The following is a 57,671-nucleotide window of genomic DNA, read 5'->3' on the forward strand; positions in this document are numbered from 1 at the left end:
TCCAGTGTGGCTGGTCATCCTCTCAGACCAGCTAGGGATCGTCGCCTAGGTGAGCCGTTACCCCACCTACTAGCTAATCCCATCTGGGCACATCTGATGGCAAGAGGCCCGAAGGTCCCCCTCTTTGGTCTTGCGACGTTATGCGGTATTAGCTACCGTTTCCAGTAGTTATCCCCCTCCATCAGGCAGTTTCCCAGACATTACTCACCCGTCCGCCACTCGTCACCCGAGAGCAAGCTCTCTGTGCTACCGTTCGACTTGCATGTGTTAGGCCTGCCGCCAGCGTTCAATCTGAGCCATGATCAAACTCTTCAATTTAAAAGTTTGATGCTCATCGAATTAAACTTCGTAATGAATTACGTGTTCACTCGTGAGACTTGGTATTCATTTAGCGTCCGGAGACGTTAAGAATCCATGTCACTTTGAGTGCCCACACAGATTGTCTGATAAATTGTTAAAGAGCAGTTGCGACGCGCTTTAGCGCTCTGTCGCGAGGTGGCGTATATTACGCTTTCCTCTTTCAGAGTCAACCCTGATTTTCAGGATTTTTTCTCTTCCGACTCACCGTCGCTTGTGAAGTTAATCGCTAAGCGCCGTGTCGATGGAGGCGCATTATAGGGAGCCGGAGAGGAATGACAAGCGGAAAAATGCATTTTTATTTCAACCGCTCATCTTTTCGACATAACGGCTATTTTTGGTGCTTTTTGATGGCTGTCGGCAGCTCTGCAAGGCTATTAACTACCCAATCTGCGCTTTTTTCCGCCTCTGGGGTTACAGGCTTACCGGTACGCACCAGAACTTTGGTACCCACCTGCGCTGCTGCCGCCGCCTGCATATCCTCTATTTTATCGCCCACCATATAAGAAGCCGCCATATCAATGTGCAGGAAATCGCGAGCGGAGATAAGCATCCCCGGATGCGGCTTACGGCAATCACAAGTTTGACGGAACTCGTCCACGCTCCCCTGCGGGTGATGCGGACAATAATAGATGCCATCCAAGTCGACGCCGCGATCGGCAAGCGACCAGTCCATCCATTCCGTCAATGTTTCAAATTGCGCTTCGGTAAATTTACCGCGCGCAATGCCAGACTGGTTTGTTACCAACACCAGAGCGAAGCCCATTTCTTTTAATTCGCGCATGGCATCAATGACACCATCAATAAATTCGAAGTTATCGATCTCATGGACGTAACCGTGATCGACATTAATCGTGCCGTCACGATCGAGAAAAATAGCGGGTACTGACTTTGCCACGGGTTTACTCCTGAAAAAGGCCTATATGTCTAGTATCTCATGTTTCGCTGCACAGGAAAGTGCTCATCGCGCAGAGCGACATTGATTTAGACGTCTGGATGCCTTAACATCCGCTTTGTCTACGGGCATGCCCCGTAGCAGGCAGAAGAAAATGCCACGGCTAACTCTCATACGATAAAAATAATCTAATGATTAAACTTTCGAATATCACCAAAGTGTTCCAGCAGGGGAACCGCACTATTCAGGCGCTGAATAATGTCAGCCTGCACATTCCTGCTGGTCAAATTTATGGCGTGATTGGCGCATCCGGCGCGGGGAAAAGCACCCTGATTCGCTGCGTTAACCTGCTTGAGCGCCCAACAGAAGGCAGCGTGCTGGTCGATGGCCAGGAACTGACCCAACTCTCCGAAGCTGAATTAACGAAAGCACGCCGTCAAATCGGCATGATCTTCCAGCACTTTAATCTCCTCGCTTCCCGCACCGTGTTCGGTAACGTCGCCTTACCGCTGGAACTGGATAACACACCTCGCGCAGAGATTAACCGCCGTGTGCAGGAACTGTTGGATCTGGTCGGTCTTGGCGATAAGCACGATAGCTACCCGGCGAATCTCTCCGGTGGGCAGAAACAGCGTGTGGCGATTGCCCGAGCGCTGGCCAGCAATCCAAAAGTCCTGCTGTGCGACGAAGCCACCAGCGCCCTGGACCCGGCAACCACCCGCTCCATTCTTGAATTATTAAAAGACATCAACCGTCGCCTGGGTCTGACCATTCTGCTTATCACGCATGAAATGGACGTGGTGAAACGCATTTGCGACTGCGTAGCAGTGATCAGCAATGGCGAATTGATAGAACAGGATACGGTGAGCGAAGTCTTCTCGCATCCGAAAACGCCGCTGGCGCAGCAGTTCATTCAGTCCACGCTGCATCTGGATATTCCGGAAGATTACCTGCAGCGCCTACAGGCTGAACCCAAGGCGGATAGCGTACCGATGTTGCGCATGGAATTCACCGGTCAGTCAGTGGACGCACCGCTGCTGTCGGAAACGGCACGCCGCTTTAATGTGAATAACAATATTATCAGCGCCCAGATGGATTACGCGGGCGGTGTGAAGTTCGGCATTATGCTGACAGAAATGCACGGCACCCAGCAGGATACGCAAGCCGCTATCGCCTGGCTGCAAGAACACCATGTAAAAGTAGAGGTACTCGGTTATGTCTGAGGCAATGATGTGGCTCTTTGCCCGCAGCATCTGGGAAACATTGTTTATGACCTTTGCCTCGGGCTTGTTGGGTTTCGTGGTAGGGTTGCCTTTTGGGGTACTGCTGTATGTCACTCGTCCTGGTCAGATTATGCAAAACCCGGGTCTGTACCGGGTGATCTCAGCGCTGGTCAATATTTTCCGCTCTATTCCCTTTATTATTCTGCTGGTATGGATGATCCCCTTTACGCGCATTATTGTGGGCACCTCGATAGGTCTGTATGCGGTGATCGTTCCGCTGACCGTCGGTGCCGCACCATTCATCGCACGTATGGTGGAAAATACGCTCCTTGAACTGCCGGCCGGTTTAATCGAAGCGTCCCGCGCTATGGGCGCAACCCCAATGCAGATCATCCGTAAAGTGCTGCTGCCAGAAGCGCTACCAGGGCTGATTAACGCCGCAACCATTACGCTTATCACCCTGGTGGGTTACTCCGCAATGGGCGGCGCTGTGGGTGCAGGTGGCCTGGGTCAGTTAGGGATCCAGTATGGCTATGTGACCTACAATCCATTAGTGATGAATACTGTACTGATATTACTCGTGGTTCTGGTTTACTTAATTCAGTTCGCTGGCGATCGTATCGTCCGGGCTGTAACGCATAAATAACGTTACACACAACATAACGACTCTGATAGTAAGGAAAAAACATGGCTTTTAAATTCAAGACCTTTGCGGCAGTAGGCGCGTTGCTTGGTTCTCTGGCGCTGGTCGGCTGCGGCCAGGATGAAAAGGATCCGAATCACATCAAAGTCGGTGTGATCGTGGGCGCTGAGCAGCAGGTGGCGGAAGTTGCCCAGAAAGTGGCAAAAGAGAAATACGGTCTGGATGTCGAGCTGGTCACCTTCAACGATTACGTTCTGCCGAACGAAGCGCTGAGCAAAGGCGATATTGATGCCAACGCATTCCAGCATAAGCCGTACCTGGACCAGCAGATTAAAGATCGCGGTTTCAAACTGGTACCGGTCGGCAACACCTTCGTTTACCCGATTGCCGGTTATTCCAAAAAAATCAAAGCAGTATCTGAACTGCAGGATGGCTCTCAGGTCGCTGTACCGAACGATCCGACTAACCTCGGCCGTTCTCTGCTGCTGCTGCAGAAAGAAGGCCTGATCAAATTGAAAGATGGCGTCGGTCTGCTGCCAACCGTACTGGATGTGACCGAAAACCCGAAAAACCTGAAGATCGTTGAGCTGGAAGCCCCGCAGCTGCCGCGCTCTCTGGACGATGCGCAAATCGCCCTGGCCGTTATTAACACCACTTACGCCAGCCAGATCGGCCTGACCCCGGCTAAAGACGGCATCTTTGTGGAAGATAAAGACTCCCCGTACGTAAACCTGATCGTTGCACGTGAAGATAACAAAGACGCGGAAAACGTGAAGAAATTTGTGCAGGCTTATCAGTCCGACGAAGTAAGTGAAGCTGCTAACAAAGTCTTCAACGGCGGTGCCGTGAAAGGCTGGTAATCTCCTCTGACTGTAATATCATTCAAGGCGGGCGAAAGCCCGTCTTGTCATTTGTACACGCGACTGATTCAATATGCCGCGTCAGAAACAATACATTGAGGACATATTATGCGTGCTTTACCGATCTGTTTATTAGCGTTCATGCTAAGCGGCTGTTCATTGCTAAGCAGATCCCCTGCCGAACCTGTAAAAAGCACCGCAGCCGCACCGAAAGTGGAGCCGGAAAAACCGAAAGTCATTCGTCCTGCGCCAGTACGCATTATCACTAATGCCGAAGAACTTATCGGTAAACCTTTCCGCGATCTGGGCGAAGTCTCCGGTGAATCCTGCCAGGCGACCAACCAGGACTCCCCGCCAAACATCCCGACTGCGCGCAAACGCATGCAAATCAACGCATCAAAAATGAAAGCCAACGCTGTGCTGCAACACAGTTGTGAAGTAACCAGCGGTACGCCAGGTTGTTACCGTCAGGCCGTGTGTGTCGGTTCTGCCCTTAACATTTCGGCGAAATGAGCACCTTTGCTTTCGAGCAGATAGGCGTCATCCGTTCGCCTTATAAAGAGAAGTTTGCCGTACCGCGCCAGCCAGGCCTGGTGAAACACGGCGGCGGCGAACTTCACTTACTTCCGCCTTATAATCAGCCTGATGCCGTTCGCGGTCTGGAAGGCTTCAGCCATTTGTGGATCCTGTTTGTTTTTCATCAAACGATGGAAGGCGGCTGGCGACCCACTGTCCGGCCGCCTCGCCTCGGCGGCAATGCACGCATGGGCGTCTTTGCTACCCGCTCCACCTTTCGCCCGAATCCTGTCGGTATGTCGCTGGTTGAGCTGAAAGGGATCCGCTGCCAAAAAAACGAAGTGATCTTGCAACTGGGCAGTCTCGATCTGGTTGATGGCACGCCAGTGGTGGATATCAAGCCCTATCTTCCCTTTGCCGAAGCCATACCGGATGCTAAAGCCAGTTATGCTCAGCATGCTCCGGTAGCGGACATCCCGATAAGCTTTACAGCAGAAGTAGAGGCGCAACTGACGGGACTGGCAACACGCTACCCGCAGTTAAAAGCCTTTTTGATAGAGGTGCTGGCGCAGGACCCGCGTCCGGCTTATCGCAAAGAGGAAGAAAAAGGTAAAACTTACGCCGTCTGTGTGCTGGATTTTAATGTGCGCTGGCAAGTCGCAGGGGCGGGGTTTGAAGTGTTTGCGCTGGAAGCGCGCTAATTTTATGCCCCTCTCTTTTGGCATCTCTGCCAGGCTGATAAACTAAACCACTTTTTTGTGTCAGGCCTGCACCGGGCCTGCTCCAATTGTCCAAATGGAACCGTAACAACATGCGTACTAGCCAATATCTGCTCTCCACCCTGAAGGAGACGCCTGCCGACGCCGAAGTCATCAGCCACCAGCTGATGCTGCGCGCCGGGATGATCCGCAAACTGGCCTCCGGGTTGTATACCTGGCTGCCGACCGGTGTGCGTGTTCTGAAAAAAGTCGAAAACATCGTGCGTGAAGAGATGAACAACGCCGGTGCGATTGAGGTGTCAATGCCAGTCGTGCAGCCAGCAGACCTGTGGCAGGAGAGCGGTCGCTGGGAGCAGTACGGTCCGGAACTGCTGCGTTTCGTCGATCGCGGCGAGCGTCCTTTTGTACTCGGCCCGACACATGAAGAAGTGATCACTGACCTGATCCGCAACGAGCTGAACTCTTACAAACAGCTGCCGCTGAACTTCTTTCAGATCCAGACTAAATTCCGCGATGAAGTACGCCCGCGCTTTGGCGTAATGCGCTCCCGCGAGTTCCTGATGAAAGATGCTTACTCTTTCCATACTTCTCAGGAGTCTTTGCAGGAAACCTACGACGCGATGTACGCAGCGTATAGCAAAATCTTCAGCCGTATGGATCTTGATTTCCGCGCGGTACAGGCTGATACGGGCTCCATCGGTGGTAGCGCATCGCACGAGTTCCAGGTGCTGGCGCAGAGCGGTGAAGATGATGTGATCTTCTCTGACTCCTCTGATTTTGCCGCCAACATCGAATTTGCCGAGGCGTTAGCGCCTAAAGAACCACGCGCCGCAGCCACGCAGGAAATGACGCTGGTTGATACCCCTAACGCAAAAACCATCGCCGAGCTGGTTGAGCAGCACAACCTGCCGATTGAAAAGACGGTGAAAACCCTGCTGGTGAAAGCCACCGAAGAGAGCGGTTCAGCACTGGTTGCGCTGTTAGTGCGCGGCGATCATGAACTGAACGAAGTGAAAGCCGAGAAGCTGCCGCAGGTTGCTGCCCCGTTGACCTTCGCCACCGAAGCGGAAATTCGCGCTGTGGTTAATGCAGGCCCTGGTTCTCTTGGCCCGGTCAATATGCCGGTTCCTGTTGTGATTGACCGCACCGTGGCTGCCATGAGTGATTTCGCCGCAGGCGCGAATATCGACGGCAAACATTACTTTGGTATTAACTGGGATCGCGATGTCGCTACCCCGGAAGTGGCGGACATCCGTAACGTCGTGGCAGGCGATCCGAGCCCGGATGGCAAAGGCACCCTGCTGATCAAACGCGGTATTGAAGTTGGCCACATCTTCCAACTGGGCACAAAATATTCTCAGGCATTGAATGCCGCCGTTCAGGGCGAAGATGGCCGTAACCAGATCCTGACCATGGGTTGCTATGGTATCGGTGTGACGCGCGTGGTGGCTGCGGCAATTGAGCAGAACCACGACGAGCGCGGTATCGTGTGGCCGGACGCTATTGCACCTTTCCAGGTCGCAATCCTGCCGATGAACATGCACAAATCCTACCGTGTACAGGAACTGGCCGAAAAACTGTATGCCGAACTGCGCGCACAGGGCATTGAAGTCCTGATGGACGATCGTAAAGAGCGTCCGGGTGTGATGTTTGCCGATATGGAACTGATCGGTATTCCACACACCGTTGTGATCGGCGATCGCAACCTCGACAACGACGATATCGAATACAAATATCGTCGTAATGGTGAGAAACAGCTCATCAAAACCGGGGATATCCTGAATTATCTGGTCAATGCCATCAAAGGCTAAGCCTCAGAAAACAAAAAGCCCCTTCCGGGGCTTTTTTAATACAACCTATCCAGAGCATCAGTCATTACACCCTTTTCTGGCGTTAAATTTGCCCTTACTGTTTGTCACCAGTACTTTCTGAGCGGCTCCCGTGTCCGGATTAGGCTCAATCGCAAAATGCCCGTCTACCACCAGCAGAACAGGTTTGGTTTCTGTTCCACGCGCTGCGGCGTAATCACGCTCAAGTTGCGCATTGCTGGCCACCGTCATTTTCTTCCCTGTTGCACAGTCGGTAAAAATTGCCGCGTCAGCCATGTACATGTACATGCCTCGCATCGTCATCGGGGTTGCCGGCAGCGCCGCGTTCACGGGCTGCAGCGTATAGTTAAGCCGCGAGGAAATCGGATTGCCTTCCCGGTCGAGCATCTCCAGCGCTTCACCTTTGGCGCGGAAATAGGTTTTCTCGCCATGGGAGTCCGTGAGAATAAGCTTATCCGCCGTGCGCGCCCAGTTACCATAAGAGCCAAACACTGAAGGCGCTTTCCCCCCGTGATAGCGCTGATTCATCACCCAGCTCCCCTCTTTCGACAGAAAGAGCGATGTTTCGATCCCCTCGCAATCTGCGCAAGGCAGCACGCCACGCCAGCTTTGCTGCATCGGTTTCAGCTCTTCAAGCTGAGCAGGCTGAACGGTTTCGACCTCGCCGCGGTTATTACACCCGATGAGGGCAAACAGCAGGCCGCCCACCATTGCTGATAAAATAGCCTTATTCACTTTATTTTCCTTATGAACAGTACCGTTAATGTGCGTCAGCCATCATGGCGGCGAACCTTACCGCGCAATGCTTTGACCGAGGACTTTTGCGCTTTTGTCGTTAGCCGGCGCTCTTTCGAAGCGCGGGTCGGGCGTGTTGCCCGGCGGCTTTTTTGCACAACGGTCAATTCTTTGATCAGCGCAACCAGGCGGGCTATCGCCGCGTCGCGATTCATTTCCTGGCTGCGATACTCCTGCGCTTTTATCACGATCCAGCCATCGCTGCTAATCAGATGGTGCGACGCTTCAAGCAGGCGTGCTTTGTAATACTCTGGCAGACTGGACGCCCGAATATCAAAACGCAGGTGAATGGCCGTTGAACTCTTATTCACATGCTGCCCGCCCGCGCCCTGTGCCCGCACGGCAGTGATTTCCAGTTCATCTTCAGGCACAGAAACCGTTCTGGAAATTTCGATCATTGCTGCTGCCAGGCTTCAGGGTGGATTTCCAGATTGCGTTCATTAGCAGACAGCCAGATTGCGCCATCCTGCAATGTCGCCTGGAGCGTCATTGTGCGATCGTCCGCAAACGCACTGAGCCCCGCCAGTTGTTCATCGTCCAGATACCAGATGCTCAGATTTTTGAACATGGCGCAGCGGGACTGGTTTTGCTGCCACCAAATTTGCGCCGCACGAGAATTATAGGTAAATAACGCCACCTCTTTTGCCTGGGTGCAGGCTTTCTTCAGTCGCTTTTCATCCGGCAGCCCTAATTCAATCCACAGATCGATGCCAAGGTAATCATTGCGTAGCCACGCTTCCGGCTCCTCTTCAGCGCTCAAACCACGGGTAAATTGCAGGCGTTCGTCGGCGTACTTTATCCAGGCCAGCAGGCGCAGCATCATACGTTCTTGCGTCTCGGAAGGATGGCGAGCCAGGGTCAGTGTGGCATCTAAAAACTGATTGCGATCCAGATCAGCCACATTCACTACCGCTTTATAAATTGTCGCTTTAAGCGCCATTGCACCTCTCCTTCATAAAATGGCGGCTATTGTAGCGAATCTGAGCATAAAGCGCTGTTATCTCTTGAGCGTATAGGCATTCATCGCTCTGATAATGATATCCGGGCTGTGGTATAGTCACCTTGCTAAACAAAGTGTATGTTCGTAGGCTTAGTGTTATCTCACAGTAAAGTCAGGTTGCTGACAGGAGGTGATGTGAACAATTATTGTGAGTTAGTGCGTAAACGCTATGCAGAAATTGCCAGCGGGGATTTGGGCTATATTCCGGACGCGCTGGGATGCGTTTTGAAAGTGCTGAATGAAATGGCGTCGGATGACACCGTTTCGGAGTCGGTCAGGGAAAAGGCGGCGTATGCTGCCGCGAACTTACTGGTGAGCGATTATGTCAATAAATGATGCATATCAACCCATCAACTGTGATGACTATGACAACCTTGAGCTCGCCTGCCAGCATCATCTTTTACTGACGCTGGAATTAAAAGATGGCGAAAAGCTCAACGCCAAAGCCAACGATTTAGTCTCACGAAAAAATGTGGAGTATCTGGTGGTCGATGTCGCGGGCACAGCGCGCGAACTGCGCCTCGACAAAATTGCCAGCTTCAGCCATCCTGAAATCGGCACCGTTGTGGTGAGCGAGTCCTGAATGTACTGCGGGCAGCGCATGTTGCCCGTTATCTTTGCCACTGCAGCTGCACACTCCGTTGCGCCTCTTTCCTGGCTCCCTCTTGCGTGACAAAAACTCCCGCTGCCGCAATCAATGTTTCGCCATAGAATAAGAGCGGTGTGGTATCGCGCCGCCAGGGGGCGACACCCAGCTCCTGCCAAATTTTCTTCAGCTTGCGTCCACCATGACGCCCGACAATATGCAACAACCCCGACGCCTGAAAACGCACAGATACCGCCTCGTCGGCCTTGGGGGCGCGTAATTCGCCGCCAACAGAGAGCGAGAGTTGCCCTAATCCGGCCGGTAATAGCAGCGGTCTGGCAAGATCCTCCCAGACAAGCAGCGTTTCACGCTGGCTGGCGATCGTCGGGATCCACCATAAATATCCCTGATAGCGCCGTACTTCATATTCGCCCAAACGCAGACATGGCTGGGCATCTTCTCGTGCCAGCGCCACTTCCAGCCAGATCCGCTGCAGCATAGCGCGTGAGGGCATTGGTGCCCCTTGCCCGGCCAGCCAGCGGCGCAGCAACGCACTGCGCCGCACTTCGCTGATCGCCGCTAACGACACAATCGCGAGGGCACCCTCTGCCGAGGTCGCAGCCGCTAGCTCATCAGCTAACAACTCGTCCAGCAGTTGCTCCTGTTCCCCGCACAGCGCTGCGCTGCGTGCTGTCGCTTGCGCAAACTGCGGCCAGCGAGCCGTAAGACGCGGCAGGATATGTAAACGCAGAAAGTTGCGATCGAAGCGGTCATCGGCATTACTTTCATCCTCAATCCAGCACAGCGCGTGCTGCCGCGCCCATTCCTGAAGCGTCTCCCGCGTTTCATTGAGCAGCGGGCGAATAAGCTGAGTACCTGCAAATGGCAGCGTTTCTGGCATCGCCGACAGTCCGGCAGGCCCGCTCCCCCGCTTCAACGCCAGTAAAAACGTTTCACACTGATCGTCCAGATGCTGCGCCGTCAATAAAACCTCGCCGGGCAGCAACGTCTGGCAAAACGCCTGATAACGCGCCTGCCGCGCCTGCGCCTCAATGCCTTCGCCTTTTTCTTCCAGCGTTACGCGCACAACGGTGAGAGGAATATGCCATTGGTCGCAAAGATTCTGGCAGTGCGTAACCCAACTGTCGGCATGGGGACTTAAACCGTGGTGCACGTGCACAGCCCGCAGACGGATATCAGGCTCCTGACCGCGTAACAGCATTAGTTTATGCAGAAGAACGGTTGAATCCAGGCCACCACTCAGCGCCACCAGAAACTGGCGCGAAGCGGTCGGTAACAAAGCGGAAAGTGACGAAGCCATAACGATTATCAAAACGGAAACATTGCCCGGAACGTTACCGGGCAATACCGTATGTGGCAAGTACTACTGCTGGTAAAGCTCCAGCGGCAGTCCATCGGGATCATTGAAGAAGGTAAAACGTTTTTCAGTACAGGGATCAACGCGGATCGCTTCACACTCCACGCCATGCGCCTGCAAATGAGCGACTGCGCGGTCGATATCATCAACGCTGAATGCCAGATGGCGTAAACCGCACGCTTCCGGGCGGCTGGGGCGGCAAGGCGGGAACGGAAACGAAAACAGTTCAATCACATATTGTCCGTTGAGAGCCAAATCGCCTTTCCAGGAGTCACGCGCTTCCCGGTACACTTCGCTTTGCAGGGTGAAGCCAAGAATATCGCAGTAGAAAGCTTTGCTCCTGGCGTAATCCGTGGCAATGATGGCAATGTGATGAACCTGTTTTAATCCCAGCATGGTCGCTCCTTATTTTCGATATGTGAACGTTACCGCCGCCCGGTTTTGCCCGCAATAGCTCAGTGGACTTTTAAGACTCGTACCCGGTAGACCCCTTCTTCATCACGTTTTGCGCCGTGGATATCGGTTTCAAAACCAGGGTAGTGGCGGCCAATGGCACACAACATCAGCAAGAAATCGAGCACTGGTCGACTCTCTTCGGTGATCATTTCCCCGGGCATGACCAGCGGGACGCCTGGCGGATAAGGCAGGATCATATTGGCAGAGATACGCCCGCTGAGTTTTTCCAGTTCGATGGTTTCTACTTCGCCCTGGATCTGCCGCTGCCAGGCCTGGTGCGGAGTCATTTTCATTACTGGCAGCACATCGAACGCCTGCAACATCAGGCGAGGAAGATCGTGCTGGCGAATAAGGCGATGGATCCCCTGCGCTAAATCCTGAATGCGCATATTGCGGTAGAAGTCCGGATCTTCTGCATACAGATCCGGCAGCATATTCCTCACACGCAGGTTGAGATCAAAGGCACGTTTAAACTCCATTAGCCCACGCAGCAGCCCCATCGCACGGGTTTTATCAATGCCGATGCTGAACAAAAACAGCAGGTTGTACGGCCCGGTCTTTTCAACCACCACGCCGCGCTCATCAAGAAACTTAGCAACCAGCGCCGCCGGGATCCCCTCTTCGCCCATGTTCCCCCGCTCATCCATACCCGGCGTGAGGATCGTCACTTTGACCGGATCAAGGAACATATGATCGGCATCGGCCTCGCGAAAGCCATGCCAGCTTTCACTGGGTGACACCGGCCAGCAGTCGGCTTCGTCGATCTCCTCCGGCTGCCAGATGTCAAAGAACCAGCCATCGGCTTCCTCTTTCAGGCGCTGCACCTCCTTACGAAAATGCAACGCACGCTCCACCGACCGGTTGATCAGCCGCTTTCCGGGATTACCACGCAACATCGCTGCTGCGGTTTCAATGGAGGCCACCAGCGGGTAACTCGGCGAGGTGGAGGTGTGCATCATAAACGCTTCGTTGAAGGTATCTTCATCGTAATCGCCCTTAATATGAATCAATGACGCCTGCGAAAACGCCGCCAGCATTTTGTGCGTCGACTGGGTTTCAAAGAAGACTTTTCCGGGCACCCGTTCGCCGCTCATTCCACTTTTACCGGCATAAATCGGATGGAAATTGGTATACGGCACCCAGGCGGAATCAAAGTGAATCGACGGCACATCGAGTGTTTTCTTGATCCAGTCGGTGTTGTAGAGCAAGCCATCGTAAGTAGAGTTGGTGATGACGGCGTGCACCGGCCAGCGTGCCTCAGGGGTCGTAGCGACCTTCTGTTCAATGCTGGCGTGGGTAAACTCCCGACGCGGGATCCCGCCCAAAATCCCCAGCGCGTTACGGCCTGGTTTTAGCCATAGCGGAACGACATCACTCATCATCAACAGGTGAGCAAGTGACTTATGACAGTTGCGATCGATAAGCAACGTGCTGCCCGCCGGGGCGGCATACATGCCAACAATTTTGTTCGACGTTGAGGTACCGTTGGTCACCATATAGCTTTGCTCCGCACCAAAAGTACGTGCGATGTACTCTTCCGCTTCGAGATGCGGCCCGGTGTGATCCAGCAACGATCCCAGCTCAGTGACCGAGATCGACACATCCGCCTTAAGAGTGTTACCGCCGAAAAAGTCATAGAACAGGCAGCCCACCGGGCTTTTTTGATACGCCGTACCCGCCATATGGCCCGGTGTACAGAAGGTGTATTTGCCCTCTTTGACATAGGTGAACAGTGCGCGGGTAAACGGCGGAGTGATGTTCTCCAGATACTCTTTGGTGTACTGACCAATGCGCGTCGCAATATCGTCTGCCACACCGAGAGCATATTCAAAGAACCACAGCGCCATACGCATATCCTGCGCGCTAACATCCATCGTCGAGTGGGTGTTAATAAAAGCGTAGAGCGGAAGGTATTCGTTAAGTTGATTGATTTCGCTGCACAGATCGAGCGAGTACTCATCCCAGTCAAAAATAACCCCGCAGATCCGTGGGTTATGCTCGATAAACTTCAGCAGGTCGTTGCTGTTTTGCGGCCAGATAATCTGAAAACCTTGTGCCTGTAACGCCTGCTCCAGCTCCTTAATGGGTTCATCTTTATAGAAAACGCCATGGGGTCCCATGATGGCAATTATATTCACGCCTACCTCCTGCAAAAACATTAGCTAAGCATAGTTGAGCTAAACGCAGGTATAAAAAAAGCCGCATCAGGTGCGGCTTTTTCAGACAGGGATGACAATCAGGCGTAGCCGTAGCTCATCAGACGCTGGTAACGACGATTACGCAGATCGTCTTTGCTCAGCACATCCAGATCGGCCAGATCGGCCAGCAGTTGCGCTTTCAGCGATGCTGCCATTGTTTCCGGATTGCGATGAGCGCCGCCCAGCGGTTCCGGGATAATGGAGTCGATCAGTTTCAGCTCTTTCAGACGCGGGGCGATAATGCCCATCGCTTCTGCTGCCAGCGGCGCTTTGTCTGCGCTTTTCCACAGAATAGAAGCACAACCTTCCGGAGAAATAACGGAATAGGTGCTGTACTGCAGCATATTCACTTTATCGCCCACACCGATTGCCAGCGCGCCGCCGGAGCCGCCTTCACCGATCACGGTGCAAATAACCGGCACGTTAAGGCGAGACATTTCACGCAGGTTGCGGGCAATAGCTTCGGACTGACCACGCTCTTCAGCACCCACGCCCGGGTAGGCACCCGGCGTGTCAATAAAGGTGATGATCGGCATGTTAAAGCGTTCCGCCATCTCCATCAGACGCAGCGCTTTACGGTAGCCTTCTGGCGCCGGCATACCGAAGTTACGGCGAATTTTTTCTTTGGTTTCGCGGCCTTTCTGGTGGCCGATAATCATGACCGGACGACCATCCAGACGCGCGATACCGCCAACAATGGCTTTATCATCGGCATAGGCACGGTCACCAGCCAGCTCGTCGAACTCATCGAAAGCCAGGCGGACGTAATCCAGGGTGTATGGACGCAGCGGATGGCGTGCCAGTTGGGCAACCTGCCATGCGCCAAGATCGGCGAAAATTTTGCGCGTCAGCTCTACGCTTTTTTCGCGCAGACGATGCACCTCTTCGTCGATGTTAATATCCAGTTTTTCATCCTGACGGCCAACGGCGGTCAGAGAATCGATTTTCGCTTCCAGCTCAGCAATCGGCTGTTCGAAATCAAGGAAATTCAGACTCATAGTATTCCTGTATTAGTCAAACTCCAGTTCCACCTGCTCCGAACCAATGAGGCCACGCAAATCGTTGAGTAAACGATCGCTCGGAGAGACGCGCCACGTTGCGCCAAAGCGTAACCGCGCACGCGCATCCGTCCTCTGATAGTAGAGATGTACTGGAATGGTTCCCGAACGGTGCGGTTCCAGAGACTGACGGAGTCGGTTTAAAAGCTGGTCATCAATTTGCCTGTCCGTCAGCGAGATAGCAAGCCCACGGGCATATTTTTCCCGGGCTTCGTCAATGTCCATCACTTCGCGGGCGGTCATTTTAAGCCCCCCGCTGAAGTCATCAAAGCTGACCTGTCCGCTAACGATAAGTATGCGGTCTTTTTCCAGCAATTGCTGGTATTTATCCAGTGCATCAGTGAACAACATCACTTCAAGACGCCCGGAACGGTCATCCAACGTACAGATGCCGATTCGATTGCCGCGTTTGGTGACCATAACCCGCGCGGCAATAACGAGCCCCGCCGCCGTGGTGACTTTCCCACGTTCAGTCGGATGCATGTCTTTCAGCCGATAGCCTCCGACATAGCGCTCAATTTCTTTTAAATACTGGTTGATCGGGTGCCCCGTCAGGTAAAGCCCTAACGTTTCACGCTCGCCATCCAGTTGAACCTGTTCTGGCCAGGGCTGGCAACTGGCGTAAGATTGCTCAATTTGCTCCGGCTCTTCTGCCAATACACCAAACATGTCTGCCTGACCGATCGCTTCCGCTTTTGCGTGTTGATCGGCGGCTTTCAGCGCGTCGCTCAATGAGTTCATCAACGCTGCACGATGCGGCCCCAGGCGGTCAAATGCCCCGGACATAATCAGCTTTTCCAGCACCCGACGGTTGAGCTTTTTAATATCCGTGCGCGCACAGAGATCGAACAATTCGCGGAAATAGCCGCCGTTGTTGCGCGCTTCAATAATGGCTTCAATCGGCCCTTCACCCACGCCTTTAATGGCGCCGATACCGTAGACGATCTCGCCGTCATCATTCACATGGAAATGGTAAAGACCTGAGTTGATATCCGGCGGCAGGATTTTCAGCCCCATACGCCAGCACTCATCCACCAGCCCCACCACTTTTTCGGTGTTATCCATATCGGCGGTCATCACCGCCGCCATAAATTCCGCCGGATAATGCGCTTTTAACCACAGCGTCTGATATGACACCAAAGCATAGGCGGCAGAGTGCGATTTGTTAAATCCATACCCGGCGAATTTCTCCACCAGGTCAAAGATTTTCATCGCCAGCTCGCCATCAACGCCGTTTTTCTTTGCGCCGTCTTCGAAGATGCTGCGCTGCTTCGCCATCTCTTCCGGCTTTTTCTTACCCATGGCGCGACGCAGCATATCCGCCCCACCCAGGGTGTAGCCAGAGAGCACCTGGGCAATCTGCATCACCTGTTCCTGGTAAAGAATGATGCCGTAAGTCGGCTCCAGTACCGGTTTCAGGCTCTCATGCTGCCACTGCACATCCGGGTAGGATATTTCTTCGCGCCCGTGCTTACGATCGATAAAGTTATCTACCATGCCTGATTGCAACGGCCCAGGGCGGAACAGGGCCACCAGCGCGATCATGTCTTCAAAGCAGTCTGGCTGCAGGCGTTTAATCAGATCTTTCATGCCGCGGGATTCAAGTTGGAATACCGCCGTGGTTTCCGAACGCTGCAGCATGTCAAAACTTTTCTTGTCATCCAGAGGGATGGCGGCGATGTCCAGCGGCTCCAGCCCCTGCTTCTCGCGACGGGCGTTGATCATCTCCAGCGCCCAGTTGATGATGGTCAACGTACGCAGACCAAGGAAGTCGAACTTCACCAGGCCCGCATATTCCACATCGTTTTTATCGAACTGGGTGACCGGGTGCTGCCCGGCTTCATCGCAGTACAGCGGCGCAAAATCGGTGATTTTAGTCGGCGCGATCACCACACCACCGGCGTGTTTACCGGCATTTCGCGTTACGCCTTCCAGCTTACGCGCCATATCGATCAGCGCTTTGACTTCTTCGTCCGCTTCGTAGATTTCCGGCAGTTGCGGTTCGGCTTCAAACGCTTTCGCCAGTGTCATGCCAGGATCGGGCGGCACCAGCTTAGAGATCCTGTCGACAAAACCATACGGGTGCCCCAACACACGCCCCACATCGCGGATAACGGCTTTGGCCGCCATCGTACCGAAGGTAATGATCTGCGATACCGCATCACGCCCATACATGTCCGCCACATGCTCAATCACCTGGTCACGTTTCTCCATACAGAAGTCAACGTCGAAGTCGGGCATCGAAACACGTTCCGGGTTGAGGAAACGTTCAAACAGCAGGTCAAATTCCAGCGGATCAAGGTCAGTGATCTTCAGCGCATACGCCACCAACGACCCCGCACCAGAACCACGGCCAGGCCCTACCGGCACACCGTTGTCTTTCGACCACTGAATAAACTCCATCACGATCAGGAAGTAGCCAGGGAACCCCATCTGGTTAATAACCTGAAGTTCAATGTCCAGCCGCTCGTCATATTCCGGACGGCGCTTAAGGCGCTCTTCCTCATCCGGAAAGAGAAAAGCCAGACGCTCTTCCAGCCCCTCTTTCGACTTCGCGACAAGGAAATCTTCGGTGGTCATTTCACCGGTCGGGAATTGCGGCAAAAAGTACTCGCCCAGACGCACGGTGACGTTACAGCGTTTGGCAATTTCGACTGTGTTTTCCAGCGCTTCCGGAATATCGGAAAACAGCTCACACATTTCGTCTTCGCTGCGCATGTATTGCTGCGCAGAGTAATTGCGCGGGCGCTTGGGATCATCGAGGGTAAAACCATCATGGATCGCCACGCGGATCTCATGCGCATCGAAATCGCCCGCCTCAAGGAAACGGACATCGTTGGTGGCAACCACGGGCACGCCACGTGCTTCGGCCAGTTTCACCGCCGCGTGCAGATACGTTTCCTCATCAGCCCGCCCGGTGCGGATCAGCTCAAGGAAATAGCGATCGGGAAAATGCTCGGTATAGAAGGCCAGACATTGATCCACCAGCGCATCGTTGCCGCGCAACAGGCATTTGCCCACATCGCCCATACGCGCCCCGGAGAGCAAAATCAGGCCTTCATTCAATTCAGTCAACCAGTCGCGGTCGATCCACGGCCCTTGTGCACCGTATCCCCGCTGGTAGGCACGCGAAATCAGCAACGTAAGATTCTGGTAACCGGTATTGTTAGCGGCAAGGACGGTCAATTGCGTCAACTCGTCACCTAACAGATCGCACTGCACGTGAAAATCGGCACCAACAATGGGCTTCATGCCCGCGCCGTGGCCCGCTCCGTAAAACTTCACCAAACCACACAGGTTGGTGAAATCGGTGATCGCCAGCGCAGGCATACCCAGAGAGGCCGCCTTTTTCACCAGCGGCCCGGTTTTCGCCAGCCCATCAATCATGGAATAGTCGCTATGCACCCGAAGGTGTACGAAACGTGGTTCAGCCATTTTCAGATTCCTTTAACGCCACCAGAATCAGGACACAAGGCCCAACGCGCGTTTGACCGGCGCGAAACTGCGTCGGTGATGCTCGGTTGCGCCATGCTCCGCCAGCTTCTCCAGATGAAAAGCAGTAGGATAGCCTTTGTGCTGCGCAAAACCATATTGCGGAAATGTGATATCCAGTTCAGCCATCTCGGCGTCACGGGTCACTTTGGCGAGAATAGATGCCGCGCTGATTTCCGCAACCCGGCTATCGCCTTTAACAACCGCCAGCGATGGCACAGGCAGCAACGGGCAGCGGTTTCCGTCAATCAGTACGAACTCAGGACGGATTGCTAACCCAGCGACAGCACGCTGCATCGCCAGCATCGTGGCATGTAAAATATTCAGTTCGTCGATTTCGTGAGGTTCAGCGCGTCCAAGGCTCCAGGCCAGCGCCTTTTCTTTGATTTCATGGTAGAGCGACACGCGGCGCTTTTCGGACAATTTTTTAGAATCGTTAAGACCGAAAATCGGACGTTCAGGATCGAGGATCACGGCAGCCGTCACAACTGCGCCCACTAAAGGGCCGCGCCCTACTTCATCCACACCCGCAACTAAATGCGTATGCGGATAAACAAACTCTATCATTTTGCTAGCTCCAGCACGGCATCCGCCGCCTGCTCATCGGCATTACAGCGAATCTGCTGATGCAGTTCGCGAAAAATTTCATGCATCTCATGGCTGGTTTTGCCATTCGCCAGCAGAGGTTGCAGCGCTTGCGCCAGCGCCTTCGGCTGGCAATCATCTTGCAACAACTCTTTGACCAGTTCACGCCCGGCAAGCAAGTTCGGTAGCGACACATACGGGGTTTTCACCAGCCGTTTCGCCAGCCAGAAGGTGAAAGGCTTCATCCGGTAGCCCACCACCATCGGGCATTTTGCCAACATGCACTCCAGTGCGGCCGTACCAGAGGCCAGCAGTGCGGCATCGGCCGCGATCATCGCTTCGCGCGCCATACCGTCCAGCATATGCACAGGCAAATCGGGCGCGACATCAGCTTTTATGCGTTCAAACTGTTCGCGTCGTTTGGCATTCACCAGCGGCACCACGACTTCAAGATCGGGATAACGCTCACGCAGCAACTTTGCTGTGCGCAGGAAATCGCCGCTTAGCATCTCCACTTCCGCGCCACGACTACCCGGCAACAGAGCCAGGCAATGTACATCATGGGCAATGCCTAAATGGTCCCGCGCGGCATTTTTATCCGGATCCAGCGGCATGGCATCTGCCATGGTATGACCGATAAACCGGCACGGTACGTTGAATTTGTCATAAAACGCTTTTTCGAAAGGGAGAAATGCGAGCACCAGATCGGTGGCTCTGCCAATTTTGAAAACACGTTTTTGCCGCCATGCCCAGACTGACGGGCTGACGTAATGGATGGTTTTAATGCCCTGCTTTTTCAGGTTACCTTCAAGGGTAATGTTGAAATCCGGTGCGTCGATACCGACAAACACATCCGGCTGCAGTTCACTGAAGCGACGGGTCAGATCGACACGAATATGCAGTAAGCGGCGCAAACGGCCAAGAACTTCTACAATACCCATCACCGCCAGCTCTTCCATTTCATACCAGGCTTCGCAGCCTTCAGCTTGCATACGTGGCCCAGCCACACCCACAAAGCGGGCATGGGGCATACGGGCTTTAAGCGCCCGTATAAGACCCGCACCAAGAATATCGCCGGAGGTTTCTCCGGCGACCAGGGCTATCGTAAGAGGACGATTGTCGACCATTAACGAATCAGACCGCGCGTTGAGCGTTCGAAGAACTGTATAAACGCATCAACTTCCGGATGCTTAGCCGCAAGCTCTGCAATCTCCGGTTTCGCCTCTTCCAGCGTTTTACCGCTGCGGTACAACAGTTTGTACGCGTTGCGGATAGCCACTAACGCTTCTTTGCTAAATCCGCGACGCTTCAGACCTTCAATGTTCACGCCAAACGGCGTGGCATGGTTGCCCTGAGCAATCACGTACGGTGGAACGTCCTGCGCCACACCTGAACAGCCACCGACCATAACGTGCGCGCCGATAATGCAGAACTGGTGCACCGCGGTCATGCCACCGATAATCGCAAAGTCGTCAACGGAGACGTGCCCCGCCAGCGTCGCGTTATTCGCGAGGATGCAACGACTCCCAACCGTACAGTCATGCGCTACGTGTGCGTTGACCATCAGCAGGTTATCGCTACCCACCTTCGTCAATCCACCACCCTGAACTGTGCCGCGGTGAATGGTGACGCTTTCGCGAATGCGGTTGCGATCGCCAATTTCCACGCGGGTGGGTTCGCCAGCATATTTCAGATCCTGGTTAACCTCGCCGATGGAGGCGAACTGATAAATCTCGTTATCGCGGCCGATTTTGGTATGACCATTCACGACAACGTGAGACTTCAGTACGGTACCCTCACCAATTTCTACGTGAGGTCCCACAATACAGAATGGGCCGATATGCGCGTTAGCACCGATTACGGCACCGTCTTCGATAACGGCAGTTGGATGAATAAAGGCGGTTTTATCAATCACGTATCAGGCCTCCCGGCTACGTGCACACATCATAGTAGCTTCACAAACAACTTTACCGTCGACCAGCGCAACACCTTTAAAACGGGTCAGGCCGCGGCGGGTTTTCTCGAAAGTGACTTCCATGATCATTTGATCGCCTGGCACGACCGGGCGCTTAAAGCGCGCTTCATCGATACCGGCGAAATAGTACAGCTCACCTGGTTCCAGTTTTCCAACGCTTTTAAACGCCAGAATACCGGTTGCCTGCGCCATTGCTTCGAGGATCAGCACGCCCGGGAAAATCGGTTTGCCAGGGAAGTGCCCCTGGAAAAACGGTTCGTTTACCGAAACATTTTTGACTGCGCGTAGAAAACGACCTTCTTCAAAATCCAGCACACGGTCAACCAGTAAGAACGGGTAACGGTGCGGCAGAAGTTCCAGAATCTCTTCAATGTGCAGAGTATGAGTGTCAGTAGTCAAAATACTCTTCCTGTCTAAATATACTAAAAGGCAATAATAACACGGCCCGCGGCAATCGTGAGAATGCCGGCAGGCCGGAATCTAAACGCATTAAACGGTGAAGGGTTATTCTTGTTGATTAACCTTGCGCTCGACTGCTTTCAGGCGCTTGCTCATATCATCAATATTCATCACCAGGGCAGCGGTTTTGCGCCATACTTTGTTCGGTTGCAGCGGGATACCAGAAGAATAAATTCCAGGCTCAGTGATAGGACGCATAACCATCCCCATCCCCGTAACAGTAACCTTGTCGCAAATTTCCATATGCCCGTTGATTACGCTGGCGCCGCCAATCATGCAGTAACGGCCGATTTTCAGGCTGCCTGCCATAATGACACCACCCGCAACCGCGGTATTGTCGCCAATCACAACGTTATGTGCAATCTGGCACTGGTTATCAATGATCACACCGTTGCCGATGCAGGTATCGTCCAGCGCACCGCGATCGATAGTGGTACACGCGCCAATTTCGACGTTGTTGCCAATGATCACCCGTCCAAGCTGAGGGATTTTAACCCAGTTTCCGCGATCGTTGGCATAACCAAAACCATCGGAGCCAATCACCGTACCGGATTGCACGAGGCAATTTTCGCCGATCTCAATCTCGTGGTAAATGGAGACGTTAGCCCACAGACGCGAACCTGCACCAATTTTCGTATTTTTGCCGACGAAGCATCCCGCGCCGATAACCACGTTATCGCCCAGGGTGACGCCGGATTCGATCACCGCATTCGGGCCAATCGACACGTTGTTACCAAGCTTCGCCGTCGGATCAATCACCGCCCCGGGGGCAATGTTTTGCGCCGGCTGCGGCGTGGTATCCAGAATTTGAGCCATGCGCGCATACGTCAGGTACGGATTTTTTACGACCAGCGCTGCACTATTGGCAAAAGGAAGATCGTCTTGCGTCATGACAACGGCAGACGCCTGGCATGCGGCCAGGTGTTCACGGTATTTTGGATTTACCATGAAAGTGATGTGACCTGCTCCGGCAGATTGCATGGACGCAACGCCGGTGATGACGATATCGCCATCACCGTGTAATTCTGCATCCAACTGCTGAGCTAAATCAGCCAGTCGAATTGAAGGCATTACTTATTTAACCTGTTTCAGTACATCAGCGGTGATGTCTTTAACATCATTGCTGTTGTAAATAACGGCGTTGGAAGGAACAACCAGATCAATACCCTGGTCAGCAGCGACTTTTTTCACTGCAGTCTGGATGCGAGTAACCAGCTTACCGCGTTCTTCGTTAGAACGACGAGCCTGGTCCTGCTCGAAAGCTTGCGCTTTCTGGGCGAAAGCCTGGCTACCAGTAGTCAGATCTTTTTCCAGCTTGGCGCGATCGCTCGCTTTCATTGTGGAACCATCACGCTGCAGGCGCTGTTTTTTGGCTTGCAGGTCAGATTCCATGCTCTGCAGTTCGCTGGCGCGACCACCGAATTCGTTTTTCATCGTCTGAGAAACGCCGGAAGTCTGTGCAACCTGCTGTAACAGGTTACCCATATCGACAATCGCAATCTTGTCAGCTGCCTGAGCGGACGCTGCCATTGCCAAACCGAAACCTGCAGCTAATAACAACTTTTTCACAATTAACTCCTTACCATCCCGTTTGTACCCGCAGGTACAGCTCTTTGCGCGGCCGGGCCTTCTTCAGAAGGCCTCAGCCATCACTACACTGCTGACGCATTCCTTTGCAACGATGCGTTACCAGGTTTTACCAATGTTAAACTGGAACTGCTCCGCTTTGTCTCCATCGTACTTTTTGAACGGCTGGGCGTAGGAGAAGACCAACGGCCCTAATGGGGACATCCATTGTAACGCAATACCTGCCGACATACGGATATTGCTCGGATCGCTGTAATCCGGAATACCCAGCGCTTTCATCTGCTCGGTATTTTGCCAGTTTGTATCCCATACCGTACCCGCATCCCAGAAGAATGACGTACGAACAGAGTTGGCATATTTGTCGCTAATGAACGGTGTCGGTGTAATAAATTCGACGCTTGCTACGCCCATGGCGTTACCGCCCACCGCGTCATCGGATTTACAGACCGAGCCAGCAACCGTGTTATCACAGTTACTCTGGCTGTTACCTCCGTAGTACACCGCTTTCGGACCAATGTTATTGGACTGGAAGCCACGTACGGTACTTGAACCACCGGCGTAGAAGTTCTCATAGAATGGCATCTCTTTGCCACCTAAACCATCGCCATAGCCCCAGCGAGTACGACCCAGAATGACCCATTTGTGATCGTCATCAATCGGGAAGTAGGACGCGGTATCCACGGTAACTTTATAGAACTCGTTATCCGATCCCGGAATGGTGACTTTACCGTTCAGGTTGACACGGGTCCCTTTCGTCGGGAAATAACCACGGTCAAGGTTGTTATAAGTCCAACCGTAGTTAAAGGTGAAATCATCCGCCGAGTAGCCATTCTCGTCGTTCTGAGTGCTGGAATGCTGCCCTACAGAGTCGAGATAACGCCACATTGCCACCTGCGGTTCCATCTTAGACAGGCTGTTATGAACATAGCCTAAGCCGGTGCGCAGAGTGTTGTACTCGTTAATCGGGAAACCAAGCGTGCCGTCAACACCGTAACTTTTGTTGGTGTACGAGGACAGGTCCGCATCATCGGCTTTAAAGTCGTTATAGAAAATACGACCGCCAAGGCTGACGCCATCCACCGTAAAGTACGGGTTGGTGACCGAGAACTCAGAGTAAGTCTGGTAATCGTTTTTGGTACCGCTGATCCCGACAGAGTAACCGGTACCTAACCAGTTATCCTGCTGCACGCCAACCTGGAAGCTGACGCCACTCTCTGTACCGTAACCGACGCCGAAGTTAAAGCTACCGGTGTTACGCTCTTTCACTTTATAAACCACGTCAACCTGATCCGGACTGCCCGGTACACGCTGCGTTTCGGTATCGACGGTTTCAAAGTAGCCCAGACGGTTGAGACGCTCTTTACCCTGGTCAACTAAATCGCTGCCCAGCCAGGCCCCTTCCATCTGACGCATTTCGCGGCGCAGTACGGCATCTTTAGAGGTGTCGTTGCCTTCGAAGCGAATTTTACGCACGTAGAAGCGGTTGCCAGCATCCACATTGATGTGGAGCTTAACCGTTTTGTCGGTGTCGTTGATTTCCGGCTGCGACTGCACGCGCGGGTAGGCATAACCATAGCGACCCAGAAGCTTTTTGATATCGTCTTCCATTTTGGTCACTTTGGCGCCGTTATACAGCTCGCCCGGTTCGATTTTGGTCAGGCTCTCAATCTCAGCAGAGTGCCCGGCCAGATTACCTGTTACCTGAACACCGGAAAGCTTGTACAGATCGCCTTCAGTGACGTTAACGGTAATGTAGATGCCTTTCTTATCCGGCGTCAGGCTGACCTGAGTCGAATCGATATTGAAACGGGCATAGCCACGATCCAGATAGTAGCTACGTAGCGTTTCCAGGTCGCCTGCCAGTTTCTGTTTCTGGTATTTGCGATCGCCAACGACGTTCCACCATGGCACTTCATCACGCAACTGGAAGTTGGAAATCAACTGTTCCGTGCTAAAGGCGTGGTTGCCGACAATGTTAATCTGCTGGATCTGAGCGGATACCCCTTCCTGGAAGACCAGTTTCAGGTCAACGCGGTTACGCGGCAGCGGCGTTACAACCGCTTTAACGCTGGCGCTGTATTTACCCACGCTGTAATAGAAATCTTCCAGCCCTTTTTCGATATCGGATAAGGTTGTGCGATCGAGTGATTCACCAACACGCACGCCAGAAGCCTCAAGGTTCTGTTTCAGCATGTCATCTTTCACCGACTTGTTGCCGGAGAAGGTGATGCTGGCGATTGTTGGACGTTCTTTCACCTGGACAAGAAGCGTATCACCATCACGCAGGACGCGGACATCCTCAAAGTTGCCAGTGGCAAACAGTGCGCGAATGGTGCTACTGATATCTTCATCATTCACCGTATCACCAGGGCGTACTGGCATACTGAGGAGGGCCGCACCAACGGCGACACGCTGCAGGCCTTCGAAATGAATGTCCTTCACTACGAACCCGTCAGCACCGTATACGGTGGCGCTGCTAAACAGCAGCGACGCTATGAGCAACTTTTTCATCGCCATCGTTATTATGCGTTCTTCCTAACAAACTCTCTTACAAGCGAGAGAAATCATTGAAAAGTGCAAGCCCCATTAACAGCACCAGCAAAATAGAGCCAATGCGATAACTAAAGTCTTGAACTCGCTCGGATACCGGTCCGCCCTTCAGCTTCTCAATCGCCAAAAACAGCAGATGCCCGCCGTCAAGAACGGGTAATGGGAACAGGTTAATGATACCCAGGTTCACGCTGATTAAAGCGAGAAACATCAGGTAGTAAATCAACCCGAACTCCGCTGACATCCCAGCCCCCTGAGCTATCGAAATCGGCCCACTGAGGTTGTTCAGTTTTACATCACCGGTGATCAATTTCCCCAACATACTGACCGTCAACTTCATCAACTGCCACGTTTTGTCCGTGGCTTCGGCGATGGCGCTAAATGGCCCGTACTGGCGTACTGTCTTGTATTCATCTGGCAGCGGGATCACTTTGGGCACGACGCCCGCAAAGCCCTCTGCCTTGTTACCCGGCTTTGTATCCGGTATTAACGTCAAAGACAAGAGCGTCCCTTGTCTTTCTACTTCTAAAGCTAACGCCGTGCCAGGATTATCCCGGACCAGGCCAACAAATGTCATCCACTGTGTTAACTGCTGACCATCGACTTTAACGATCCTGTCGCCAGCTTGCAAACCTGCCTTGCTGGCAGCAGAGTCCGATTGAACCTCTGCCAGTACGGGTTCAAGCTGCGCAGCGCGAGGCCGGATCCCCAGTGACGAAACCGGATCGTCTTTATCAGGTGCGAAGGACCAGTGGCGTAAATCCAGCACTTTATCCTGACGATTGTTACTGCCGAAAGGCGCTACGCTGATGGTGGTCTGGCTATCGCCGATTTTAGACACCAGCTGTAAGCGTACTGCATCCCAATCAGGCGTTTCGATACCATCAATCGCTTTAAGTTCCGTACCGGGTGCAATTTGCGCCGTTGCTGCGATCGAGTTGGGTGTTATTTCACCAACAACCGGGCGAACGCCAGGGACACCAATGATAAACACCAGCCAGTAGGCAAAAATAGCAAAGAGGAAGTTGGCGATGGGACCCGCAGCGATAACTGCGGCACGTTGGCCGACAGTTTTATTGTTAAACGCATAATGGCGCATTTCCGGTGCCACCGGTTCAACGCGCTCATCCAGCATTTTTACGTATCCGCCCAGCGGGATAAGGGCGATAACAAATTCGGTACCGTGTTTATCCGTACGGCGCCAGAGCGCTTTACCAAAACCAATGGAGAAACGCTCGACGCGGACACCGCAACGGCGAGCAACCCAGAAATGGCCAAATTCATGCACGGTGATCAACACACCAAGCGCAACGATGAACGCCGCCAGATTCCAGAGAATGCTCAACATAAAACCTTCCGTTAAATCGTCCTGAAAACCAGCAATAACAGGCAGGCAAAAACAGGAACTGCCGCTGTCAGGCTGTCAATGCGATCCAGTATACCGCCATGACCCGGAATAAGATGACCACTATCTTTTATTCCGGCTTCACGTTTGAACATACTTTCCGTCAAATCGCCCAGCACTGACGCCAGTGCCGCAACAACTGAGCAAATCAAAAGCGTTGATGGCGCGACATTGAGATCGGCCCAGGCGCTGTAGCCCCAGGAAATCACACCAGCAGTCAGCAAACCGCCCAAAAAACCTTGCCAGGTTTTTCCCGGTGAGACTTTCGGTGCCAGCTTGTGTTTACCAAACAGTTTGCCAAACATATACGCGCCAGAATCCGCCCCCCAGACCAGGATCATGACATACAGCAACCATAACGCACCACTGTAGTGGTTCTGTTCATAGTGCCAGACGCGCAGCGCGAGCATGCCCCAGAAAAAAGGAATAATCGTCAGTATGCCAAAGATGAGGCGTAAAACTTTTGAGCTACGCCACAGTGCGGCCGATGCCGGGTAACCTAACACCAGCACCAGCGCGACCAGCCACCAGACCAGCGAGGCCCAAAGGGAGATCGCCACCACCGGCTGGTGAACGTTGTGATGATATTCCGGCATCATAAACAGCATGAACGCCAACAGAAGCCCGCAGAGTACCGCCAGCCAGACCCGCTGAGACCGGGACGTAAAACCGCTCAGTTGCCCCCACTCCCATGCGGCGAGCATACAAACGGCAAGCGTAACGATCGCAAAACCCACCGGCGGCAGCAAAAAAAGCGCTGCAATAACAATGGGTATTAATACAAAAGCAGAAATCAGGCGATACTTCAGCAAAAGCAACCCCCATCAGGCTTTGTCGCCACCAGGCTCGGTGCCGCCGAAACGACGCTCTCGATTGGCAAAGGCATGCAGCGCACCTTCAAAGTCTTGTTCATCAAAATCGGGCCAAAGAACATCAGTAAAGTAAAGTTCGGCATAGGCAATTTGCCAAAGTAAAAAATTACTAATGCGATGTTCCCCGCCAGTCCTAATCACTAAATCAACGGGAGCCAGTTCGTGCATGCAGATTTGCTTATTCAGCGTTTCTTCATCAATTTGATCCGGGCGCAACAGCCCTTCCTGCACTTGCACAGCTAACTGGCGAACCCCCTGAACAATATCCCAACGCCCACCATAGTTCGCTGCGACATTCAGCGTTAACCCGGTATTCTGGGCTGTTAACGCTTCCGCCTTGCGGATTCTCTCCTGCAAACGCGTATTAAAACGACTGGTATCACCAATGATACGTAAACGCACATTATGACGATGCAGGCTTTTTACTTCGCTATCCAACGCCCACACAAATAGCTCCATCAGCGCGCTCACTTCCTGCGCCGGGCGATTCCAGTTCTCGCTACTAAAAGCATAAAGCGTCAGCGCATCAATACCATTATTGGCGGCAAAAGACACCGCACGGCGAACAGACTTCGCTCCGGCTCTGTGGCCAAAGGCACGGAGTTTCCCTTGTCTTTTCGCCCAGCGACCATTGCCATCCATAATTATCGCTACATGGCGGCAGCCATGCGTTGGCAAACTTTCGCTTATCGGTTGGTTAGCAGACAACATAACGCGTTTTAGTCCCTGAAAAGGATTGAGCGGTACTCAGGAATACACAAGCCTTTACGCAAAAAAGCCGTGCAAACCACGGCTAACCCGATGTCACCTATAACAAACTGACCATCGGGTGGCGCAGACTATATCACCGAAGCCCAACGCTAACAAATAGCACCGCAACTCCTGGCGGTAATATCATCAGCTTGCGAAGCGCGTCACTTGTCGTTGCGCCACTTCACGCGCCTGTGCATCAACGGCCAGAACGTCATCGATACTTTGCGGTTCACGTAGATCCATCTGATCCAGTACAGACAGATTGAGGGCTGCGATATCTGTGAAGCGAATAGCAGATGCCAGGAAAGCCGAAACAGTGACCTCGTTTGCTGCATTTAGCGCCGTTGTCGCAGCCTGCCCCTCGCTTGACGCATCAATAGCCAGTTTCAGGCAGGGATAACGATCATAATCAGGCGCAGCAAAACTTAACGAACTCAGTTTGCAGAAATCGAGGGCATTTACACCAGAGGACACACGATCTGGCCAGGCCATGGTGTGTGCGATAGGTGTACGCATATCCGGCTCACCCAGTTGCGCTAAAACACTGCCATCCAGGTATCGCACCATGGAGTGAATCACCGATTGCGGGTGAATTAACACTTCCATTTGGCGGGCAGAGGCATTAAACAACCAGCGCGCTTCAATGTATTCCAGACCTTTGTTCATCATGGTGGCGGAATCAACGGAGATTTTACGTCCCATTGACCAGTTCGGATGGCGACAGGCCTGATCCGGCGTCATTGCCGCCAGATCCGCTAATGGCGTCTCACGAAATGGGCCACCTGACCCGGTAAGCAAAATAGACGAAACGCCATTCTGCTCCAGATCAGCGTACCCCAGGTTCTGCTGAATTGTTTCCGGTAAACTCTGAAAAATAGCGTTATGCTCGCTATCCACCGGCAAAAGCCGCGCTCCGCTCTCTTTTACCGCTTCCATGAATAAGCGGCCGCAGGTCACCAGCGCTTCTTTATTGGCCAGCAATACCGTTTTGCCTGCGCGAATAGCAGCCAGCGTCGGCACAAGCCCGGCCGCCCCCACAATAGCCGCCATCACCAGGTCCACGTCTCCTAACGCCGCCATTTCACAGGCCGCCTGTTGACCACTGAGTACGTCGGTACGGCTTCCGAGTTCCTGCAAAGCATGTTTCAGCTGTTGCGCGCTTTGCGCATCATCCATCACGGCAAAACGCGGGGAGAATTCCAGACACTGTTCAACCATGCGGGCAACATTTTTGCCTGCAACCAGCGCAGTTATGGAAAAACGATCGGGATTGTGGCGAACCACATCAAGCGTGCTGCAACCAATAGAACCCGTTGAGCCCAGAAGAGTTAAATGCTTCATGAAACGCTCACAACGTTGCAAGAATAAAAAAGCAAAACGCCGCCAGCGAAACCACCGGAGCGGCTCTCTGTACGGCGTTTTAGTCGGTTTTTACAGAATCAGAACTGCATCAGTTCCGCTTCTTTATCCGCCAGCGCCGCATCGACTTTTTTGATTGCAGCATCGGTAAGTTTCTGCACTTCATCTTGTGAACGACGGTCATCATCTTCACTGATTTCTTTGTCTTTCAGCAGAGCTTTTACTTTATCGTTCGCGTCACGGCGAACGTTACGTACGGCTACGCGGGCTTGTTCAGCTTCGCCACGCACGACTTTGATCAGATCTTTACGACGTTCTTCTGTCAACGCTGGCAGCGGAACACGGATGTCGCTACCCGCAGAATTGGGGTTCAGTCCCAGGTCAGACGCCATGATGGCTTTCTCAACGGCCGGGCCCATAGAGCGATCAAAGACGTTGATTTTCAACGTACGGGAGTCTTCAACGGTCACGCTTGCCAGTTGACGCAACGGCGTCGGCGTACCGTAATACTCCACAACGATGCCATCCAACAGGCTCGGGGAAGCGCGACCAGTACGCACTTTACTGATTTGAGTTTTGAACGATTCTACGCATTTCTCCATGCGTACTTCAGCATCTTTTCTGATATCGCTAATCACGTTACGGATCCTTGAAATCTTGTCGCAGGCTGGCCATACGCTGGCACGCCTGGTTGCGGGTGTGCTAAGTATAGCCTTGTTCAATCTTCTGGCACCGTGAAGATGCCAGAAAGAACGGCTCAATAATTTAAAGCGGAATCTTACCTTTATTTATTGCTTACGGGAATTATTCCGTAATCAATGTGCCTTCTTTTTCGCCCATTACCACGCGACGCAGTGCGCCTGGTTTGTTCATATTGAACACGCGAATCGGCAGTTTGTGGTCACGGGCCAGCGTAAAGGCCGCCAGGTCCATTACCTTTAATTCTTTATCCAGCACCTCGGTGTAGCTCAGTTGCTCGCACAGGGTTGCCGTTGGATCGGTGACCGGATCGGCAGTAAAGACGCCGTCCACTTTGGTCGCTTTCAATACTACGTCAGCTTCAATTTCGATACCGCGCAGGCAAGCAGCGGAATCTGTAGTGAAGAACGGGTTGCCGGTACCGGCGCTGAAAATGACCACGCGATTATTGCGCAGCAGGCTGATAGCCTCTGCCCAACTGTAATTGTCGCATACGCCATTCAGCGGGAATGCAGACATCAGACGTGCGTTCACATAGGCACGATGCAGCGCATCACGCATTGCCAGGCCGTTCATTACCGTTGCCAGCATACCCATGTGATCGCCCACAACGCGGTTCATACCCGCTTTTGCCAGCCCCGCGCCACGGAACAAGTTACCGCCGCCAATCACCACGCCAACCTGAACTCCCAGTTCAACCAGCTCTTTAATTTCCTGCGCCATGCGGTCGAGAATGCTTGCGTCAATACCGAAGCCTTCGGATCCCTGGAGCGCTTCACCACTCAGCTTAAGCAGAATGCGTTTGTAGACGGGTTTTGCATTGGTAGCCATGTTTCTTTCCTGAGACTGTCAACAATTGGACGGGTTTAATACTGGCGCTTATGATACGTCGCCTGTCAGCGCAAACACTAGCGTGTTAGCTGATTTTCAGATGAAGGGCATAAAAAGAAGCCGCCCTCAGGCGGCTCCTTTTTATTGATTAAGACTGCTTGGACATTGCAGCAACTTCAGCTGCGAAGTCAGTCTCAACTTTCTCAATGCCTTCGCCCACTTCGAAGCGGATGAAGCCGGTTACGTCAGCATTGTGCTCTTTCAGCAGCTGAGCAACAGACTTGCTCGGATCCATAACGAAAGGCTGGCCAGTCAGAGAAACTTCGCCGGTGAATTTCTTCATGCGGCCTTCAACCATTTTCTCTGCGATTTCTTTCGGTTTGCCAGACTGCATGGCGATGTCCAACTGAACCTGGTACTCTTTTTCTACCACTTCAGCAGACACATCTTCCGGCTTAACGAATTCCGGTTTGCTTGCAGCGATGTGCATTGCCAGCTGTTTAACCAGTTCTTCATCGGCGTTTTTAGCCGCAACCACAACACCAATGCGCGCGCCGTGCTGGTAAGAGCCCAGAACGTCGCCTTCCAGAGAAGATACGCGACGGATGTTGATGTTCTCACCGATTTTAGCAACCAGCGCAACACGTTCTTCTTCGAACTGTGCTTTCAGAACTTCAACGTCAGTGATTTTGCCAGCCAGGGCTGCGTCCAGGACTTTGTTTGCAAATGCCTGGAAACCACCATCTTTCGCTACGAAGTCAGTCTGGCAGTTAACTTCCAGAATGATGCCGTAGGTGCCAGCGATTTTGGTGAGGATCACGCCGTCAGCAGCAACGTTGCCTGCTTTTTTCGCCGCTTTGATAGCGCCGGACTTACGCATGTTCTCAATCGCCAGCTCGATGTCGCCGTTCGCTTCAGTCAGCGCTTTTTTGCAATCCATCATGCCTGCGCCAGTACGTTCACGCAGCTCTTTTACCAGGGATGCGGTAATTTCAGCCATTCTTTAATCCTCGGGAGAGATATGACCTGCACGGTTTGCAACCAAACAGGCTTAAAAGTGAAAAAGGGGGCCATAGACAGGCCCCCTAACCAAACTCGGTACTACCTGCTCAATAAGGGGCTCAAAGAGCGGCCTTATTACTCAGCTTCTACGAAGCTTTCTTCCGCCTGAGTAGCCAGATCCGAAGAACGGCCTTCACGAACGGTAGCAGCAACGGCATTCAGGTACAGGCTAACAGCACGGATTGCGTCATCGTTACCCGGGATAACGAAGTCAACGCCGTCCGGATCGGAGTTGGTATCAACGATAGCAAATACCGGAATACCCAGGTTGTTTGCTTCTTTGATTGCGATGTGCTCGTGGTCAGCATCGATAACGAACAGAGCGTCTGGCAGACCACCCATGTCTTTGATACCGCCCAGGCTGTTTTCCAGCTTGTCCAGCTCACGAGTGCGCATCAGCGCTTCTTTCTTGGTCAGCTTGTCGAAGGTACCGTCCTGAGACTGAGTTTCCAGGTCTTTCAGACGTTTGATGGACTGACGAACGGTTTTCCAGTTAGTCAGCATACCGCCCAACCAGCGATGGTTCACGAAGAACTGGTCGCAGTTCAGAGCAGCTTCTTTCACCGCTTCGCTTGCAGCGCGTTTAGTACCAACGATCAGGATTTTGCCTTTGCGAGAAGCAATTTTGTTCAGCTCAGCCAGGGCTTCGTTGAACATCGGTACCGTTTTCTCAAGGTTGATGATGTGAACTTTGTTACGCGCACCGAAGATGAACGGCTTCATTTTCGGGTTCCAGTAACGGGTCTGGTGACCAAAGTGAACACCAGCCTTGAGCATGTCGCGCATGGAAACAGTTGCCATGTTTTAAAACCTCTATATAAAAGTTGGGGTTATGCCTCCACGTATCCCATATTACCGACCCCGAAGGGCACCCCGGAATATGTGCCGATACGTGTGTGTTGTTACACAAAGTGAGATTTGTGGCCCCCATTCCAAAACAGGAACGGAAGTCCGGCGCGCTTTATACCACAAAACCGCACCAGAAACCAATAGTTGTTGACGCGGTGTGCTGTTAATGATTCTCAATTTGGCACAAAGCTTGCGCGGCTGTTACCATTGACAGCACTTATCCTGGTATAGTCGAAAAATTCGACACTGATGGACACAATCCATGGCTATCTCTATTAAAACTCCTGAAGAAATCGAAAAAATGCGCATCGCCGGCCGTCTCGCTGCCGAAGTGCTGGAAATGATCGAACCGTACATTAAACCGGGCGTCAGCACTGGCGAACTGGACCGTATTTGCAACGATTACATCGTTAACGAGCAACATGCTATCTCCGCGTGCCTCGGTTACCACGGCTTCCCGAAATCCGTTTGCATCTCTATTAATGAGGTGGTTTGCCACGGGATTCCGGATGATGAAAAACACCTGAAAGACGGCGATGTGGTTAACATCGATGTCACCGTTATCAAAGACGAGTATCACGGCGACACCTCCAAAATGTTTATTGTGGGCAAACCAACGATTCTTGGCGAGCGCCTGTGCCATGTTACGCAGGAAAGCCTCTATCTGGCCCTGCGGATGGTGAAACCGGGTATCCGTCTGCGCACGCTTGGCGCAGCAATCCAGAAGTATGTTGAAGCACAAGGTTTCTCTGTAGTGCGTGAATACTGTGGCCACGGCATTGGCCGCGGCTTCCATGAAGAGCCGCAGGTTTTGCACTACGATGCAGATGATGGCGGCGTGGTACTGCAAGCCGGTATGACATTTACTATCGAGCCAATGGTGAACGCTGGTGATTATCGCATTCGCACCATGAAAGACGGCTGGACGGTCAAAACCAAAGATCGCAGCCTGTCAGCCCAGTACGAGCACACGATCGTTGTCACCGAAACAGGCTGTGAGATCCTCACCCTGCGTAAAGACGACACCATTGAAGCCGTACTGACCGTCGCCTGATCTCGCTCCCGGCTCACTATCACAACGGTCCACTTTGCGGGCCGTTTTTTTTCTTTCTTTTCCCCTGCGGTCATACATATAAACGACTTTTCATTTCTGATTATCTCTTTTAAGTTGTCCTGATATGAGTCTGCACTCCAGATGGGTGGTCAATAATGAGTAATCTCTCTTCAGAACAGTTCGTCAGTACCGTAACCCCCACCCTTCCCGGGCAACCGGAATACCCCGGCGTCTGGCCGCGAGACGACTTACGGTGTGCCGATATCAAAACGCATATTGATGCTTTTCAACAGTGGCTCGGTCATGTCTTTGACGCGGGAATTTCGGCCGAGCAGCTGATTGAAGCCCGAACGGAATTCATTGACCAGTTGCTTCAACGGCTGTGGCTGGAGTATGGGTTTGGCGAAGTCAGCGATGTCGCGCTGGTTGCTGTTGGCGGTTACGGCCGCGGGGAGCTGCACCCGTTGTCGGATATCGATCTGCTTATCCTCAGCCGCTATAAATTGCCCGACGAGCAAGCACAAAAAATTGGCGAACTGCTGACACTGCTCTGGGACGTGAAACTGGAAGTGGGGCACAGCGTGCGGACGCTGGATGAGTGCCTGCAGGAAGGGCTGTCGGATTTAACCGTTGCGACTAACCTGATTGAATCGCGCCTGCTGGTGGGTGATGTTGCGCTATTCCTGGAATTACAAAAGCATATTTTCAGCGACGATTTCTGGCCTTCAGAAACCTTTTTCCCCGCCAAAGTCACAGAACAGGCAGAACGTCATCAGCGCTACCACGGCACCAGCTATAACCTGGAGCCCGACATTAAAAGCAGTCCCGGCGGCCTGCGCGATATTCATACACTGCAATGGGTAGCACGTCGCCATTTTGGTGCCACCTCGCTGGATGAAATGGTCGGGTTTGGTTTTTTGACCGAGGCCGAACGCAATGAACTGAACGAGTGTCTGCACCTGTTGTGGCGCATCCGCTTTGCGCTGCATCTGGAACTTAATCGTTATGACAACCGCCTGCTGTTTGACCGACAACTGAGCGTGGCACAGCGCCTGAATTATGTTGGCGAAGGCAACCAGCCGGTTGAACATATGATGAAAGATTTCTTCCGCGTAACGCGCCGCGTTACGGAACTGAATCAGATGCTACTCCAGCTGTTCGACGAAGCGATCCTGGCGCTAACAGCTGATGAAAAACCGCGTCCTATTGATGATGAGTTCCAGCTGCGCGGCACGCTGATCGACCTGCGCGATGAAACGCTGTTTATCCGGGAACCGCAGGCGATCCTGCGGATGTTCTATATTATGGTGCGCAACAGCACCATTACGGGCATTTACTCCACCACGTTACGGCATTTACGCCACGCCCGCCGTCATCTGACACAGCCGTTGTGCTACATCGCCGAAGCACGCTCAATTTTCCTGAGCATGCTGCGCCATCCCGGAGCCGTCAGCCGCGGTCTGCTGCCCATGCACCGTCACAGTGTCCTGTGGGCCTATATGCCGCAGTGGTCGCACATTGTCGGTCAAATGCAGTTTGATCTGTTTCACGCCTACACCGTCGATGAACACACCATCCGCGTGCTGCTGAAGCTGGAAAGTTTCGCTAAAGAAGAGACCCGTAATAAGCATCCCTTATGTGTTGAACTCTGGCCGCGCCTGACGCATCCGGAACTGATTTTGATTGCTGCCCTGTTCCATGATATCGCCAAAGGCCGCGGTGGTGATCATTCGGTGCTGGGCGCGCAGGATGTGCTGAAATTTGCCGAATTGCACGGGCTGAACTCCCGCGAAACGCAACTGGTCGCCTGGCTTGTACGTCACCACTTATTAATGTCGGTAACTGCGCAGCGCCGCGACATTCAGGATCCGGAAGTTATCAAACAGTTCGCCGAAGAAGTTCAAACGGAAAATCGCTTGCGCTTCCTGGTCTGCCTGACCGTGGCGGATATCTGCGCCACCAACGAAACACTGTGGAATAGCTGGAAGCAGAGCCTGCTTCGCGAACTCTATTTCGCCACTGAAAAACAGTTACGCCGCGGGATGCAGAACACACCGGATATGCGCGAACGTGTGCGCCATCATCAGTTACAGGCGCTGGCATTGCTGCGCATGGACAATATCGATGAAGAGCAGTTGCATCAGATTTGGGCGCGCTGCCGGGCTAACTACTTTGTTCGTCACAGTCCAAACCAACTGGCCTGGCACGCCCGTCACTTGCTTGAGCACGACTTAACAAAGCCGATGATCCTGCTGAGTCCGCAGGCCACGCGCGGCGGGACCGAGATCTTTATCTGGAGTCCGGACAGGCCGTACCTGTTCGCTGCTGTTTGTGCAGAACTGGACAGGCGCAATCTCAGCGTTCATGACGCGCAAATCTTTACCACCCGCGATGGCATGGCGATGGACACTTTTATTGTGCTGGAGCCAGATGGCAGCCCACTCTCCGCCGATCGTCACGATGCCATTTGCTTTGGGTTGGAGCAAGCCATCACGCAGCATACCTGGCAGCCGCCGCAACCACGTCGTCAACCGGCGAAATTGCGACACTTTACGGTCGATACAGAAGTTAACTTCCTGCCGACCCACACCGACAGAAAATCCTTCCTCGAGTTAATTGCCCTGGATCAACCCGGTTTGCTGGCACGCGTAGGCCAGGTGTTTGCCGACCTTGGAATCTCGCTGCACGGGGCGAGAATTACAACAATTGGTGAACGAGTAGAAGATTTATTTATAATCGCCACCGCCGACCGGCGCGGCCTTAATAATGCGCTGCAAATGGAGGTGCAACAACGGTTGACAGAGGCCCTCAATCCAAACGATAAAGGGTGATGTTTTTTTTACACAGATGGAAAGAGCTTAACAATGCAGCAGTTACAGAACGTTATTGAAACCGCTTTCGAGCGTCGCGCAGAGATCACCCCGGCAAATGTGGATACCGTAACCCGCGAAGCGGTTAATCAGGTTATCTCCCTGCTCGATTCCGGCGCGCTGCGCGTCGCAGAAAAAATCGATGGTCAGTGGGTCACCCACCAGTGGCTGAAGAAAGCGGTTCTGCTCTCTTTCCGCATTAACGATAACCAGGTTATCGACGGTGCAGAAAGCCGCTACTTCGACAAAGTTCCGATGAAATTCGCTGACTACGACGAAGCACGTTTCCAGAAAGAAGGTTTCCGTGTTGTGCCGCCGGCAGCCGTTCGCCAGGGCGCGTTTATCGCCCGCAATACCGTGCTGATGCCGTCTTACGTTAACATCGGTGCCTATGTTGATGAAGGTACCATGGTCGATACCTGGGCAACCGTAGGTTCCTGCGCGCAGATTGGTAAAAATGTTCACCTCTCTGGCGGCGTCGGTATTGGCGGTGTGCTGGAGCCGTTACAGGCAAATCCGACTATCATTGAAGATAACTGCTTTATCGGTGCGCGCTCCGAAGTCGTGGAAGGCGTTATCGTCGAAGAAGGATCTGTTATTTCAATGGGCGTATACATCGGTCAGAGCACCCGCATTTATGATCGCGAAACGGGTGAAGTGCATTACGGTCGTGTACCGGCGGGTTCCGTCGTGGTGTCAGGCAACCTGCCATCAAAAGATGGTAAATACAGCCTTTACTGCGCCGTTATCGTGAAAAAAGTGGATGCGAAAACGCGTGGCAAAGTGGGTATCAACGAACTGCTGCGTACCATCGACTAAGTCTTTCCCTCTCCCTGTTCGGGAGAGGGTGACGTATCCCGCCTTTTTTGTATGCGCTGGTGGAAAAAATAGATTTTTTCGTTAATTATTCATAGGTTATGTTGAGCTTAAGGGTACCGCTATGTACGATAATCTGAAAAGTTTAGGCATTACCAATCCTGATGAAATCGATCGTTATAGCCTCCGTCAGGAAGCCAATAACGATATCCTGAAAATCTATTTTCATAAGGACAAAGGCGAGTTTTTTGCCAAGAGCGTGAAGTTTAAATACCCACGCCAGCGTAAAACCGTGGTCGCAGACGGCGTTGGTCAGGGCTATAAAGAAGTGCAGGAAATCAGTCCTAACCTGCGCTACGTGATCGATGAATTAGATCAAATCTGCCAGCGCGATCGCACTGAAGTGGATCTGAAGCGTAAGATCCTCGACGATCTGCGTCATCTTGAAAGTGTCGTGACTAACAAGATCAATGAAATCGAATCGGATCTTGAAAAGTTAACGCGCGGGAAATAATTGCAGTACGCCTGAAGGCGCCTCGCTTACCTGGCCCGCAGTGTTATATGCAGGCCGGGTAACGGGACGCTGAAGCATCACATTAACGCTGTTCATCCAGTTGCAGCGCCACGTACAGCAGCAACCTGTCGTCAAAGTTGCCCAAATCCAGCCCTGTCAGTTCCGAGATCCGATTCAGACGGTATTCCAGCGTATTGCGGTGAATAAACAGCGCTTTCGACGTCGCCAGAGGCTGCACGTTATGGCGGAACCATGCGGTCAACGTTCGTCTGAGCAATCCGTTGTTATCCATCGCTTTTAAGCGCGACAACGGGCGCGCCAGCTCATTCGCCTGCCAGCCGCCGCGTAAGCTGTCGAGCAGAACGGGTAACATCAAATCCTGATAAAAATAGCTGCGGTTTTCGGGCATACGCTGCTTACCCACCATCATGGTGGTGCGGGCTGTGCGGTACGAACGGGCAATACTCCCAGGCCCGGTAAAATAGTTGCCCAGTGCGACACGGAAACGCAACTGCCCGTTCTCTTTCATCCGGGTTATCAGTTGCTCCACGCGTTTGCGGTGATCTTCCGCATTCCAGCGGCCAAACGGGTTAAGGGCGGGTTTCAGCACCACCATTTCTGTTAATGAAACAATGGCGATAAGGTTGTTACGCTCTGGCGTGGTCAGCGCGTTTTGCAGTTGCTGTAGTTCAGCCATTGCGCTGTCCACACCCAGCTGGCCGCTGTCGACTTCCACAACGGCGACCACACGCGGCTGATTTAGATCGATCCCCAGACGCTGAGCCCACTCTGTCAGCGCGGGCGTATGTTCTTCGGCCTGGATAAGGTTCATTACCAGTTCTTCCCGCAGGCGGCTGTCCTGTGCCAGCAGATGCATCAGACGAGACTGCTCCAGCATCATTTCAGCGGTCATGCAAACCAGCTCGCCGTATTTACGCAACGTTTCCGGTTCGCCGGTAAGTCCGATAACGCCAACAATTTCACCTTCAAGACGCAGCGGCAAGTTGATCCCCTGACGCACGCCGTGCAAGTGGCGGGCTACCGCATCATCAATGTCTACCACTCGCCCCTGGGAGAGGACTAACAGTGCGCCTTCGTGCAATTCTCCAATTCTTTCCCGATCGCCACTGCCGATGATGCGACCTCTTGCATCCATCACGTTAATGTTCGTATCGATAATGCGCATGGTGCGCGCCACGATATCCTGTGCCATTTTGGTATCAAGATGCCAGCCAGCCATGTAACCCTCCCCTGTGCAGAGCCCAAGCATATGGGAAGAAATCAGCGCCCGCACTGTGCAAATGCACAAAGCAGGGGGGAGAAGTATGGAGTTGTGGAAGGCCTCACAAAACAGGAGGAGACCCTCTTCCTCCGGCCGGAAGAAGAGGGTTGCTGCGGGTTATTGCATCAGCAGATAGATGGAACTATCGCCACGCTGAATGTTCAGCGCCAGTACAGAAGGTTTGCTGTCGAGGATTTTGCGTAACTCAGCGATGTTTTTCACAGGCTGCTGGTTGGCACCCACTATCACATCGCCTTTTTTCAGGCCGATTTGCGCAGCCGGCGTGTTGGCTTTTACTGAATTCACCACCACACCTTCTTCTTTGCCTTTATTGCTCATCTCCGCGCCTTCGATGCCGCTAAAGATGGTGCTGGAGTCGACCTGGTTCTGACTGCTTTGCTGCAGTTCCAGCGTAATATTGACTGGCTTACCGTCGCGCAGCAGACCCAGCGCAACTTTGCTGCCAATCGGCATTGACCCCACTTCCGCACGCAGCGCCGCAAAGCTGCTGATGGCCTTACCGTTCAGAGAGGTGATGACATCCCCCGCTTTTACACCGGCTTTCGCAGCAGCAGAATTCGGCATTACCTGGCTTACAAATGCTCCGCGCTGTGCGTCGACTTTCATCGCTTTTGCCAGCTCAGAGTTCAGTTCGGTCCCCATAATGCCCAACTCGCCACGACGCACCTGCCCGAACTGCACCATTTGCGCGGTGAGGTTTTTCACCATGTTGCTCGGAATAGCAAAACCAATACCGATATTACCGCCGTCCGGTGCGAGGATCGCTGTGTTAATCCCGATCAGCTCACCGTTCAGGTTCACCAGCGCGCCGCCCGAATTCCCCCGGTTGATGGCCGCATCGGTCTGGATAAAGTTTTCGTAGTTTTCCGCGTTCAGGCCGCTACGACCTAACGCAGAAACAATCCCGGAGGTCACGGTTTCGCCCAGGCCAAACGGGTTACCGATAGCAACCGTATAGTCGCCAACGCGCAGTGCATCAGAGTCTGCCAGCTTAATCGCCGTCAGGTTTTTCGGGTCCTGAATCTGAATCAACGCAATGTCAGAGCGGGGATCTTTACCTACCACTTTTGCGTCAAATTTACGCCCGTCGCTCAACTGGACTTTAATGGTGTTCGCGTTATCAACTACATGGTTGTTTGTTACCACATAACCTTTCGCGGCATCGATGATTACCCCGGAACCCAGCGCCATAAATTTCTGCTGCTGCGAACCATCAGGAGCGCCCTGTCCGCCCTGCTGGCAGAAAGGCGAGCTCTGGAATGGCGAACCGTCCTGGCAGAACGGTGAATTATCACCAAAGAATTGTTGGAAATTACGCGGCATACGCGGGGTGTTCACCGTCGTGCTGCCTTCTACATTGATACTGACTACCGAAGGCATCACCTTTTCCAGCATAGGCGCGAGGCTCGGCATTTGTTGCGATGGGGTGGCTGAAGATGCTGTTTCCGCCGCCGAAGCCGACAGAGGAGACAACGCTAAACTTAAACTCAGGGCCAGTGCACTCATTGCTAACGTCGTTTTTTTCATGTCTCTCAATCTCATTACCGATTAACGCAAACTGCTGTGTATGTACCACTCAGAGTCGATTTATAGCGTGAAGTTCCGGCATTTCGTTTCCGCAAAAGGTAAAAATTTATTGTCGTTCTTTACAATTCGACGGGGTTTATTCCACCGCCATCAAACGACGATATTCATCCCATGAATAAAGATCTGTCATGCCGCTGATATAATCCTGAATTAATCGACAACGGTGATAATACTCCAGCACCGGATACTCCGCCGACGCCGGGGATAATTTACTGACCGCCTCAACATAGGCTAACCGGTGGCGTGTAGACAGCTTATGAAACAGGCGCGAAGCAATAGGAAAACGCCGCAACCCCTCTTTTTCCACCAGCTCAGTAAAATCCGCCAGAGATAATTGCAACAATGGGCGGTAAATATCCAGCAACCCGCTAATGACGCGATAGCCTTGTAATTCCAGCTGCTCGACATCAGGGTGGCTGAACACCTGCTTTATGGCGACATTTTTATACAATTCAAGTAGCTGGCTAAACCCACTGTCATCTTCAAGTAACGCATGGTTGAATTCACCGCTGAAGATTTGTGGCAAGTTCTCAATAAAACGTTGGGCTGCGTAAGGCACCAGCTTATTAAGGGTATTTACCCGTAAATACATAAAGAATTGATCTTCTGCGCTGCGGCTCATGGAATTAACGCGCGATTTTTCCCAGGCATTCTCAACGACCTGAGCAAATAACGAGCCTTTTTCATGTGTTCCCCACGCCTCATACAGATGCTGATAAAGCTGCTCTGCGGTGAAAATACGCTTCTCTACGGCGTCTTCCAGATCGGCCACGCAATAGGAAATATCATCAGCGGCTTCCATTATCCACGTTAAAGGGAAGCGACTGTAAGTATCGAGGTTTAATTCTTTACGCAGGCGCTCGACATACGCCTCTTCAGAAAAATAGTAGCCTGGCTTTTTCATTAAATAGCTGTGCGAGGCAGGCGGATCGCCCACCCACCAGGCCGGTCGCGTATATTTTAAAATACAGCCTACCTGCGCCCAGGTCAGATTCATTCGCATTAACGTATGCACCAGGCGAATACCTTGTGCATTGCCCTCAAAATGGCTTAGGTCTTGACGCACTTTACTGCGCAGTGCATTAAGCTGCTCTTCACCCTCGCGCAAACGAAGAACGGCCACTTCGCAGCGATCGTCCGGCAAAGGCTGGCTAACCGCATCGTCGGGAGCCAGGCGCTGGCGGAACCAGTCATTGATCGCCGCCTCACCAAAATGCCCAAACGGCGGGTTGCCAATATCGTGCATCAGGCAGGCCATTTCGACGATGCTTTCAAACGGCCCGGTCAGTTCGTCCAGCCCGTACGTTTCCAGCAGCTTTAGCTCTTTTAGTCGGCTGAGGATCTCTTTGGCAATATAGCGCCCCACCTGCTGTACTTCGAGTGAATGCGTTAAACGCGTGCGCACTGCGGCATTGCGCTCCAGTGGAAACACCTGTGTTTTCTGTTGCAAACGTCGGATAGCAGGAGAGTTAACGATACGCCCACGATCGCTTTCAAAAATGCGCAGAATTTCACGTTCACTCTTCATTCCCTGTGGCGAACGGTAACGTCGGTGCCAGTTTATTTTATTGCGAAAGTCGATCTCTGCCATTTTCTCTCCTGTGCAAAGCGTCACGGGATATCATGCAATTGTGTATGCCATGATAGACTATGCCCTGAAAACGTAATTCTGTCTTATCACATTAGCGAGTATCTCCATGAAAATTGGCATTATTGGTGCAATGGAAGAAGAAGTTACGCTGCTGCGTGACAAAATCGAAAACCGCCAGACCCTGAATATTGGCGGAAGCGAAATCTACACCGGTACGCTGAATGGCACTGAAGTCGCACTGCTGAAGTCTGGCATCGGCAAAGTGGCTGCGGCAATGGGCGCGACCTTGCTGCTGGAGCGCTGCAAGCCGGATGTGATTATCAATACCGGTTCCGCTGGCGGTCTGGCATCGACGCTCAAGGTAGGCGATATCGTGGTGTCCGACGAGGCGCGCTACCACGATGCCGACGTCACCGCGTTTGGCTATGAGTATGGCCAGTTACCGGGTTGCCCGGCGGGTTTCAAAGCCGATGACAAACTGGTTGCTGCCGCAGAAGCCTGTATCGGTCAACTGAACCTGCACGCCGTACGCGGCCTGATCGTCAGCGGCGATGCTTTTATCAATGGGTCGGTCGGGCTGGCGAAGATCCGTCACAACTTCCCGCAAGCCGTTGCGGTAGAGATGGAAGCCACTGCCATCGCCCATGTTTGCCATAACTTCGGCGTGCCGTTTGTTGTGGTTCGCGCGATTTCTGACGTGGCGGATCAGCAGTCTCACCTGAGCTTTGATGAGTTCCTGGTGGTTGCCGCCAAACAGTCCAGCCTGATGGTTGAAACGCTGGTGCAGAATCTGGCACGTGGCTAATCGTCTTTATGGGGCGCTTGCCGCCCTGCTTTTGCTGCTCCCGGCGTGGCTCTCTGCCGCGCCACGTGTTATTTCTCTCTCCCCGGCCAATACAGAACTGTTGTTCGCTGCAGGCATTACGCCTGTCGCCGTCAGTAGCCATTCCGATTACCCGCCTGAAGCAGCACATATTGAGCAAGTTGCGAGCTGGCAGGGGATCAATCTCGAACGGATCATCGCCCTGAAACCGGATTTGGTCCTGGCATGGCGTGGGGGCAATACCGAACGTCAGGTTAATCAACTGAAGCAGTTTGGGATCACCGTACTGTGGGTGGATGCCATCACCATTGAACAAGTGGCGGAAACTCTGCGTAACCTTGCCCCTTATAGCGTGCATCCCGATCAGGCGCAACAAGCCGCGAACCAGCTGCTGGCGCAGTACAACGAACTGAAAGCCCGCTACCAAAACCAACCGAAAAAACGCGTGTTTCTGCAATTTGGCGCGCATCCGTTGTTTACCACCGGCCAGGGTTCTATTCAGAACCAGGTGCTGGAACTGTGCGGCGGGGAAAATATCTTTGCTGCAAGCCGCGTTCCCTGGCCGCAGGTCAGTCGTGAACAGGTACTGGCCCGGCAGCCGCAGGCCATTGTCGTGGCTGGCGACGCAGGCGAAATGCCCAAAATCGAACAGTTCTGGCACAGCCAACTTGATGCGCCGATTATTTCTCTTCACAGCGACTGGTTTGAACGAGCAAGCCCGCGTATTATCCTCGCCGCTCAACAACTCTGTACTGCCCTTGCGCAGGTGAAATAACCGGGGAATCAACCATGCTCGTCTACTGGCTGGATATTATCGGTACTGCCGTGTTTGCCATCTCCGGTGTGCTGCTGGCGGGTAAATTACGCATGGATCCCTTTGGCGTGCTGGTTCTGGGCGTGGTCACCGCCGTCGGGGGCGGCACGATCCGCGATATGGCGCTGGCGCATGGGCCGGTGTTCTGGGTCAAAGATCCTACCGATCTGGTGGTAGCAATGGCGACCTGCATGTTAACCATTGTGCTGGTACGCCAGCCGCGCCGCCTGCCAAAATGGGTGCTGCCGGTGCTGGATGCCGTTGGTCTGGCAGTGTTTGTCGGCATTGGCGTGAATAAAGCCTTTATGGCCGGGACCGGGCCGCTGGTCGCGATCTGTATGGGCGTAGTAACCGGGGTTGGCGGCGGCATTATCCGCGATGTGTTGGCGCGGGAAGTGCCGATGATCCTGCGTACCGAAATCTACGCTACCGCCTGTATTGCTGGCGGTATTGTCCATGCGACAGCCTATTACGTCTTTAGCGTACCGCTGGAAAACGCGAGCATGTTGGGCATGGTGGTGACGCTGGTGATCCGCCTGGCGGCGATTCGCTGGCATCTGAAGTTGCCAACCTTTGCGCTGGATGAGCCCGGGCGTTAAGAGAGGGGAGCGATTCGGCTTACAAAAGCAGCCCGGTAAGCAAAGCGCCACCGGGCATCAGATGGGGATCAGATACTGAATGAAGATCCACACCCGCAGGTGCTGGTCGCGTTCGGGTTGGTAACCACGAAGCGGGAACCTTCCAGGCCTTCGGTGTAATCCACCGAACCACCCACCAGATATTGCAGGCTCATCGGGTCAACCACCAGGCCAACGCCCTGCTTTTCAATGGTCATATCGCCATCGTTGATTTGGTCGTCAAAGGTAAAACCATACTGGAAGCCGCTGCAACCACCACCGGTGATGTAGACACGCAATTTCAGATTGGGGTTCTCTTCATCGGCGATCAGGCTTTTTACTTTGTTGGCTGCTGCGTCGGTAAACTGCAGCGGCAGCGCTACGTCATCACTCATGTCTTGCTCCCATTGCTACTGCGATCTGGGCAAATAGTAACCCGATCTTTTCGGCTATTATCCAATACGCTATTAAATCGTTCAAGTATTCTCCCGCCGCGGCTCCGCAATACTGTTCGCTTCCTGCCTGGCAAGTGTACGTGCCAGGATCGCCGAATAGAGCGGTTTGCCGCCGAGAAACTGTGCTAAAAGTGTCGCACCAAGGCAGGTAATGATCATTGGCAGAATAAGCTGATAATTGTCTGTCATTTCCAAAACCAGCACGATCCCTGTTAACGGTGCGCGTAATGAAGCGGCCAGTAACGCGCCCATGCCGGCAATTGCAAACGTTGCAGCATCCATCTGATAATGTGGGAAAATACTCACGCAAATGCTGCCGAAAGCCATTCCCAGCACGGTTCCTAATGCCAGCATAGGTGCAAAGATCCCGCCCGGCGCGCCGGAACTGAAACAGAGCAACGTGGTGCCAACACGCACGAGGAAAATCGCCACCAGCACACCTGCAGTATAGTTCCCCGCCGCCGCTATAGGGATCAGTGCAAAACCGCCACCAGAGAGCGATGGCGCTATCAGGCCGAGTACCCCACAAGCACCACCAATTAACCCACCAATCAGCACCCATTTTCCCGTGTGGCCGCCGTGAAGGCGCTGAAACAGATCCTGCACGCGTAACACCAGTGCATTGAACACCGGCCCGACGCAGCCAAACACCATTCCCAGCACCAGGTAAAGCCAAAGTGTGTAAACAGGCGCATTACTGAGTTTGCCCACATCTATTACCGCCGCTTCGCCATTGAACAGCCGGAACACGATGCTCGACATGATCACCCCGGTAAACACCGCCTTAATGGAGATCAGGCTGTAATGAAACTGCGAACGCATCTCTTCAATAATAAAAAGGATCCCGGCCAGCGGTGCGTTAAAGGCAGCAGACAACCCTGCAGCAGCACCAGTGGCCAGCAGTGTATGCCGCGCCTCTGCACTGCGCATGCGGAACAGATCAGCCACCATGCGGCCAATATTACCGCCAATCTGTACTGTCGGACCTTCGCGACCCAGCACCATCCCTGCACCCAGCGTCCCCATCCCACCTAAAAATTTGACCGGCAAAACACGCCACCAGCGCACCGGACGCAACTCTTCCAGTGCACCTTCAATTTCAGGAATACCTGAACCGCCCGCCTCAGGGGCGAAGCGCCGAACGAGAAAATAGCCGAGCATCGCCAGCAGTGCGGAACCAACAAACGCCAGCAGCCACAACAACCCGCCATGATCCGCCATTTTCCCCAGTGCACCGAGACGCGCATTCACAACGGCATTCACCGCTTTTTCAAACGCCACACCAACCAATCCGGTCAGCGTCCCGGCTATTGCGGCCATCATTAAAATCGCCAGCGGGGTTTTATCGCGTTGCAGCAATTGGCGCAAAATATCTCTGCGCCGACGCCGCTCAACTTGTTGTTGTTCGAAGGAGGAGATTTCTGGAGTCATGAGCCTGAGAATGTCATACAAATATAAACGCCATTGTAGCGGGCCAGAACAGCCGCGTCGCGCCAGAAATGCCTGCAAAATGTGTCGTTTCCGGGGGCAAAACTTTCATAACTTTCCTGTAATCACATAGAATGGCGGGCATTGATTTTTCCACCAACCAGGAATGAAAGCATGAGTAAGTCTGAAAACCTCTATAACGCAGCGCGTGAACTGATCCCCGGCGGCGTAAACTCGCCGGTGCGCGCCTTTACAGGCGTGGGCGGTACACCGCTGTTTATTGAGCGTGCTGACGGTGCTTATTTGTACGATGCCGACGGCAAAGCCTATATCGATTACGTCGGCTCCTGGGGGCCAATGGTGCTGGGACACAACCACCCGGCTATTCGCAACGCGGTCATCGAAGCCGCCAGCCGGGGTCTGAGTTTCGGTGCGCCCACCGAGATGGAAGTCAAAATGGCGGAGCTGGTCACCGAACTGGTACCGACCATGGATATGGTACGCATGGTGAACTCCGGCACCGAAGCCACCATGAGCGCCATCCGCCTGGCGCGTGGTTTTACCGGCCGCGACAAAATCATTAAATTTGAGGGGTGTTACCACGGCCATGCCGACTGCCTGCTGGTGAAAGCGGGTTCCGGCGCGCTGACGCTGGGCCAGCCGAACTCGCCGGGCGTTCCGGCTGACTTCGCGAGACATACCCTGACATGTACTTATAACGATCTCGACTCCGTCCGTGCGGCGTTCGAACAATATCCACGGGATATCGCCTGTATCATCGTTGAGCCGGTGGCGGGCAATATGAACTGTATCCCGCCGCAGCCAGAATTCCTGCCAGGCCTGCGCGCACTGTGCGATGAGTTTGGTGCCCTGCTGATTATCGATGAAGTCATGACCGGTTTCCGCGTTGCGCTGGCCGGGGCGCAGGACTATTACGGCGTGGTGCCGGATCTGACCTGTCTGGGCAAAATTATCGGTGGCGGCATGCCGGTCGGCGCATTTGGCGGCCGCCGGGATGTGATGGAAGCCCTGGCCCCCACCGGGCCGGTTTACCAGGCGGGGACACTTTCCGGAAACCCGATTGCCATGGCGGCAGGCTACGCCTGCTTAACCGAAGTGGCGCAGCCTGGCATTCACGCTACCCTGACCGAACTGACCAGCCAACTGGCAAACGGTCTGCTGGAAGCGGCGCAGCAGGCAGGCATTCCACTGGTGGTGAACCATGTCGGCGGAATGTTTGGTCTGTTCTTTACTGATGCGCAGAGCGTCACCTGCTATCAGGATGTGGTGAAATGCGATGTGGAGCGTTTCAAACGCTTCTTCCACCTGATGCTGGAAGAAGGCGTCTACTTTGCGCCGTCAGCCTTTGAAGCGGGCTTTATGTCCGTGGCGCACAGCGAAGAAGATATTGATAATACGATTGATGCCGCGCGCCGCGTATTTGCGAAGCTGTAAGCAGCCCTTCCCTCTCCCCAATGGGGAGAGGGAAAACTCAGCGGCTTTGCTTTCTTAGCAGATAGATAAAATAGGGCGCGCCAATAAACGTCGACAACAGACCCGCCGGGATCTGATACGGAAACAGCACCATACGCCCGCACCAGTCCGCAAACACCAGCAGCAACCCACCCACCAGTGCAGACATCACCATATGCGGCAACGTCCTACGAAAGCCCATCATGCGCGCAATATGCGGGGCCATCAAACCTACAAAACTGAGCGGGCCAATGGTCATTGTCGCTGTTGCGGTAAGCCCTGCCGCCAGCAGCAGTAGCGCAACACGAGACGGTGTTAACGCCATGCCCACCGATCGCGCGGTATCGCTCCCCAGCGGTAAGATCATCAACCAGCGGCGGCACAATGGCGTGAGTGCCAGCAGGATGACCATCATCAGGCTGGTGCGCCAGACCTGGTCTGCAGAAGCGTTATAGGTCGAACCGGAGATCCATGTCAGCACGCCCGCCATGCGCGGATCGCCGCTTGCCTGTAACATCATCAGCAACATGGTAAACGCGGTGCTTAAGGCCATCCCGGCCAGCAGCATACGGTGCGGAGAAAACCCACCGCGCCCGGCAGCCAGCATAATGATCAGCAGCGTACCTGCCGCGCCGAGGCTTCCGGCGGGCATCAGCCAGCCAAACGCATTCCCCGGCACAAAGAACAACATCAGCACCACGCCAAATGCCGCCCCGGAACTGATCCCCAGCACTTCCGGGCTGGCCATCGGATTGCCGGTCAGCCGCTGAATAATACAGCCCGCCACTGCCAGCATTACCCCGGCGGTTAACGCGGCGATAATGCGCGGCCAGCGCCACTCCAGTAATTGATCGAGCAGCGTACCGCTGGCCCAGTGCCAGCCTTGTACATCCCGCCCGAAAGCCAGCGCTACCCACATCGCCAGCAGCAACACCACGACGCCAGCCAGGGCAAACCCCTGCACATGCTGGCGCTCGGGCGGAATATTATCGCCAGCGTTCATGGCTGGCGCGCTCATGCTACGCAAACGCGGCAGCAGCCATAACAACAGCGGCGCACCGATCAACGCGGTGATCGAGCCTGTGGAGACTTCCCGCCAGACGCGGGTCAACATCCAGATAACCTGATCGGAGAGCCACAGGATCAATGCGCCAATGAGCGGGGCCAGCATCAGGCGCGCCAGCAGTCTGCGTGCGCCGAGCATTTTCGCCAGTAAGGGGGCAAACAGGCCGATAAAACCAATGATCCCGACGGCGTTAACCAGCAACGCACTGAGGGCAATCGCCAGCGTCAGCGCCGCCAGGCGAGCCAGCGATAATGCCAGCCCAAGATTACGGGCCACACCGTCGTCAAGGCCCATTAAGGTGAGCGGGCGCAACAACAGCAGCGTCAGCAACCCACCTCCCAGCAGTTGCGGCCACAGGCGCTGAACAACACTCCAGTCAGTCTGGGTCAGCGTACCGGTGCTCCACAAGAACATGCTTTGCAATTGATCGTGATGGAACAGCGCCAGAAGTTGGTTAATGGCCCCACAGTAAAGGCTGACCACCAGCCCGGCGAGGATCAGCGTGACCGGTGATAAGCGTTTACCCCAGGCGACACCAAACACCAGCGCCCCGACCAGACTCGCTCCCGCCAGCGCGGCGAACTGCGAGGCCAGCACACCCGGGATCGCCCATAACGTTGTGATGGTAATACCAAGCTGCGCACCGGTTGCCACGCCAAGCGTGGTCGGCTCCGCCAGCGGGTTTCGTAACACCTGCTGGAACAGCACGCCAACCAGCCCAAGCCCCGCGCCAACCAGCAACGAAATGACTAACCGGGGCAGCAAACTATAGTGGAACAGCATCTGATTGATCTGATCCTGGTCCGGCGCGCGCAGCGCCTCTCCCCACTGCGCACGGGGCAGTGCAATAGTCAAATTGGACCAGCTAAGCCAGGCGGCGGCAACAAACAACACGGCCAACAGCAGCGCCGGAAAAGGAGAAATACGTCGACTCATGCTTTTGCTCCCAGCGCATTGTCCAGTACGCGCGTGAAATGCATGGCCGACAACGTAGCACCGTAGAACCAGACCGCCGGTACACGCTGGAAGCGCCCGGCGCGGACAAACGGCATCGACTGCCATAGCGGCGTCGTCATCAGTTTTTGCATTGCCAGATCGTTGCCGTGATCAAAGCACAGCACATCGACATCTTTGTACTCTGCCAGTCTGTCGATACCGACCGCCACACTTCCCCAGAAGGTGGTTTCTCCGTGCCATGCATTGCGGATGCCCATACTGTCGAGAACTTCCTGGAAGAGGCAATTTGGCCCGAACGCCAGCACATGGCGCGCATCCAGCAGCGTGATCATTAATAGCGGACGATCGCCACGGCGGGCGAAGCGCGGTTTTGTCCTGGCGATCAGCGCATCAAATTCATCAAGGTGCTTTTTGGCAGCCGCTTCGCGGTTCAGTAACTGTGCCATCTCATTCAGCGAGTGACGCGCCATGGTCAGCGGTTTTTTGCCGTCACTGAAAGTAAAACCGCGCCCCGGCGCAATTCTTGCCAGTTTGCTTTCAGCAGGGCCATAACCCGCCGACCAGACCAGATACGAAGGTTTCATTTGCGTGAGTAATTCGAGATTCGGCTCGGTGCGCAGCCCCACATCGATAACCGACGCAGGGAGAGCGGGCTCGTTTACCCAGACGTTATAGCTCCCGATGTCCGCCACGCCATAAGGCGCAATGCCCAGCGCCAGTAAGAGTTCCACCGGGAGCCACTCGAGCGCAACAATGCGCTGTGGATCGACCGACGCCGCTTTCGCGTTATGCATCTGCCATAACAAGGGGGAAAGCGCCATCGCGGTCAGCAAACGACGGCGGCTAATCTGATGTAATTCAACCATTAGTAGACAAAACTCACGGGTGCCGCGCCGGACGGATGTGGAAGGATCCCCATCGGGATGCCGTAAATGTGTTCGAGGGTATCGGCTCGCATGAGTACATCCGGCGAGCCTTCGGCGATCATCTCCCCACCGCGGAGCGCCACCAGATAGTCGCAGTATCGCGCGGCCATATTAATATCGTGCAGAACGGCAATCACCGTCAGCCCGCGCTGCTGGCTGAGGCGATGCACCAGCGCCAGTACATCCACCTGGTGGGCAATATCAAGCGCAGAGGTCGGTTCATCTAACAACAGGCAACGGCTGTCTTGCGCCACCAGCATGGCAATCCACGCCCGCTGGCGTTCGCCACCTGAAAGGCTGTCCACCAGGCGGTGAGCCAGCGGTTTTAATCCAACCAGTGCAATGGCTTCTTCCACTTTTTCACGGTCAGCGATGCCAAATCGTCCCAACGCGCCGTGCCACGGATAACGCCCTATCGCCACCAGTTCACGTACGGTCATCCCCTCCGCCTGCGGCAATTGCTGCGGCAGATAGGCCACTTTGCGGGCAAAGGCTTTGCTGTTCCAGTTTTCCAGCGGCTGGCCATCCAGCAGGATAGTGCCGTCAGAGGGCGGCTGATGGCGGCCGAGCATTTTCAGCAGGGTAGATTTACCCGATCCGTTGTGACCAATCAGGCCCGTAACGTTGCCGACCGGAAAAGTCAGGGATAACGGATGCAGCAACGTGCGCCCAGGGACGCTAAAGGTGACATCAGTCAGTTGAAAAGTGGTATCGGGAAGCGTTTTGTTATCCTGCATGGTAGCCAACTTGTCAGAGGGCACGGCGAACCGTGCTCGAAGAGAGATTAGAAGCGGAAGGTTGCGGTCGCCACCACCTGACGCTCAGCGCCCCAGTAGCATGCATATTCGCGATAGCAGCTGGAGACGTATTCACGGTCGAACAGGTTATTAACATTCACACCAACCGACGACCCTGGCAAACCGAAACGCGCCAGATCATATTTGATTGCCGCATCCGCGACGGTATAACCCGCCACACTGAAAAGTTCGTTCTCGCGGGTAGTGCGGTTGGAATAAATGCTGGAAGTGGAGCCAACATACCGAGCACCTGCGCCAATAGTCAGACCGCTGAGAGCTGTCTCATGGAAGGTGTAATCGGCCCAGAAAGAGGCAAGGTTACGAGGCACCTCTGCCGGGCGTTTACCCTCGAAGACCGTGTCGTGCGTATATTTACTGTCGGTATAGCTATAAGCGGCAGTCACATCAATATTGGCAGTCAGAGCCGCTTTTGCTTCCAGTTCAATACCACGAGCACGGATCTCCCCCCCCTGTGTACTGAACAGAGTATTATTCGGATCCGCTGTCAGATTTTTATCTTTGGTTAGCTGGAAGGCTGCTGCGGTCACGACCACAGGCATATCTTTCGGCACATATTTCACACCCGCTTCATATTGCTTGCCGCGAGAAGGATCGAATGGCTGACCACTGGCGCTGGAGCCAGAGACAGGTTCGAAAGATTCGCTATAGCTAAAGTAGGGTGCAATTCCATTATCGAACAGATAATTCAGACCACCGCGCCAGGTGAACTGCTGATCGTTAATTTCAGCAAGACTTGAGGTAGAACGGGTAAACGTTGAGGTTTTCGCAAAGTCATAACGACCACCCAGGGTTAATACCCATTTATCCCATTCAGCCTGATCTTGTACGTACAGGCCCGTTTGTTCCTGACGGTTAATTACCGCATACGGGAAAGTAATTTTGACATTTGCATTACCGTATTGCGGATCAAGCGCATTAATCGGATTGGCGCTACCGTAGTCAGCATCAATATCATTACGCATGCGCATATAATCGACACCCGTTAGCAGCGTATGATCAACAGCCCCGGTCGCAAATTTTGATTCCAGTTGATTGTCAACAGTGAACGTATTCAGGTCTTCGTCAGAACGTACAAAAGCGCGGTTAATTTGCCCAGGAACAGTTGAACTGTATCCGTCGCCATAAACAGAGCGATAAAGCGTGTGAATGCGTGCATAGCGCAAGTTTTGACGGACAGTGAAAGTATCGTTAAACGCATGTGAGAAGCTATAGCCGACCATCTGATGACGGCGAGACATTTTATTATCGCGCTCACCCTCATTGAAATCTGTCGGGAGCTTTTGCGCATTCCCATTAGCATCATAGAACGGAACAATCGTGCCTTCACGCGGCAGCCAGCCATAGTAACCGGCATTCGGATCGTTCTGGAAATTGCTCAGGAAGGTAAAATCAGTTTTGTCATCAGGACGCCAGCTAAAGGACGGAGCAACTGCATAACGAGTCGATTTTGCCATTTGTTGCTGGGTATCCTGACTGCGGCCCAGGCCTGTCAAACGGTAAGACCAGACACCATTGTCATCAATGGCATCACTAAAATCAAAACCGGTCTGCCACAGGTTATCAGTCCCCATTTTGAACTGTACTTCACGCAACGGGGTGGTTTGCGGGCGTTTTGTCACCATGCTGACAACCCCGCCTGGGTTACTCTGCCCGTACAGAACTGAAACCGGGCCACGCATCAGTTCGACACGTTCAAGGAAATAGGGATCCATTGAAATTTCAGAGTAGTTATTCCCTTGTAATTTCATCCCATCAAGATACTGGTTGGTATTCACGGTAGTGGACGTCGTGAAACCACGAATCGTGACGACATCATAGGTCGTAGAGCTGCCACGGGTCGCAAAAACGCTGGGCGTATAGCTCAACGCATCTTTAACGGTTCCCGGCTGTTTCATGTCCATTTCATCACGCGTCACTACGGAAACAGACTGCGGTGTTTTCTCCAGCGGCGTATCCGTTTTGGTTGCCGTTGCAGTATGTTTCGCCGCGATGGTGGCCGCCGGGCCCCATGCGCTTTCCTGTGGAGCCGCGCTGGTGACGGTAATGGTTTCTTCTTTTGGGGTTGTTGCTGCCTGTGCATAAACAGACATGCCGCTAACCGCTGTGGCTACTACTACTGCGATTTTACGCAGCGTAGTGTTAACTGGCTGAGCAGTATCAGGACGTGCCATTGGTTTATCTCTGAATCAATGAGTGAATGATAACGTAAACGAGAATTATTATTATGACCGCAGCATAATATGCGAAGCGCCGCCTGCATAGCAAGCAGTTAGCCGCCCGAACAGGCGCAAAGGGCGAAGGAGTAACCAGACAAAAAGCAGGGGGTTAATCGGGTATTACACAGGGATTAATCACGCGTTATGGGGATGTTTACTAACAAGAAAAACCCCGACCAGACGGCCGGGGTTGATAAGGTTAATTGCTGCCGAACATCTCTTTGATCCAGCCCGCCACGCCATCGCTTTTCTGCTCCTGCTGCGGCGGTTGCTGAGGTTGTTGCTGCGGCTGCTGCGGCTGCGTGGACTGATCAAACGGATTCCCGGTCTGCGGCTGCATCTGGTTTTGCTGACAGAGCGTTTCCGGGTTGGTTGTCCATACCGGCAACTGGCGCATACCGCCACCGCCGCAAACAAAGTTACCCATATCGTCGACACCCATCGTGGTAATGTCTTCCGGCGGCGTTAAATCCAGCGGGATGGGTGACTGATTCTCCAGGTAACGCTGGTAAATAGCCATCGCGCCGCTCGCGCCATACAGCTTGGTCGGCTGGTTGTTGTCGCGTCCGACCCAGGTAATGGTCACTTCACGCCCGTCGATACCCGCAAACCAGGTGTCGACGTTATTGTTGGTGGTCCCGGTTTTCCCTGCCAGATGCAGACCCGGATATTTCGCACCAAGCTGGCGACCCGTACCACGCTGAATCACCTGCTGCATGGTCCACAACGTCAGGTAGGCTGCCTGCGCCGGTACTGCGCGCTCCGCCTGCGGGAAACTCTGGTACAGCACCGTGCCGTCTTCCGCGATGACCGAACGCAGCGCAGAGAGCGGCGCACGGTTACCGCCGCTGGCGATCGTCTGGAAAGCCTGTGCCACTTCAATCGGCGTCAGGTTCAGCGCGCCCAACAACATCGACGGCATTCCGGTCAACTGATCCTTCGGTGCCCCCAGTTTTTGCCAGGTATCCGTCACTGCCGGTAAGCCAATCGACATCCCGAGGTTCACAGTCGGTACGTTCATCGAGCGGGTCAGCGCATCCACCAGCATCACCTGGCCACTGAAGCGACGATCGTCGTTCTGTGGCGCCCACACCTGGCCATTCGACAGACGCAGCGAAATCGGCGCATCTGCAATCCAGGTATTCAGACGATAAGTGTTCGGCTGACTCAGCGCCGTCAGGTAGGTTGCGGGTTTTGCCAGCGAGCCGATAGAACGACGCGCCTGCATGGCACGGTTATAACCGGCAAACTGCGGCGTCGCCCCGCCGACCATCGCCCGTACCTCACCGGTAAAGCGATCAACCACCACCATCGCGGTTTCCAGGTCGGTCAGCTTGCGCTGTTTGATCAACGCCGGGATCCCTTCAACCGCCGCTTTTTCGGCAGCATCCTGCGCAACGGAGTCAAAGGTGGTAAAGATCTTCACGCCGGAGAGATCTTTCACTTTATCGCCCAGTTTCGCCTGAAGTTCCTGGCGCACCATCTGCATAAAGGCTGGCTGTGGAGAGATCACCCCACCGCGTGGCTGCACACCCAATGGACGGGCGCTCAGCATGTCATACAGTTCCTGGTCGATAACGTTCTGTTGCTGTAACAGACGCAACACCAGGTTGCGGCGTTCCAGCGCCAGTTTCGGGTTGCGCCACGGGTTGTAAACCGATGCTCCTTTTACCATCCCCACCAGCAGTGCCTGCTGGTCGAGACTGAGTTCTTCTACCGGGCGACCAAAATAGTAGAGGCTCGCCAGCGGGAAACCGCGGATCTCATTATCGCCGCTCTGACCGAGATAGACCTCGTTCATATACAGCTCAAGAATGCGATCCTTGCTGTAACGGGCATCCATAATCAGCGCCATATAGGCTTCGTTGGCCTTACGCCAGTAAGAGCGCTCACTGCTAAGGAACAGGTTTTTCACCAGCTGTTGCGTCAGGGTACTTGCCCCCTGCACTGTACGGCCTGCAGTCAGATTCGCCAGCACAGCACGACCAATGGAGTAAAAACTGATGCCATCGTGCTCGTAGAAATGGCGGTCTTCGGTGGCCAGCAGCGTATCGACCAGCAGATCCGGGAAGCCATTACGCGGTACAAACAGGCGCTGCTCGCCGTTGGGCGAGGAGAGCATGGTGATCAAACGCGGATCGAGGCGGAAGAAACCAAACTGGCGGTTGCTGTCCATGTTCTCGATGGTTTCCAGACGATCGCCATCAAACGTCAGGCGCGCACGCACCTGCCCTTCTTTACTGTCCGGGAAATCAAACGGACGGCGGATCATCTCAATGCTTTTCGCCTGCACCGTAAACTCGCCGGGACGCGTCATCTTCGTCACCTGGCGGTACTGGGTGGCTTCCAGCAGTTTCGCCATCTCGTTTTTACCGATCGCCATATCCGGTTCGAGGTTAACCATCCGGCCATAGACTGCCGCAGGCAACTGCCAGACTTTACCGTCAATACGGGCGCGGATTTTTTGATCCAGATAGACGCCATACATCGCGCATAGCACAGCCAGAACGATGAAAATTTTTACCAACAGCCAGAACCAGCCACGTTTACCGCGGGGCTTTCTGCCTTTGCCTCTCCCTTTTTTCGGCATGGGTTCCTCATTCTCATCATCGTCTTCATAATCGTCATACTCCTCTTCCCGGAGTCGACGACGACTGATTTTCTCTTTCGCCGGGCGCGCAGGTTTCCCCTTGCGTCCAATTGGCTCGCGGTCATTCCCCGCCATGCTTTACTCTCCGCAACTTTCAGGCGCAAGGGCCTGATTCTCAACTCTTCTGCACAATGGCAGAAGAAGAAATCTCTCAATTTTTACCCGCACCGGGTGACACTGGGTTGACCGGTTCAGGAATATTTTTTTGTCCGCCGCGTGGGCGCGGTGTTCGCCGGATCATCCGGCCAGACGTGTTTCGGGTAACGCCCTTTCATCTCTTTTTGCACTTCGCGCCAGGAGCCAGCCCAAAACGCGCCTAAATCACGCGTAATTTGCAGCGGCCTCTGCGCAGGCGACAACAACTCCAGCACCAGCGGCACGCGGCCCTGCGCGATAACAGGCGTAGTGGATTCACCAAACATTTCCTGAATGCGAACCGCCAGCGTCGGCGGGTTATCTTCGTGATAACGAATGGCTATCCGGCTTCCGGTCGGCACAGTGTAATGCGCAGGAAGCTCACTATCCAGCCGTTGACGTAATGACCAGGGCAACGCGTTTTGTAACGCCTGCGTAACATCCAACGCTTTCAGATCGCGCAACGAACGGATGCCGCCCATTTGCGGCAGTAACCACTGTTCGAGATTGTCCAGCAGCGAGGCCTCATCCATCGCAGGCCATGCCGTTTCCGGTAGCCATTTCGCC

At 53.7% G+C, this 57,671-nt stretch carries 51 protein-coding genes and 1 rRNA gene (2 of these 52 running past the window's edge); 16 read left to right on the plus strand and 36 right to left on the minus strand.

Annotated elements, in window-relative coordinates; genetic code table 11:
* Window positions 1-318 (minus strand): 16S ribosomal RNA (locus ACUY4S_RS18805) (it extends 1,222 nt beyond the left edge of the window).
* A 370-nt stretch (window positions 319-688) separates the two neighbouring features.
* Window positions 689-1,255 carry a D-glycero-beta-D-manno-heptose 1,7-bisphosphate 7-phosphatase gene (gmhB, locus tag ACUY4S_RS18810; RefSeq protein ID WP_458021844.1) on the minus strand — a complete coding sequence of 189 codons (567 nt, stop codon included), beginning with the start codon at window positions 1,253-1,255 and terminating at the stop codon, window positions 689-691.
* Between the two features lie 188 nt (window positions 1,256-1,443).
* On the opposite strand from gmhB, the gene metN reads away from it, so the two are divergent.
* From metN to proS, 6 genes are all read left to right on the plus strand, one after another.
* Complete coding sequence (metN, locus tag ACUY4S_RS18815) at window positions 1,444-2,475, plus strand: methionine ABC transporter ATP-binding protein MetN (protein WP_312687456.1); 1,032 nt, start codon at window positions 1,444-1,446, stop codon at window positions 2,473-2,475.
* The gene (locus ACUY4S_RS18820) at window positions 2,468-3,121 is read left to right on the plus strand and encodes a methionine ABC transporter permease MetI (RefSeq protein ID WP_312687454.1); all 654 of its coding nucleotides are present in this window, start codon (window positions 2,468-2,470) and stop codon (window positions 3,119-3,121) included. The genes metN and ACUY4S_RS18820 overlap by 8 nt, the downstream gene beginning before the upstream one ends.
* A gap of 41 nt (window positions 3,122-3,162) precedes the next feature.
* Window positions 3,163-3,978 (plus strand): methionine ABC transporter substrate-binding lipoprotein MetQ, encoded by an 816-nt coding sequence (gene metQ / locus ACUY4S_RS18825; RefSeq protein ID WP_312687452.1) that lies wholly within the window; start codon window positions 3,163-3,165, stop codon window positions 3,976-3,978.
* A gap of 108 nt (window positions 3,979-4,086) precedes the next feature.
* Entirely contained in the window at window positions 4,087-4,491 is a 405-nt protein-coding gene (rcsF, locus tag ACUY4S_RS18830) for an envelope stress sensor lipoprotein RcsF (RefSeq protein WP_312687450.1), read from the plus strand.
* The gene (gene tsaA, locus ACUY4S_RS18835; protein WP_458021843.1) at window positions 4,488-5,195 is read left to right on the plus strand and encodes a tRNA (N6-threonylcarbamoyladenosine(37)-N6)-methyltransferase TrmO; all 708 of its coding nucleotides are present in this window, start codon (window positions 4,488-4,490) and stop codon (window positions 5,193-5,195) included. The genes rcsF and tsaA overlap by 4 nt, the downstream gene beginning before the upstream one ends.
* Window positions 5,196-5,305: 110 nt before the next feature.
* Window positions 5,306-7,024 carry a proline--tRNA ligase gene (gene proS / locus ACUY4S_RS18840; protein ID WP_458021842.1) on the plus strand — a complete coding sequence of 573 codons (1,719 nt, stop codon included), beginning with the start codon at window positions 5,306-5,308 and terminating at the stop codon, window positions 7,022-7,024.
* Window positions 7,025-7,081: 57 nt separating this feature from the next.
* On the opposite strand, the gene nlpE is transcribed toward proS, so the two are convergent.
* Genes nlpE through ACUY4S_RS18855 form a run of 3 tightly spaced genes read right to left on the minus strand, consistent with a single transcriptional unit; the run spans window position 7,082 to window position 8,777 of the window.
* On the minus strand, window positions 7,082-7,777 hold the full coding sequence (gene nlpE / locus ACUY4S_RS18845; RefSeq protein WP_312687444.1) for an envelope stress response activation lipoprotein NlpE: 696 nt from the start codon (window positions 7,775-7,777) through the stop codon (window positions 7,082-7,084).
* A 35-nt stretch (window positions 7,778-7,812) separates the two neighbouring features.
* A complete protein-coding gene (gene arfB, locus ACUY4S_RS18850; RefSeq protein WP_312687443.1) occupies window positions 7,813-8,235 on the minus strand; it encodes an alternative ribosome rescue aminoacyl-tRNA hydrolase ArfB in 423 nt (140 codons plus the stop codon).
* Window positions 8,232-8,777: a YaeQ family protein gene (locus ACUY4S_RS18855; RefSeq protein ID WP_312687441.1), complete on the minus strand. Its 546-nt coding sequence runs from the start codon at window positions 8,775-8,777 to the stop codon at window positions 8,232-8,234. The genes arfB and ACUY4S_RS18855 overlap by 4 nt, the downstream gene beginning before the upstream one ends.
* 195 nt (window positions 8,778-8,972) lie before the next feature.
* On the opposite strand from ACUY4S_RS18855, the gene ACUY4S_RS18860 reads away from it, so the two are divergent.
* Complete coding sequence (locus ACUY4S_RS18860; RefSeq protein WP_312687438.1) at window positions 8,973-9,173, plus strand: YaeP family protein; 201 nt, start codon at window positions 8,973-8,975, stop codon at window positions 9,171-9,173.
* The gene (gene rof / locus ACUY4S_RS18865) at window positions 9,160-9,420 is read left to right on the plus strand and encodes a Rho-binding antiterminator (protein ID WP_312687436.1); all 261 of its coding nucleotides are present in this window, start codon (window positions 9,160-9,162) and stop codon (window positions 9,418-9,420) included. The genes ACUY4S_RS18860 and rof overlap by 14 nt, the downstream gene beginning before the upstream one ends.
* 28 nt (window positions 9,421-9,448) lie before the next feature.
* Here the strand turns inward: rof and tilS are convergent, their stop codons facing one another.
* The 20 genes from tilS to rpsB all read right to left on the minus strand — a co-directional run bounded on the left by tilS (window position 9,449) and on the right by rpsB (window position 32,943).
* Complete coding sequence (tilS, locus tag ACUY4S_RS18870) at window positions 9,449-10,744, minus strand: tRNA lysidine(34) synthetase TilS (protein WP_312687435.1); 1,296 nt, start codon at window positions 10,742-10,744, stop codon at window positions 9,449-9,451.
* Window positions 10,745-10,807: 63 nt separating this feature from the next.
* Entirely contained in the window at window positions 10,808-11,197 is a 390-nt protein-coding gene (locus ACUY4S_RS18875) for a VOC family protein (RefSeq protein WP_312687434.1), read from the minus strand.
* A 59-nt stretch (window positions 11,198-11,256) separates the two neighbouring features.
* A complete protein-coding gene (locus ACUY4S_RS18880; RefSeq protein WP_312687432.1) occupies window positions 11,257-13,395 on the minus strand; it encodes a lysine decarboxylase LdcC in 2,139 nt (712 codons plus the stop codon).
* A gap of 98 nt (window positions 13,396-13,493) precedes the next feature.
* A complete protein-coding gene (gene accA, locus ACUY4S_RS18885; protein WP_017458011.1) occupies window positions 13,494-14,453 on the minus strand; it encodes an acetyl-CoA carboxylase carboxyl transferase subunit alpha in 960 nt (319 codons plus the stop codon).
* Between the two features lie 12 nt (window positions 14,454-14,465).
* The gene (dnaE, locus tag ACUY4S_RS18890) at window positions 14,466-17,948 is read right to left on the minus strand and encodes a DNA polymerase III subunit alpha (RefSeq protein WP_458021841.1); all 3,483 of its coding nucleotides are present in this window, start codon (window positions 17,946-17,948) and stop codon (window positions 14,466-14,468) included.
* Window positions 17,949-17,975: 27 nt separating this feature from the next.
* Window positions 17,976-18,572, minus strand: a complete 597-nt coding sequence (gene rnhB / locus ACUY4S_RS18895; RefSeq protein WP_312687428.1) for a ribonuclease HII — start codon at window positions 18,570-18,572, stop codon at window positions 17,976-17,978.
* Window positions 18,569-19,717 (minus strand): lipid-A-disaccharide synthase, encoded by a 1,149-nt coding sequence (gene lpxB / locus ACUY4S_RS18900; protein WP_458021840.1) that lies wholly within the window; start codon window positions 19,715-19,717, stop codon window positions 18,569-18,571. The genes rnhB and lpxB overlap by 4 nt, the downstream gene beginning before the upstream one ends.
* Window positions 19,717-20,505: an acyl-ACP--UDP-N-acetylglucosamine O-acyltransferase gene (lpxA, locus tag ACUY4S_RS18905; protein WP_312687425.1), complete on the minus strand. Its 789-nt coding sequence runs from the start codon at window positions 20,503-20,505 to the stop codon at window positions 19,717-19,719. The genes lpxB and lpxA overlap by 1 nt, the downstream gene beginning before the upstream one ends.
* Before the next feature lie 3 nt (window positions 20,506-20,508).
* On the minus strand, window positions 20,509-20,964 hold the full coding sequence (fabZ, locus tag ACUY4S_RS18910) for a 3-hydroxyacyl-ACP dehydratase FabZ (protein WP_007373234.1): 456 nt from the start codon (window positions 20,962-20,964) through the stop codon (window positions 20,509-20,511).
* A 105-nt stretch (window positions 20,965-21,069) separates the two neighbouring features.
* The gene (gene lpxD, locus ACUY4S_RS18915) at window positions 21,070-22,095 is read right to left on the minus strand and encodes a UDP-3-O-(3-hydroxymyristoyl)glucosamine N-acyltransferase (RefSeq protein ID WP_458021839.1); all 1,026 of its coding nucleotides are present in this window, start codon (window positions 22,093-22,095) and stop codon (window positions 21,070-21,072) included.
* A 3-nt stretch (window positions 22,096-22,098) separates the two neighbouring features.
* Window positions 22,099-22,593 (minus strand): molecular chaperone Skp, encoded by a 495-nt coding sequence (gene skp, locus ACUY4S_RS18920; protein WP_312687419.1) that lies wholly within the window; start codon window positions 22,591-22,593, stop codon window positions 22,099-22,101.
* Window positions 22,594-22,710: 117 nt separating this feature from the next.
* Window positions 22,711-25,128, minus strand: coding sequence for an outer membrane protein assembly factor BamA (gene bamA, locus ACUY4S_RS18925; RefSeq protein ID WP_312687417.1), 2,418 nt, complete (start codon window positions 25,126-25,128; stop codon window positions 22,711-22,713).
* Between the two features lie 31 nt (window positions 25,129-25,159).
* Window positions 25,160-26,509, minus strand: coding sequence for a sigma E protease regulator RseP (rseP, locus tag ACUY4S_RS18930; protein ID WP_458021838.1), 1,350 nt, complete (start codon window positions 26,507-26,509; stop codon window positions 25,160-25,162).
* Between the two features lie 11 nt (window positions 26,510-26,520).
* Complete coding sequence (gene cdsA / locus ACUY4S_RS18935; RefSeq protein WP_312687413.1) at window positions 26,521-27,378, minus strand: phosphatidate cytidylyltransferase; 858 nt, start codon at window positions 27,376-27,378, stop codon at window positions 26,521-26,523.
* Between the two features lie 12 nt (window positions 27,379-27,390).
* A complete protein-coding gene (ispU, locus tag ACUY4S_RS18940) occupies window positions 27,391-28,149 on the minus strand; it encodes a (2E,6E)-farnesyl-diphosphate-specific ditrans,polycis-undecaprenyl-diphosphate synthase (protein ID WP_312687411.1) in 759 nt (252 codons plus the stop codon).
* 186 nt (window positions 28,150-28,335) lie between these two features.
* Entirely contained in the window at window positions 28,336-29,532 is a 1,197-nt protein-coding gene (gene ispC, locus ACUY4S_RS18945) for a 1-deoxy-D-xylulose-5-phosphate reductoisomerase (RefSeq protein WP_312687409.1), read from the minus strand.
* 98 nt (window positions 29,533-29,630) lie between these two features.
* Window positions 29,631-30,188, minus strand: a complete 558-nt coding sequence (frr, locus tag ACUY4S_RS18950) for a ribosome recycling factor (protein ID WP_458021837.1) — start codon at window positions 30,186-30,188, stop codon at window positions 29,631-29,633.
* A gap of 166 nt (window positions 30,189-30,354) precedes the next feature.
* Complete coding sequence (gene pyrH, locus ACUY4S_RS18955) at window positions 30,355-31,080, minus strand: UMP kinase (protein ID WP_061497572.1); 726 nt, start codon at window positions 31,078-31,080, stop codon at window positions 30,355-30,357.
* Between the two features lie 148 nt (window positions 31,081-31,228).
* Entirely contained in the window at window positions 31,229-32,080 is an 852-nt protein-coding gene (gene tsf / locus ACUY4S_RS18960; RefSeq protein ID WP_312687405.1) for a translation elongation factor Ts, read from the minus strand.
* Window positions 32,081-32,217: 137 nt separating this feature from the next.
* On the minus strand, window positions 32,218-32,943 hold the full coding sequence (rpsB, locus tag ACUY4S_RS18965) for a 30S ribosomal protein S2 (protein ID WP_061497575.1): 726 nt from the start codon (window positions 32,941-32,943) through the stop codon (window positions 32,218-32,220).
* A 310-nt stretch (window positions 32,944-33,253) separates the two neighbouring features.
* On the opposite strand from rpsB, the gene map reads away from it, so the two are divergent.
* From map to ACUY4S_RS18985, 4 genes are all read left to right on the plus strand, one after another.
* Window positions 33,254-34,045, plus strand: coding sequence for a type I methionyl aminopeptidase (map, locus tag ACUY4S_RS18970; protein ID WP_458021836.1), 792 nt, complete (start codon window positions 33,254-33,256; stop codon window positions 34,043-34,045).
* A gap of 155 nt (window positions 34,046-34,200) precedes the next feature.
* Window positions 34,201-36,876, plus strand: a complete 2,676-nt coding sequence (gene glnD, locus ACUY4S_RS18975; protein ID WP_458021835.1) for a bifunctional uridylyltransferase/uridylyl-removing protein GlnD — start codon at window positions 34,201-34,203, stop codon at window positions 36,874-36,876.
* Window positions 36,877-36,909: 33 nt separating this feature from the next.
* Window positions 36,910-37,734: a 2,3,4,5-tetrahydropyridine-2,6-dicarboxylate N-succinyltransferase gene (gene dapD / locus ACUY4S_RS18980; RefSeq protein ID WP_042289888.1), complete on the plus strand. Its 825-nt coding sequence runs from the start codon at window positions 36,910-36,912 to the stop codon at window positions 37,732-37,734.
* Window positions 37,735-37,855: 121 nt separating this feature from the next.
* A complete protein-coding gene (locus ACUY4S_RS18985) occupies window positions 37,856-38,245 on the plus strand; it encodes a DUF3461 family protein (RefSeq protein WP_017457991.1) in 390 nt (129 codons plus the stop codon).
* 82 nt (window positions 38,246-38,327) lie between these two features.
* On the opposite strand, the gene cdaR is transcribed toward ACUY4S_RS18985, so the two are convergent.
* The 3 genes from cdaR to dgt form a co-directional block, all read right to left on the minus strand.
* Complete coding sequence (cdaR, locus tag ACUY4S_RS18990; RefSeq protein ID WP_458021834.1) at window positions 38,328-39,485, minus strand: DNA-binding transcriptional regulator CdaR; 1,158 nt, start codon at window positions 39,483-39,485, stop codon at window positions 38,328-38,330.
* 159 nt (window positions 39,486-39,644) lie between these two features.
* Window positions 39,645-41,075: a serine endoprotease DegP gene (gene degP, locus ACUY4S_RS18995; RefSeq protein WP_312687388.1), complete on the minus strand. Its 1,431-nt coding sequence runs from the start codon at window positions 41,073-41,075 to the stop codon at window positions 39,645-39,647.
* 136 nt (window positions 41,076-41,211) lie between these two features.
* Entirely contained in the window at window positions 41,212-42,726 is a 1,515-nt protein-coding gene (gene dgt / locus ACUY4S_RS19000) for a dGTPase (RefSeq protein WP_312687386.1), read from the minus strand.
* A 106-nt stretch (window positions 42,727-42,832) separates the two neighbouring features.
* On the opposite strand from dgt, the gene mtnN reads away from it, so the two are divergent.
* Genes mtnN through ACUY4S_RS19015 form a run of 3 tightly spaced genes read left to right on the plus strand, consistent with a single transcriptional unit; the run spans window position 42,833 to window position 44,962 of the window.
* The gene (gene mtnN / locus ACUY4S_RS19005) at window positions 42,833-43,531 is read left to right on the plus strand and encodes a 5'-methylthioadenosine/S-adenosylhomocysteine nucleosidase (protein ID WP_312687383.1); all 699 of its coding nucleotides are present in this window, start codon (window positions 42,833-42,835) and stop codon (window positions 43,529-43,531) included.
* Window positions 43,524-44,324, plus strand: coding sequence for a vitamin B12 ABC transporter substrate-binding protein BtuF (gene btuF, locus ACUY4S_RS19010; RefSeq protein ID WP_458021833.1), 801 nt, complete (start codon window positions 43,524-43,526; stop codon window positions 44,322-44,324). The genes mtnN and btuF overlap by 8 nt, the downstream gene beginning before the upstream one ends.
* Before the next feature lie 14 nt (window positions 44,325-44,338).
* Window positions 44,339-44,962, plus strand: a complete 624-nt coding sequence (locus ACUY4S_RS19015; RefSeq protein WP_312687378.1) for a TRIC cation channel family protein — start codon at window positions 44,339-44,341, stop codon at window positions 44,960-44,962.
* Window positions 44,963-45,030: 68 nt separating this feature from the next.
* Here the strand turns inward: ACUY4S_RS19015 and erpA are convergent, their stop codons facing one another.
* Together erpA and clcA are read right to left on the minus strand one after the other, a co-directional pair.
* Window positions 45,031-45,375 carry an iron-sulfur cluster insertion protein ErpA gene (gene erpA / locus ACUY4S_RS19020; RefSeq protein WP_023480429.1) on the minus strand — a complete coding sequence of 115 codons (345 nt, stop codon included), beginning with the start codon at window positions 45,373-45,375 and terminating at the stop codon, window positions 45,031-45,033.
* Window positions 45,376-45,456: 81 nt separating this feature from the next.
* Window positions 45,457-46,866: a H(+)/Cl(-) exchange transporter ClcA gene (gene clcA, locus ACUY4S_RS19025; RefSeq protein ID WP_312687376.1), complete on the minus strand. Its 1,410-nt coding sequence runs from the start codon at window positions 46,864-46,866 to the stop codon at window positions 45,457-45,459.
* A gap of 171 nt (window positions 46,867-47,037) precedes the next feature.
* On the opposite strand from clcA, the gene hemL reads away from it, so the two are divergent.
* Window positions 47,038-48,318, plus strand: coding sequence for a glutamate-1-semialdehyde 2,1-aminomutase (gene hemL / locus ACUY4S_RS19030; protein WP_458021832.1), 1,281 nt, complete (start codon window positions 47,038-47,040; stop codon window positions 48,316-48,318).
* Window positions 48,319-48,355: 37 nt separating this feature from the next.
* Here hemL and fhuB read toward each other — a convergent pair whose 3' ends face one another.
* The 6 genes from fhuB to hrpB form a co-directional block, all read right to left on the minus strand.
* Window positions 48,356-50,338 (minus strand): Fe(3+)-hydroxamate ABC transporter permease FhuB, encoded by a 1,983-nt coding sequence (gene fhuB, locus ACUY4S_RS19035; RefSeq protein ID WP_458021831.1) that lies wholly within the window; start codon window positions 50,336-50,338, stop codon window positions 48,356-48,358.
* Window positions 50,335-51,225, minus strand: coding sequence for a Fe(3+)-hydroxamate ABC transporter substrate-binding protein FhuD (gene fhuD / locus ACUY4S_RS19040; protein WP_458021830.1), 891 nt, complete (start codon window positions 51,223-51,225; stop codon window positions 50,335-50,337). The genes fhuB and fhuD overlap by 4 nt, the downstream gene beginning before the upstream one ends.
* Window positions 51,225-52,022 carry a Fe3+-hydroxamate ABC transporter ATP-binding protein FhuC gene (fhuC, locus tag ACUY4S_RS19045; protein ID WP_458021829.1) on the minus strand — a complete coding sequence of 266 codons (798 nt, stop codon included), beginning with the start codon at window positions 52,020-52,022 and terminating at the stop codon, window positions 51,225-51,227. Before fhuC ends, fhuD begins: the two co-directional genes overlap by 1 nt.
* Window positions 52,023-52,069: 47 nt before the next feature.
* Window positions 52,070-54,274 carry a ferrichrome porin FhuA gene (gene fhuA / locus ACUY4S_RS19050; RefSeq protein WP_458021828.1) on the minus strand — a complete coding sequence of 735 codons (2,205 nt, stop codon included), beginning with the start codon at window positions 54,272-54,274 and terminating at the stop codon, window positions 52,070-52,072.
* A 244-nt stretch (window positions 54,275-54,518) separates the two neighbouring features.
* A complete protein-coding gene (mrcB, locus tag ACUY4S_RS19055; RefSeq protein ID WP_458021827.1) occupies window positions 54,519-57,044 on the minus strand; it encodes a bifunctional glycosyl transferase/transpeptidase in 2,526 nt (841 codons plus the stop codon).
* A gap of 116 nt (window positions 57,045-57,160) precedes the next feature.
* Window positions 57,161-57,671 carry the 3' end of an ATP-dependent helicase HrpB gene (gene hrpB / locus ACUY4S_RS19060; RefSeq protein ID WP_458021826.1) on the minus strand. The gene runs 1,919 nt beyond the window's last position, so 511 of the gene's 2,430 nt are visible here — the last part of the coding sequence; the start codon falls outside the window, past its right edge — the gene reads right to left on this strand; it ends in the stop codon at window positions 57,161-57,163.

The sequence above is a fragment of the Kosakonia beeri genome, assembly GCF_054165705.1.

What these genes read in the sequence shown, in the direction of transcription:
- tsf (WP_312687405.1), bottom strand. Translation starts at nt 32,080, where the DNA reads ATGGCTGAAATTACCGCATCCCTGGTAAAAGAGCTGCGTGAACGTACT.
- mtnN (WP_312687383.1), top strand. Translation starts at nt 42,833, where the DNA reads ATGAAAATTGGCATTATTGGTGCAATGGAAGAAGAAGTTACGCTGCTG.
- clcA (WP_312687376.1), bottom strand. Translation starts at nt 46,866, where the DNA reads ATGACTCCAGAAATCTCCTCCTTCGAACAACAACAAGTTGAGCGGCGT.
- pyrH (WP_061497572.1), bottom strand. Translation starts at nt 31,080, where the DNA reads ATGGCTACCAATGCAAAACCCGTCTACAAACGCATTCTGCTTAAGCTG.
- proS (WP_458021842.1), top strand. Translation starts at nt 5,306, where the DNA reads ATGCGTACTAGCCAATATCTGCTCTCCACCCTGAAGGAGACGCCTGCC.
- dnaE (WP_458021841.1), bottom strand. Translation starts at nt 17,948, where the DNA reads ATGGCTGAACCACGTTTCGTACACCTTCGGGTGCATAGCGACTATTCC.
- metQ (WP_312687452.1), top strand. Translation starts at nt 3,163, where the DNA reads ATGGCTTTTAAATTCAAGACCTTTGCGGCAGTAGGCGCGTTGCTTGGT.
- glnD (WP_458021835.1), top strand. Translation starts at nt 34,201, where the DNA reads ATGAGTAATCTCTCTTCAGAACAGTTCGTCAGTACCGTAACCCCCACC.
- dapD (WP_042289888.1), top strand. Translation starts at nt 36,910, where the DNA reads ATGCAGCAGTTACAGAACGTTATTGAAACCGCTTTCGAGCGTCGCGCA.
- rcsF (WP_312687450.1), top strand. Translation starts at nt 4,087, where the DNA reads ATGCGTGCTTTACCGATCTGTTTATTAGCGTTCATGCTAAGCGGCTGT.
- metN (WP_312687456.1), top strand. Translation starts at nt 1,444, where the DNA reads ATGATTAAACTTTCGAATATCACCAAAGTGTTCCAGCAGGGGAACCGC.
- ispC (WP_312687409.1), bottom strand. Translation starts at nt 29,532, where the DNA reads ATGAAGCATTTAACTCTTCTGGGCTCAACGGGTTCTATTGGTTGCAGC.
- fhuD (WP_458021830.1), bottom strand. Translation starts at nt 51,225, where the DNA reads ATGGTTGAATTACATCAGATTAGCCGCCGTCGTTTGCTGACCGCGATG.
- hemL (WP_458021832.1), top strand. Translation starts at nt 47,038, where the DNA reads ATGAGTAAGTCTGAAAACCTCTATAACGCAGCGCGTGAACTGATCCCC.
- arfB (WP_312687443.1), bottom strand. Translation starts at nt 8,235, where the DNA reads ATGATCGAAATTTCCAGAACGGTTTCTGTGCCTGAAGATGAACTGGAA.
- cdaR (WP_458021834.1), bottom strand. Translation starts at nt 39,485, where the DNA reads ATGGCTGGCTGGCATCTTGATACCAAAATGGCACAGGATATCGTGGCG.
- ACUY4S_RS18875 (WP_312687434.1), bottom strand. Translation starts at nt 11,197, where the DNA reads ATGCTGGGATTAAAACAGGTTCATCACATTGCCATCATTGCCACGGAT.
- ACUY4S_RS18820 (WP_312687454.1), top strand. Translation starts at nt 2,468, where the DNA reads ATGTCTGAGGCAATGATGTGGCTCTTTGCCCGCAGCATCTGGGAAACA.
- dgt (WP_312687386.1), bottom strand. Translation starts at nt 42,726, where the DNA reads ATGGCAGAGATCGACTTTCGCAATAAAATAAACTGGCACCGACGTTAC.
- lpxB (WP_458021840.1), bottom strand. Translation starts at nt 19,717, where the DNA reads ATGGTCGACAATCGTCCTCTTACGATAGCCCTGGTCGCCGGAGAAACC.
- ACUY4S_RS18855 (WP_312687441.1), bottom strand. Translation starts at nt 8,777, where the DNA reads ATGGCGCTTAAAGCGACAATTTATAAAGCGGTAGTGAATGTGGCTGAT.
- ACUY4S_RS19015 (WP_312687378.1), top strand. Translation starts at nt 44,339, where the DNA reads ATGCTCGTCTACTGGCTGGATATTATCGGTACTGCCGTGTTTGCCATC.
- rof (WP_312687436.1), top strand. Translation starts at nt 9,160, where the DNA reads ATGTCAATAAATGATGCATATCAACCCATCAACTGTGATGACTATGAC.
- rpsB (WP_061497575.1), bottom strand. Translation starts at nt 32,943, where the DNA reads ATGGCAACTGTTTCCATGCGCGACATGCTCAAGGCTGGTGTTCACTTT.
- ACUY4S_RS18985 (WP_017457991.1), top strand. Translation starts at nt 37,856, where the DNA reads ATGTACGATAATCTGAAAAGTTTAGGCATTACCAATCCTGATGAAATC.
- lpxD (WP_458021839.1), bottom strand. Translation starts at nt 22,095, where the DNA reads ATGCCTTCAATTCGACTGGCTGATTTAGCTCAGCAGTTGGATGCAGAA.
- map (WP_458021836.1), top strand. Translation starts at nt 33,254, where the DNA reads ATGGCTATCTCTATTAAAACTCCTGAAGAAATCGAAAAAATGCGCATC.
- fhuB (WP_458021831.1), bottom strand. Translation starts at nt 50,338, where the DNA reads ATGAGTCGACGTATTTCTCCTTTTCCGGCGCTGCTGTTGGCCGTGTTG.
- accA (WP_017458011.1), bottom strand. Translation starts at nt 14,453, where the DNA reads ATGAGTCTGAATTTCCTTGATTTCGAACAGCCGATTGCTGAGCTGGAA.
- degP (WP_312687388.1), bottom strand. Translation starts at nt 41,075, where the DNA reads ATGAAAAAAACGACGTTAGCAATGAGTGCACTGGCCCTGAGTTTAAGT.
- tsaA (WP_458021843.1), top strand. Translation starts at nt 4,488, where the DNA reads ATGAGCACCTTTGCTTTCGAGCAGATAGGCGTCATCCGTTCGCCTTAT.
- bamA (WP_312687417.1), bottom strand. Translation starts at nt 25,128, where the DNA reads ATGGCGATGAAAAAGTTGCTCATAGCGTCGCTGCTGTTTAGCAGCGCC.
- erpA (WP_023480429.1), bottom strand. Translation starts at nt 45,375, where the DNA reads ATGAGTGATGACGTAGCGCTGCCGCTGCAGTTTACCGACGCAGCAGCC.
- rnhB (WP_312687428.1), bottom strand. Translation starts at nt 18,572, where the DNA reads ATGATAGAGTTTGTTTATCCGCATACGCATTTAGTTGCGGGTGTGGAT.
- tilS (WP_312687435.1), bottom strand. Translation starts at nt 10,744, where the DNA reads ATGGCTTCGTCACTTTCCGCTTTGTTACCGACCGCTTCGCGCCAGTTT.
- ispU (WP_312687411.1), bottom strand. Translation starts at nt 28,149, where the DNA reads ATGTTGTCTGCTAACCAACCGATAAGCGAAAGTTTGCCAACGCATGGC.
- mrcB (WP_458021827.1), bottom strand. Translation starts at nt 57,044, where the DNA reads ATGGCGGGGAATGACCGCGAGCCAATTGGACGCAAGGGGAAACCTGCG.
- fhuC (WP_458021829.1), bottom strand. Translation starts at nt 52,022, where the DNA reads ATGCAGGATAACAAAACGCTTCCCGATACCACTTTTCAACTGACTGAT.
- fhuA (WP_458021828.1), bottom strand. Translation starts at nt 54,274, where the DNA reads ATGGCACGTCCTGATACTGCTCAGCCAGTTAACACTACGCTGCGTAAA.
- rseP (WP_458021838.1), bottom strand. Translation starts at nt 26,509, where the DNA reads ATGTTGAGCATTCTCTGGAATCTGGCGGCGTTCATCGTTGCGCTTGGT.